General features: G+C 73.5%; 54 protein-coding genes, 1 pseudogene and 1 riboswitch (1 of these 56 running past the window's edge). Of the genes and pseudogenes, 24 read left to right on the top strand and 31 right to left on the bottom strand.

Annotation, left to right across the window (positions count from 1 at the left end):
• Positions 1-680, top strand: partial view of an SDR family oxidoreductase gene (locus ACZ4M5_RS32980; RefSeq protein WP_467742457.1) — the 3' portion only. The gene continues 76 nt to the left of window position 1, outside the view; the window shows 680 of its 756 coding nt (coding positions 77-756); its start codon lies beyond the left edge, outside the window; it ends in the stop codon at positions 678-680.
• Between the two features lie 24 nt (positions 681-704).
• Here the strand turns inward: ACZ4M5_RS32980 and amaP are convergent, their stop codons facing one another.
• From amaP to ACZ4M5_RS32955, 5 genes are read right to left on the bottom strand one after another with little or no spacing between them, the layout of a single operon-like run.
• Positions 705-1292, bottom strand: coding sequence for an alkaline shock response membrane anchor protein AmaP (gene amaP / locus ACZ4M5_RS32975; RefSeq protein ID WP_467742455.1), 588 nt, complete (start codon positions 1290-1292; stop codon positions 705-707).
• Positions 1289-1975, bottom strand: a complete 687-nt coding sequence (locus ACZ4M5_RS32970; protein WP_467742453.1) for a DUF6286 domain-containing protein — start codon at positions 1973-1975, stop codon at positions 1289-1291. Before ACZ4M5_RS32970 ends, amaP begins: the two co-directional genes overlap by 4 nt.
• Positions 1972-2346: an Asp23/Gls24 family envelope stress response protein gene (locus ACZ4M5_RS32965; RefSeq protein ID WP_467742534.1), complete on the bottom strand. Its 375-nt coding sequence runs from the start codon at positions 2344-2346 to the stop codon at positions 1972-1974. Before ACZ4M5_RS32965 ends, ACZ4M5_RS32970 begins: the two co-directional genes overlap by 4 nt.
• Positions 2347-2351: 5 nt before the next feature.
• Positions 2352-2534 (bottom strand): hypothetical protein, encoded by a 183-nt coding sequence (locus ACZ4M5_RS32960; protein WP_369197694.1) that lies wholly within the window; start codon positions 2532-2534, stop codon positions 2352-2354.
• A gap of 49 nt (positions 2535-2583) precedes the next feature.
• Positions 2584-3060: an Asp23/Gls24 family envelope stress response protein gene (locus tag ACZ4M5_RS32955; protein WP_467742451.1), complete on the bottom strand. Its 477-nt coding sequence runs from the start codon at positions 3058-3060 to the stop codon at positions 2584-2586.
• Between the two features lie 88 nt (positions 3061-3148).
• Between ACZ4M5_RS32955 and ACZ4M5_RS32950 the strand changes: the two genes are divergently transcribed.
• Positions 3149-3868 carry a nucleopolyhedrovirus P10 family protein gene (locus ACZ4M5_RS32950; RefSeq protein WP_467742449.1) on the top strand — a complete coding sequence of 240 codons (720 nt, stop codon included), beginning with the start codon at positions 3149-3151 and terminating at the stop codon, positions 3866-3868.
• Between the two features lie 24 nt (positions 3869-3892).
• On the opposite strand, the gene ACZ4M5_RS32945 is transcribed toward ACZ4M5_RS32950, so the two are convergent.
• From ACZ4M5_RS32945 to ACZ4M5_RS32935, 3 genes are all read right to left on the bottom strand, one after another.
• Positions 3893-4696, bottom strand: coding sequence for an enoyl-CoA hydratase/isomerase family protein (locus ACZ4M5_RS32945; RefSeq protein ID WP_467742447.1), 804 nt, complete (start codon positions 4694-4696; stop codon positions 3893-3895).
• A 149-nt stretch (positions 4697-4845) separates the two neighbouring features.
• On the bottom strand, positions 4846-5064 hold the full coding sequence (locus tag ACZ4M5_RS32940; RefSeq protein ID WP_010037790.1) for a helix-turn-helix domain-containing protein: 219 nt from the start codon (positions 5062-5064) through the stop codon (positions 4846-4848).
• A gap of 388 nt (positions 5065-5452) precedes the next feature.
• The gene (locus ACZ4M5_RS32935; protein ID WP_369197698.1) at positions 5453-7051 is read right to left on the bottom strand and encodes an ABC-F family ATP-binding cassette domain-containing protein; all 1599 of its coding nucleotides are present in this window, start codon (positions 7049-7051) and stop codon (positions 5453-5455) included.
• Positions 7052-7297: 246 nt separating this feature from the next.
• Here ACZ4M5_RS32935 and ACZ4M5_RS32930 point away from each other — a divergent pair, with 246 nt between their 5' ends.
• On the top strand, positions 7298-7711 hold the full coding sequence (locus tag ACZ4M5_RS32930) for a VOC family protein (RefSeq protein WP_467742444.1): 414 nt from the start codon (positions 7298-7300) through the stop codon (positions 7709-7711).
• Here the strand turns inward: ACZ4M5_RS32930 and ACZ4M5_RS32925 are convergent.
• The 3 genes from ACZ4M5_RS32925 to ACZ4M5_RS32915 form a co-directional block, all read right to left on the bottom strand.
• Positions 7708-9108 (bottom strand): hypothetical protein, encoded by a 1401-nt coding sequence (locus ACZ4M5_RS32925; protein WP_467742442.1) that lies wholly within the window; start codon positions 9106-9108, stop codon positions 7708-7710. The two genes, ACZ4M5_RS32930 and ACZ4M5_RS32925, sit on opposite strands and share 4 nt — an antisense overlap.
• A 227-nt stretch (positions 9109-9335) precedes the next feature.
• Positions 9336-10463 (bottom strand): alpha/beta hydrolase family protein, encoded by a 1128-nt coding sequence (locus ACZ4M5_RS32920; RefSeq protein ID WP_467742440.1) that lies wholly within the window; start codon positions 10461-10463, stop codon positions 9336-9338.
• A gap of 72 nt (positions 10464-10535) precedes the next feature.
• The gene (locus ACZ4M5_RS32915; RefSeq protein WP_467742438.1) at positions 10536-11276 is read right to left on the bottom strand and encodes a class II aldolase/adducin family protein; all 741 of its coding nucleotides are present in this window, start codon (positions 11274-11276) and stop codon (positions 10536-10538) included.
• A gap of 384 nt (positions 11277-11660) precedes the next feature.
• On the opposite strand from ACZ4M5_RS32915, the gene ACZ4M5_RS32910 reads away from it, so the two are divergent.
• The 9 genes and pseudogenes from ACZ4M5_RS32910 (at position 11661) to cobC (ending at position 21700) form a co-directional block, all read left to right on the top strand.
• Positions 11661-12908: an inorganic phosphate transporter gene (locus ACZ4M5_RS32910; RefSeq protein WP_467742436.1), complete on the top strand. Its 1248-nt coding sequence runs from the start codon at positions 11661-11663 to the stop codon at positions 12906-12908.
• A 33-nt stretch (positions 12909-12941) separates the two neighbouring features.
• Positions 12942-13163 carry a hypothetical protein gene (locus tag ACZ4M5_RS32905; RefSeq protein ID WP_369197704.1) on the top strand — a complete coding sequence of 74 codons (222 nt, stop codon included), beginning with the start codon at positions 12942-12944 and terminating at the stop codon, positions 13161-13163.
• A 131-nt stretch (positions 13164-13294) separates the two neighbouring features.
• A riboswitch (cobalamin riboswitch) is annotated at positions 13295-13432 on the top strand.
• Between the two features lie 101 nt (positions 13433-13533).
• Positions 13534-14487: a cobalamin biosynthesis protein gene (locus tag ACZ4M5_RS32900; RefSeq protein ID WP_467742433.1), complete on the top strand. Its 954-nt coding sequence runs from the start codon at positions 13534-13536 to the stop codon at positions 14485-14487.
• Positions 14488-14489: 2 nt separating this feature from the next.
• The gene (locus ACZ4M5_RS32895) at positions 14490-15998 is read left to right on the top strand and encodes a cobyric acid synthase (RefSeq protein WP_467742431.1); all 1509 of its coding nucleotides are present in this window, start codon (positions 14490-14492) and stop codon (positions 15996-15998) included.
• A 67-nt stretch (positions 15999-16065) separates the two neighbouring features.
• Complete coding sequence (locus ACZ4M5_RS32890) at positions 16066-18144, top strand: putative cobaltochelatase (RefSeq protein WP_467742429.1); 2079 nt, start codon at positions 16066-16068, stop codon at positions 18142-18144.
• Positions 18144-18752: a cob(I)yrinic acid a,c-diamide adenosyltransferase gene (cobO, locus tag ACZ4M5_RS32885; RefSeq protein WP_467742427.1), complete on the top strand. Its 609-nt coding sequence runs from the start codon at positions 18144-18146 to the stop codon at positions 18750-18752. The genes ACZ4M5_RS32890 and cobO overlap by 1 nt, the downstream gene beginning before the upstream one ends.
• A complete protein-coding gene (locus ACZ4M5_RS32880; RefSeq protein WP_467742425.1) occupies positions 18749-20197 on the top strand; it encodes a cobyrinate a,c-diamide synthase in 1449 nt (482 codons plus the stop codon). The genes cobO and ACZ4M5_RS32880 overlap by 4 nt, the downstream gene beginning before the upstream one ends.
• 32 nt (positions 20198-20229) lie before the next feature.
• Positions 20230-20589 (top strand): annotated as a pseudogene (locus ACZ4M5_RS32875) (cobalamin biosynthesis protein); the annotation flags it as partial.
• A 55-nt stretch (positions 20590-20644) separates the two neighbouring features.
• Complete coding sequence (gene cobC, locus ACZ4M5_RS32870; protein WP_467742423.1) at positions 20645-21700, top strand: Rv2231c family pyridoxal phosphate-dependent protein CobC; 1056 nt, start codon at positions 20645-20647, stop codon at positions 21698-21700.
• Between the two features lie 147 nt (positions 21701-21847).
• On the opposite strand, the gene ACZ4M5_RS32865 is transcribed toward cobC, so the two are convergent.
• Both ACZ4M5_RS32865 and ACZ4M5_RS32860 read right to left on the bottom strand, forming a co-directional pair.
• Positions 21848-22759: an SCO1860 family LAETG-anchored protein gene (locus tag ACZ4M5_RS32865; protein WP_467742421.1), complete on the bottom strand. Its 912-nt coding sequence runs from the start codon at positions 22757-22759 to the stop codon at positions 21848-21850.
• Between the two features lie 166 nt (positions 22760-22925).
• Positions 22926-24017: an amidohydrolase family protein gene (locus ACZ4M5_RS32860; protein WP_467742418.1), complete on the bottom strand. Its 1092-nt coding sequence runs from the start codon at positions 24015-24017 to the stop codon at positions 22926-22928.
• A 128-nt stretch (positions 24018-24145) separates the two neighbouring features.
• Between ACZ4M5_RS32860 and ACZ4M5_RS32855 the strand changes: the two genes are divergently transcribed.
• The 6 genes from ACZ4M5_RS32855 (at position 24146) to thpD (ending at position 29464) form a co-directional block, all read left to right on the top strand.
• Entirely contained in the window at positions 24146-25246 is a 1101-nt protein-coding gene (locus ACZ4M5_RS32855) for a pyridoxal-phosphate-dependent aminotransferase family protein (RefSeq protein WP_467742416.1), read from the top strand.
• Positions 25247-25385: 139 nt separating this feature from the next.
• Complete coding sequence (locus ACZ4M5_RS32850; protein ID WP_467742414.1) at positions 25386-25913, top strand: DinB family protein; 528 nt, start codon at positions 25386-25388, stop codon at positions 25911-25913.
• A 342-nt stretch (positions 25914-26255) separates the two neighbouring features.
• On the top strand, positions 26256-26762 hold the full coding sequence (gene ectA / locus ACZ4M5_RS32845; protein WP_467742411.1) for a diaminobutyrate acetyltransferase: 507 nt from the start codon (positions 26256-26258) through the stop codon (positions 26760-26762).
• Positions 26763-26817: 55 nt separating this feature from the next.
• Positions 26818-28089 (top strand): diaminobutyrate--2-oxoglutarate transaminase, encoded by a 1272-nt coding sequence (gene ectB / locus ACZ4M5_RS32840; RefSeq protein WP_467742406.1) that lies wholly within the window; start codon positions 26818-26820, stop codon positions 28087-28089.
• A gap of 55 nt (positions 28090-28144) precedes the next feature.
• Entirely contained in the window at positions 28145-28543 is a 399-nt protein-coding gene (locus ACZ4M5_RS32835; protein ID WP_383504109.1) for an ectoine synthase, read from the top strand.
• A 6-nt stretch (positions 28544-28549) separates the two neighbouring features.
• The gene (gene thpD / locus ACZ4M5_RS32830; protein ID WP_467742404.1) at positions 28550-29464 is read left to right on the top strand and encodes an ectoine hydroxylase; all 915 of its coding nucleotides are present in this window, start codon (positions 28550-28552) and stop codon (positions 29462-29464) included.
• A 92-nt stretch (positions 29465-29556) separates the two neighbouring features.
• Here the strand turns inward: thpD and ACZ4M5_RS32825 are convergent, their stop codons facing one another.
• The 5 genes from ACZ4M5_RS32825 to ACZ4M5_RS32805 all read right to left on the bottom strand — a co-directional run bounded on the left by ACZ4M5_RS32825 (position 29557) and on the right by ACZ4M5_RS32805 (position 34308).
• Entirely contained in the window at positions 29557-30609 is a 1053-nt protein-coding gene (locus ACZ4M5_RS32825; protein WP_467742402.1) for an aminotransferase class V-fold PLP-dependent enzyme, read from the bottom strand.
• A 95-nt stretch (positions 30610-30704) separates the two neighbouring features.
• Entirely contained in the window at positions 30705-31442 is a 738-nt protein-coding gene (locus ACZ4M5_RS32820; protein WP_467742400.1) for a DsbA family oxidoreductase, read from the bottom strand.
• Between the two features lie 89 nt (positions 31443-31531).
• The gene (locus ACZ4M5_RS32815; RefSeq protein ID WP_467742398.1) at positions 31532-32026 is read right to left on the bottom strand and encodes a GNAT family N-acetyltransferase; all 495 of its coding nucleotides are present in this window, start codon (positions 32024-32026) and stop codon (positions 31532-31534) included.
• 40 nt (positions 32027-32066) lie between these two features.
• Positions 32067-32675 carry a DUF1349 domain-containing protein gene (locus ACZ4M5_RS32810; protein WP_467742396.1) on the bottom strand — a complete coding sequence of 203 codons (609 nt, stop codon included), beginning with the start codon at positions 32673-32675 and terminating at the stop codon, positions 32067-32069.
• A gap of 100 nt (positions 32676-32775) precedes the next feature.
• A complete protein-coding gene (locus ACZ4M5_RS32805) occupies positions 32776-34308 on the bottom strand; it encodes an aldehyde dehydrogenase (NADP(+)) (RefSeq protein WP_467742394.1) in 1533 nt (510 codons plus the stop codon).
• 132 nt (positions 34309-34440) lie between these two features.
• On the opposite strand from ACZ4M5_RS32805, the gene ACZ4M5_RS32800 reads away from it, so the two are divergent.
• The 6 genes from ACZ4M5_RS32800 to ACZ4M5_RS32775 all read left to right on the top strand — a co-directional run bounded on the left by ACZ4M5_RS32800 (position 34441) and on the right by ACZ4M5_RS32775 (position 40241).
• Complete coding sequence (locus tag ACZ4M5_RS32800; RefSeq protein WP_467742392.1) at positions 34441-35214, top strand: IclR family transcriptional regulator; 774 nt, start codon at positions 34441-34443, stop codon at positions 35212-35214.
• Positions 35215-35216: 2 nt separating this feature from the next.
• On the top strand, positions 35217-35687 hold the full coding sequence (locus ACZ4M5_RS32795; protein WP_467742390.1) for a GNAT family N-acetyltransferase: 471 nt from the start codon (positions 35217-35219) through the stop codon (positions 35685-35687).
• An 80-nt stretch (positions 35688-35767) separates the two neighbouring features.
• Positions 35768-36775, top strand: coding sequence for a hypothetical protein (locus ACZ4M5_RS32790; protein ID WP_467742388.1), 1008 nt, complete (start codon positions 35768-35770; stop codon positions 36773-36775).
• Positions 36775-38037, top strand: coding sequence for a sensor histidine kinase (locus ACZ4M5_RS32785; protein WP_467742532.1), 1263 nt, complete (start codon positions 36775-36777; stop codon positions 38035-38037). Before ACZ4M5_RS32790 ends, ACZ4M5_RS32785 begins: the two co-directional genes overlap by 1 nt.
• Before the next feature lie 10 nt (positions 38038-38047).
• Positions 38048-38710, top strand: coding sequence for a response regulator transcription factor (locus tag ACZ4M5_RS32780; protein ID WP_467742386.1), 663 nt, complete (start codon positions 38048-38050; stop codon positions 38708-38710).
• Between the two features lie 76 nt (positions 38711-38786).
• A complete protein-coding gene (locus tag ACZ4M5_RS32775) occupies positions 38787-40241 on the top strand; it encodes a peptidoglycan D,D-transpeptidase FtsI family protein (protein WP_467742384.1) in 1455 nt (484 codons plus the stop codon).
• 338 nt (positions 40242-40579) lie between these two features.
• Here ACZ4M5_RS32775 and ACZ4M5_RS32770 read toward each other — a convergent pair whose 3' ends face one another.
• From ACZ4M5_RS32770 to ACZ4M5_RS32710, 13 genes are all read right to left on the bottom strand, one after another.
• Positions 40580-41686, bottom strand: coding sequence for a pectinesterase family protein (locus tag ACZ4M5_RS32770; protein WP_467742382.1), 1107 nt, complete (start codon positions 41684-41686; stop codon positions 40580-40582).
• A 78-nt stretch (positions 41687-41764) separates the two neighbouring features.
• Positions 41765-43075: a pectate lyase family protein gene (locus tag ACZ4M5_RS32765; protein WP_467742380.1), complete on the bottom strand. Its 1311-nt coding sequence runs from the start codon at positions 43073-43075 to the stop codon at positions 41765-41767.
• Complete coding sequence (locus tag ACZ4M5_RS32760) at positions 43053-43898, bottom strand: rhamnogalacturonan acetylesterase (RefSeq protein ID WP_467742378.1); 846 nt, start codon at positions 43896-43898, stop codon at positions 43053-43055. Before ACZ4M5_RS32760 ends, ACZ4M5_RS32765 begins: the two co-directional genes overlap by 23 nt.
• Before the next feature lie 118 nt (positions 43899-44016).
• Positions 44017-45363: an ABC transporter substrate-binding protein gene (locus ACZ4M5_RS32755; RefSeq protein WP_467742376.1), complete on the bottom strand. Its 1347-nt coding sequence runs from the start codon at positions 45361-45363 to the stop codon at positions 44017-44019.
• Positions 45364-45495: 132 nt separating this feature from the next.
• Complete coding sequence (locus ACZ4M5_RS32750; RefSeq protein ID WP_467742530.1) at positions 45496-47001, bottom strand: glycoside hydrolase family 43 protein; 1506 nt, start codon at positions 46999-47001, stop codon at positions 45496-45498.
• A gap of 14 nt (positions 47002-47015) precedes the next feature.
• Positions 47016-47861: a DUF6807 domain-containing protein gene (locus ACZ4M5_RS32745; RefSeq protein ID WP_467742374.1), complete on the bottom strand. Its 846-nt coding sequence runs from the start codon at positions 47859-47861 to the stop codon at positions 47016-47018.
• Positions 47858-49021 (bottom strand): Gfo/Idh/MocA family protein, encoded by a 1164-nt coding sequence (locus ACZ4M5_RS32740; protein WP_467742528.1) that lies wholly within the window; start codon positions 49019-49021, stop codon positions 47858-47860. The genes ACZ4M5_RS32745 and ACZ4M5_RS32740 overlap by 4 nt, the downstream gene beginning before the upstream one ends.
• Positions 49022-49418: 397 nt before the next feature.
• Complete coding sequence (locus ACZ4M5_RS32735; RefSeq protein WP_467742372.1) at positions 49419-50315, bottom strand: carbohydrate ABC transporter permease; 897 nt, start codon at positions 50313-50315, stop codon at positions 49419-49421.
• A complete protein-coding gene (locus ACZ4M5_RS32730; protein ID WP_467742370.1) occupies positions 50312-51247 on the bottom strand; it encodes a carbohydrate ABC transporter permease in 936 nt (311 codons plus the stop codon). Before ACZ4M5_RS32730 ends, ACZ4M5_RS32735 begins: the two co-directional genes overlap by 4 nt.
• Before the next feature lie 118 nt (positions 51248-51365).
• Positions 51366-53096, bottom strand: a complete 1731-nt coding sequence (araD, locus tag ACZ4M5_RS32725; protein WP_467742368.1) for an L-arabinonate dehydratase — start codon at positions 53094-53096, stop codon at positions 51366-51368.
• Positions 53093-54004 carry a dihydrodipicolinate synthase family protein gene (locus ACZ4M5_RS32720; RefSeq protein ID WP_467742366.1) on the bottom strand — a complete coding sequence of 304 codons (912 nt, stop codon included), beginning with the start codon at positions 54002-54004 and terminating at the stop codon, positions 53093-53095. Before ACZ4M5_RS32720 ends, araD begins: the two co-directional genes overlap by 4 nt.
• Positions 54001-54660, bottom strand: a complete 660-nt coding sequence (locus ACZ4M5_RS32715) for a GntR family transcriptional regulator (RefSeq protein ID WP_467742364.1) — start codon at positions 54658-54660, stop codon at positions 54001-54003. Before ACZ4M5_RS32715 ends, ACZ4M5_RS32720 begins: the two co-directional genes overlap by 4 nt.
• Positions 54661-54811: 151 nt before the next feature.
• The gene (locus tag ACZ4M5_RS32710) at positions 54812-55423 is read right to left on the bottom strand and encodes a TIGR03086 family metal-binding protein (RefSeq protein ID WP_467742362.1); all 612 of its coding nucleotides are present in this window, start codon (positions 55421-55423) and stop codon (positions 54812-54814) included.
• Positions 55424-55646: the final 223 nt, after the last annotated feature.

The following is a 55646-nucleotide window of genomic DNA, read 5'->3' as shown; positions in this document are numbered from 1 at the left end:
AGCTCGTCGCGGACGGCGCGAAGGTGGTCGTCTCGGGGCGGGACGAGGAGAGCGTCGCGGACGCGGCGGCCGCGCTGGGGCCGAACGCGGTCGGGGTGGCCGTCGACAACGCCGACCCGGAGGCGGCGGAGCGGCTGATCACCGCCGCGCGTGAGCACTTCGGCCGCTTCGACGGCGTCCTCGTCAGCGTGGGCGGGCCGCCGGCCGGTTTCGTCGCGGACAACACCGACGAGCAGTGGCAGACGGCGTTCGAGTCGGTGTTCCTCGGCGCGGTGCGGCTGGCCCGCGCCGCGGCGGCCGAGCTGGACGCCGGGGGTGTCGTCGGGTTCGTGCTGTCCGGGTCGGTGTACGAGCCGATCCCCGGCCTGACGATCTCCAACGGGCTGCGCCCCGGGCTGGCCGGCTTCGCCAAGTCGCTGTCCGCCGAGCTCGGACCGCGCGGGATCCGGGTGGTCGGTGTGCTGCCCGGGCGGATCGACACGGACCGGGTGCGTGAACTGGACGCGCTGTCGGCGGACCCGGAGGCCACCCGGGCGGCGTCGGAATCGCGGATCCCGCTGCGGCGCTACGGGGCACCCGAGGAGTTCGGCCGGGTGGCCGCGTTCCTGCTGTCGCCCGCGGCGTCCTACCTGACGGGGGTCATGGTGCCCGTCGACGGCGGCGCCCGGCACGGCTTCTGAACCGCCCGCCGCCCCGGACCGGACTCAACTGACCCGTTCGGCCCCGTGCTTGACGCCCTTCAGCCGCACCTCGGCGGGCAGCGACTCCAGCCCCGCCGAGGCCCGGGCGTGGGTCAGGGGGCCGGCGGTGAAGTCGTGCAGCGCCGTCCCGGGGTCCACGTGCGGCTCCAGCGCGAGGCGCACCCGGGCCTCGGGGGCGCTGTGGCGGCCCCTCAGACGGGCCTGGGCCCGGTCCACACCGTCGATGTGGGCGGCCTCCTGGGTGAGGACGTCCTCCACGGCCCGGCCGCGCAGCAGGGCGCCCTCGCCGTCGCCGGTGTCCACGAGGACCTCGGTGAGGCGGCGGCGGCGCAGCACGGCGACGAGCCACCACAGGGCGAGCAGCAGCAGGACGGCCAGCGCGGCGATGACGACGGGCCACCACCAGCTCTCGTCCTGCCAGCGGGTGCGCTCGGCGTCGCTCAGCAGCACGTCGTGCCGGCTGTGGTGGATCCACCACGACGGCACGGGCGCGCCGAGGCCCACGGCCAGGACGGAGCCGCCCAGCACCAGCAGCACCAGGCCCACCAGTGCGAGGAACACGCGGTCGACGATCCTGAGCACCGCTCTCACCCCTTCCGGCCGGGCCGCCGTACCCGCACCTTGAGCGTGGGCGGGTGGGACAGTCCCAGTCCGCCGACCGCTCCGGTGAGCACGTCGTCCAGGTCGGTTCGTACGTCGTCCAGTTCACGGAAGTGCGACTCGGCCCGCACGCCCGCCCGGCGCCTGCGCACCTTGACCCGGGCCGACTGCACACCGGGCACCTCCATGGCCCGGTCGCGCAGGGCGGTCGCGGCCGCGTCCCGGTGCAGCCCGGCCCGTACGTCGGGATGGGTGCGCCGCATGGGGAGCACGGACCGCAGACCGGGTGTGCAGGCGAGGACCAGGAGCCAGAGCCCGAGGACGGCGGCGATCCCGGCCCCGACCAGCACCCAGGTGTCGTCCAGGGGCAGTTCGGCGAGCTGGTCGGCCAGTTCGCGGCGCCAGTACATGCCCGGCCGGCCGGCGCGGACGGAGACGATGTCGTAGAGGAACAGCCCGGTCAGGCCCAGCAGGAGCAGGGCGACGATGCCCGCCGGGACGCGGCGCGCCGACCAGAAGCGGCCCGCGCGGCCGGTCGCCCCCTCGGGGGCGGATTGCTGCGGTGCGTCGCCGGGCTGCGTCTCCCCGGGGCCGGTGCCGCTCTCCTGCGCCTCCACGAACGGCAGGCGCTGCGTGGCGTCCTGCGGGGGCTCGGAGCCGTGCGGTCCGCTCATCGTGTCCTCCCCTGTGCCGCGCCCAGGGCGGGGGCCAGGTGCAGCCGCTCGACGTGGACGACGACCTCGGGTACCTCCATGCCCACCAGGGTGCCCACCCGCTCGGCGACCCGCCGGCGCACACGGCGGCAACGGTCGCCGATGTCGCACGGGTAGTCGAGCTCGACGTGCACCCGGACGTGGGCGACGTCGTGGTACACCACCACGGTCGCGGAGGGCGACCCGGCGGACGGCGGCAGTGCGCCGACGGCCTCGCGGGCCGCCTGTGAGGCGACCTTGGACACGACCCGGTCGGCGATCCGGGTCGCACCGCGCTCCCCCGGCGGCACTACGGCCAGGGGTCGCTCGAGTTCACCGGCCCGCGCGTCCACCTGCGTCACCGCCGCCGTTCACGGGTGCGGAAGAAGTCGCCGGGCTCCATGTCCCCGTCCAGAAACCGGCCGACGACGAAGCCGACGGCGCCTAGTGCCGCCACCAGCAGGAAGGCACCGAATCCACCGAAATACCCGGCGAACGCCAGCGCCATGCCGGCGATCATGCCGGCCACGGCCATGCTCATGCGCTCCTCAGCTCCTCAGCCTCTGTGTGGGTGTGCCCTGACCGGTGCCTCACTGGATCCGGCGTTCCGGTTCCTCTTCCTCCTCGTCGGGCAGCTTCACGTCGCTCACCGCGATGTTGACCTCGACGACCTCCAGGCCCGTCATCCGTTCGACCGCGGTGATGACGTTCTCCCGCACGTCGCGGGCGACATCGGCGATCGACACGCCGTACTCGACCACGATCTCCAGGTCGAGGGCCGCCTGCACCTCACCGACCTCCGCCTTGACGCCGCGGCTCACTCCCGACTTCTGGCCGCCGGGCACCCGGTCACGCATGGCCCCGAAGGTGCGGGACATGCCGCTGCCCATGGCGTGCACGCCGTCCACGTCCCGGGCGGCGAGCCCCGCGATCTTCTCCACGACGCCGTCGGCGATGGTGGTCCGTCCCCGGGAACCCGGGTCGCCCCCGCTGTGCTTGGCCAGCGGGCTCCTGCGCACCGCCGCCGACTCGCTCTCCCCGCCCCGGTTCTCCGTCATGTCAGTCATCGCCGTACGTCCTTTTCGGTCGTCGTCCTGAGACCCACGGTAAGCACGGTTGCGCGAAAGCGCGCCTCTGATGCGGCAGGCTGGAGGAATGACGGCGGATCGCTGGACGCAAGCAGTCAGAGAACAACTGGGCATCGGCAGGCTGCTCCCCCTCGGTGACGCGCGGGACGGGGCGTGGATCGCGGAGCGGGCGGCCGAGGCGGTGCTGGCAGGCGCGGTGCGGCGCGCCCCGGGCGTGCGCCTGGGCAGGTTGCGGATCGCGCTGGCCGACCCGGAGGACGCGGAGGAGTCCGCGGTGCCGGCTCCGCCGAGCGCGCTGCCGTTCGGGCCCCTCCGGGTGACGGCGGAGTTCGCGGCCACGGCGTCGCGGCCGTTGCCGGCGACCGCGGCGCTGCTGCGGGAGACGCTGGCCACGGCGGCGGCGCAGCGGCTCGGTCTGACCGTCTCGGACGTGGACCTGCGGGTGACGGGTCTCTTGGACGAGGCGGAGGCGGAGGCGGAGCAACCGGCCGCCGGGGAGCCCGAACTGCCGCCGCAGGCGCGGGCCGAGGACGGCGACGCGGGCGTCGTGGCCGCCGCCGCCCGGGCGGTTCCGGGAGTGCTGCGGCTGACCGGCACGCTGGGCCGGCCGGTGCATCTCGAAGAGGTCCCGGGCGAGGCCGCACTGACGCACCGCCACGTATGGCTGGAGGTGGCGGTGGCCGCGGACCACCGCAGCCGGGACGTGGCGCGCGCCGTCCGCGAGGCGGTCGGCGCGGCCTTGCCCGACCGGCCGACGGTGGCGGTCGTGGTGAGCGCGGTCGGCTGACCGCGCCCCGGCCGGGCCGCGCTCTCAGTCGCCGACGCCCGCGAGGTCCCGCAGCCGGCGTGCCTGGGCCTGGCGCTCGGCGCCGCGCTGCTCCTCGTAGGTGCGGTCCTGGGCGCCGCGCAGCAGGGCCTTGGTCTCGACGACGGCGTCGCGCGGCGCGGCGAGGAGGGCCGCGACGAGGTCGCGCACGGTGTCGTCGAGCTGGGATGCGGGCACGGCCACGTTGGCGAGCCCGGTGCTCACCGCCTCGTCGGCCGTGACGAAGCGTCCGGTCGCGCAGATCTCCAGCGCACGGGCGTATCCGACGAGGCCCACCAGCGGGTGCGTGCCGGTGAGGTCGGGCACGAGCCCGAGGCTGGTCTCGCGCATGGCGAACTGCACGTCGTCGGCGACGACGCGCAGGTCACAGGCCAGGGCGAGCTGGAAGCCCGCCCCGATGGCATGCCCCTGGACGGCCGCGACGGAGACGATGTCGCTGCGCCGCCACCAGGTGAACGCCTCCTGGTACTCGGCGATGGTCGCGTCCAGCTCGGCGTCGGAGCCGCGGGCGAGGTCGATGAACGACGGCTCGCCGTCGAAGCCCTCGGGCGTGAACGCCTGCCGGTCGAGCCCGGCCGAGAAGGACTTGCCCTCGGCCCGGAGCACCACGACGCGGACGGAGCCCGGCAGCTGCCGGCCGGCCTCGGTCAGCGCCCGCCACAGAGCGGGGCTCTGCGCGTTGCGCTTGTCCGGGTTGGCCAGCGTCACCGTGGCGATCGCGTCGTCCACGGTGAGCCGTACGCCGTCCTTGTCGAGTACGGGAACGAGGTCCTGGTCGGGCGAAGCCATGGGACGCCTCCGATGTGTGCGGTCGCCTTCCGTGCCGCCCGACGGCTGTCCGCCGCCGCACGCCACGCTCAAGTGACTGCACAGTAACCACCCGGCCGGTCAGTCGGACGACCGGGTGGCCACCATCGAAGCCGTGGGGCCACCCGGGGTCAGGCCGTGGCCTTCTTGCCCCGGGTCGCCCCGCCACGCCCACGCAGCGTGACGCCCGACTCACTGAGCATGCGGTGCACAAAGCCATACGAGCGGCCGGTCTCCTCGGCCAACGCCCGGATGCTCGCACCGGCGTCGTACTTCTTCTTCAGGTCTGCCGCGAGCTTGTCGCGCGCGGCGCCGGTCACCCGGCTGCCCTTCTTCAGAGTCTCGGCCACCCGTGCCTCCTCAAGGAAGTGCGCTCTGGTCTCCTCATGATCACCCCTCCGAGCCGCGATGGCCACCCATTCGGCAAGGTCCGTGAGACAAGGTTGTGACGACGGGAGCGCGTCCCCACATCCGGAATCTGCAATTCCGAAGAGCGCCGTCCGCACCACCGAACGCGTCCCGGCGGGAAAGGCCAGGTCAGAAAGGCGGCGCGGCCGAGCCCCGGAGGATCGGGGACTCGGCCGCGAAATCGATGTAGGACACACCTCGGTACGAGGAGATCTCACGCAGATGATGGATCACCGTTGGGCCGAATGATCCCTACGCCGTTGATCACGCCTGCGGCCGGACGGCACCGGCGGCATGGACGCTGCCGACGGCACCTGCGGCACCGGCAGGTCAGGCCAGGGCGACGAGATCCGCGTAGTCGGCGCCCCACAGGTCCTCGACGCCGTCCGGCAGCAGGATGATCCGTTCCGGCTGGAGCGCCTCGACGGCGCCCTCGTCGTGCGTGACCAGGACGACGGCGCCCTTGTAGGTGCGCAGCGCCCCGAGGATCTCCTCGCGGCTGGCCGGGTCGAGGTTGTTGGTCGGCTCGTCGAGCAGCAGCACGTTCGCCGAGGACACCACGAGGGTGGCGAGGGCGAGGCGGGTCTTCTCGCCGCCGGAGAGGACTCCGGCCGGCTTGTCGACGTCGTCGCCGGAGAACAGGAACGAGCCGAGCGTCTTGCGGACCTCCACCAGGTCCAGGTCGGGGGCGGCCGAGCGCATGTTCTCCAAGACCGTGCGCTCCGGGTCGAGGGTCTCGTGCTCCTGCGCGTAGTAGCCGAGCTTGAGGCCGTGGCCCTGGATGACCTTGCCGGTGTCGGGCTCCTCCGCCCCGCCGAGGAGGCGGAGCAGGGTCGTCTTTCCGGCGCCGTTCAGGCCGAGGATGACGACGCGCGAGCCCTTGTCGATGGCCAGGTCGACGTCGGTGAAGATCTCCAGCGATCCGTAGGACTTCGACAGGCCCTCGGCCATGAGCGGGGTCTTGCCGCACGGCGAGGGCTCGGGGAAGCGCAGCTTGGCGACCTTGTCGGACTTCCGCTCGGCCTCCAGGCCGGCCAGCAGCTTGTCCGCCCGGCGGGCCATGTTCTGCGCGGCGACGGTCTTGGTGGCCTTGGCCCGCATCTTGTCGGCCTGCGAATGCAGCGCGGAGGCCTTCTTCTCGGCATTCTGCCGCTCGCGCTTGCGGCGCTTCTCGTCGGCCTCGCGCTGCTGCTGGTAGAGCTTCCAGCCCATGTTGTAGACGTCGATCTGGGCGCGGTTGGCGTCCAGGTAGAACACCTTGTTGACGACCGTCTCGACCAGGTCGACGTCGTGGGAGATCACGATGAAGCCGCCGCGGTAGGTCTTGAGGTAGTCGCGCAGCCAGACGATCGAGTCGGCGTCGAGGTGGTTGGTCGGCTCGTCGAGCAGCAGTGTGTCCGCGTCGGAGAACAGGATGCGGGCCAGCTCGATGCGGCGGCGCTGACCGCCGGAGAGCGTGTGCAGGGGCTGGCCGAGCACCCGGTCGGGCAGGTTGAGCGCGGCGGCGATCGTGGCGGCCTCGGCCTCGGCGGCGTACCCGCCCTTGGTGAGGAACTCCGTCTCCTGGCGCTCGTACTGCTTCATCGCCTTCTCGCGGGTGGCGCCCTTGCCGTTGGCGATGCGCTGCTCGTTGTCGCGCATCTTGCGGATCAGGACGTCGAGGCCGCGGGCGGACAGGATGCGGTCGCGGGCGAGGATGTCGAGGTCGCCGGTGCGGGGGTCCTGGGGCAGGTAACCGACCTCGCCGGAGCGGGTGATGGTGCCGCCGGCGGGCATGCCCTCGCCGGCGAGGCACTTGGTGAGGGTGGTCTTGCCCGCGCCGTTGCGGCCGACCAGGCCGATGCGGTCGCCCTTGGCGACACGGAACGTGGCGTTCTCGATGAGGACACGGGCACCGGCGCGCAGCTCGATACCAGAGGCGGAGATCACGGACAGACTCCAGGGCGGATACAGGGGCGGGATGGGCGGCTGAGGACGTTCCCGCCGTCTAATGCGCGAGGAGAAAGGCCATGACGACAGTCTAACGGGGCGGTGCAACCACTTTTTCTGCGTGCGGGTGTTCGGTTCGTCTCGCCGGGTCGGCGCCGGTGCCCGGTGCCAGACTGGACCCACACCGACCGGAGCGGGTCCGGATCGCTCCGGATCCCGGCGACCGCTTACCAGGGAGTGATCGGCATGGCAGGCACGTCCGGCGGTCGTCCGAGCATCTGTCCGACGCTGCTGTACCGGGACGCGAAGGCGGCGATCCGCCAGCTCACGGAGGGTCTCGGCTTCACGGAGCTGTCGGTGTACGAGGGCGAGGACGGCTCGGTCATGCACGCCGAGCTGGTGCAGGGCAACGGCGCGGTGATGATCGGCACCCGGGGCACCGGCACCGTCTTCGACCGCGCGATGGAGGGCGCCGGCACCACGGGGGTGTACGTGGTGGTGGACGACGTGGACGCGCACCACCGCCGTGCCGTGGAGCACGGTGTGGAGATCCTGATGCCCCCGACGGACCAGGACTACGGCTCCCGGGACTACATGGCCCGGGACGCCGAGGGCAACGTCTGGAGCTTCGGCACCTACGCGCCCGGGACGGGCGGCTAGCTGCCGCCCGTGTGCACCTGGAACGCGGCCCGGCGTACGGCCTTGGCCAGGGCCGGGTCGGGGTGGGCCGCGGCCAGGGCGACGAGCACCTGGACGGTGCGCGGGTGCCCCACGGCCCGGACCTCGTCGAGGAGCATCGGCACGGTGGGCTGCACCGCGGACTCCAGGTGTCTGACGAGCAGCGGAGCCTCACCGTGGTCGGCGACGGCGGCGGCGGTGTCCACCCACAGCCAGGTCGCCTCCTCCCGGGTGAGGACCTCGTGGGCGTCCTCCGGGTCGGCCCCGTCGTGCTCGGCCAGCCACAGCAGCGCGTACGGCCGGAGTGTGGGCTCGTCCAGCACGGCGCGCACGTCCGGCTCGGCGGGGGCGCCGACCACCCGCAGCGCCTCGAAGGCCAGGCCGCGCAGCAGGGCGTCCTCACCGCGGGCGGCCGCCAGCAGCTCGGTGACGGCACCGCCGACGGTCCGGGCCGCGAGCCAGGCGCGGTACTCGGCGCGGGCCGCGTTGGGACGCAGCTGCGCGCACCCGCGCAGCATGTCCTCGGCGGACTGCTCGATGTTCCCGGCGGGGCTCTGCGCGGCGACGCAGATCTGCTCCAGCTTGACCCAGACGGCCCAGCTTCCGAGCGGGGTCAGCGTGGCCTGCCCGTCGCCGTAGGTGAGGGCGCCGACGGAGGCGAGGGCGCGCAGGGCCCAGTCGAGCAGGGGGGCGAGCGGGGCGTCGGCGGGCGCGGGCTCGGCGGGCGGCTCCGGCCGGGGGCCGTAGGGCACCTCGCAGCGGGCGGTACGCAGCTCGGTGACGCGCTGCTCCAGCAGGTCGAGGAGCTGCTCCACGGGGACCGGGCCCGCGGACAGCTGGAGGAAGGTCAGCGTCTGCGGCATGGCCGAGACGACCTCGGCGACGGCGGCGGGCTCGTGGCCCTCGGGCTCCGGGCAGGCGAGCGACCAGGCGTCGAAGAGGGCGACCCACCCGCGCAGCACGGCGCTGTCGTCCCGGTCCCAGGCGCGCAGCCGCCAGCCGGGGCGGGCGCTGTCCCCGTGCACCTCGACGAGTCCGGCCAGGCGGGCGGTGTCCCAGTCGGCCCGTACCTGATCGGGGGTCAGTCCGAGGTCGTGGGCGGCCCGTTCGGCGGTCGCGTCGGAGAGGGTGGCCTTGCCGTCGGCGGTGGCGCCGTCCCGGCCGGGGCCGAGCGCGGTGTCGGCCCAGCGGGCGACGCGGGCCGCGTCGGCCAGGCCCAGGCGTGCCATTCGGGCCAGCTCCGCCGGGGCCGGGGTGCCCTCCGGGGGGCGGGGCGCGGGTCGGCGCGAGCGCCGCTGGTTCATCGCTCGGGGGGCGGCGGCCAGGGGTCGCGGGCGGACGAGTCGAAGCCTGGAGTCGCGCGGGATACGGGACGTCACGGGTGCAGTCTTCCGGTTGACGGTCCGAAAACCCAAACGGAATGTCACCGGGGGCGACGAGGATGGCCAAGGCACCGGCTCCCCGGGGTGCTCGGGGAGGGGAACCGGCCAGTGGTACGGCACTAAACGGAATCCTTACGACCGGTCGGCCGGGAGACGAACGGAAACCGGTTGCCACGCGACGGGCCGAGCTCACCGGGCCGGCCCCTCGCCACCGCGCCGGTCGGTCACATGAGCGGGGTGAGGAAGCGGCGCAAGGCCTCCTCGTAGCCCTTGGGGTCGGCGTTCCACATGGCTCCGTGCGGGGCGTGGGCGACCGTGTGCAGGGCGACGGTGCCCGGGCGGGACTCGGCGAGGCGGCGGGAGAGCCGCCAGGGCGCCACCGCGTCGTCCGGTCCGTGCAGCAGGAGGGTGGGGACGCGCAGCGCGTCGGACGGGGGCGCGTCCGCGACGCGGTCGCCGTAGAGGCCGGTGCGCCCCTGGGCGGCGCGCACCGCCAGGGGCAGCAGCGCGCTCGGGGTGTGGCGGGCCGAGGCCAGGGCGCGCAGGGTGGTCTCCCAGTCGAGGACCGGGGAGTCCAGGACGAGCCCGGAGATGTAGTCGCGCAGTCCCGAGCGCTCGGAGGCGCGCAGGGCCATGGTGGCGCCCGTGGACCAGCCGTGCAGGACGACCTGCCGGGCTCCCTGGCGCACCGCGTGCCGGATGGCCGCGTCGAGGTCGCGCCACTCGGTCTCACCCAGGTGGCTCAGCCCGTCGGGCGAGCGGGGCGCGCCGACGTCTCCGCGGTAGGCCGGGGCGAGCACCGGGAAGTGGTGGCGGTTGAGGAACTCCATGACGTTGAGGGCGAGTTCCCGGCTGGTGCCCAGTCCGTGCACGGTGATCACCCAGGTCTCCCGGACGCCGGGGACGAACCAGGCGGGCAGGGGGCCGAGTTCGCCGATGATGTCGACGTCCTCGTACGCCAGACCCAGGGCGGTGCGGGGGTTGCCGACGTACACGTTGGGGGTCAGCCAGGCCTTGTCGCCACGCTGGAAGGAGCCGTGGGTGACGGTCTCCAGGCGGCGCACGACGGTGTCGGCGGTGGGTGAGGCGCCCTGGAGGACGGGGCCGACGACGGCGTGGGAGCCGTCCCCGGCCAGGCCGTAGCGGCCGGGTCGCAGGGCGGCGAGGTCCCGGGTGAGGCTGATCTGCCCGGCGGCCGTGCCGTGGACCGTGAGCCGCGGCTCGGTGGGCAGCGGACGGCCCGGTGGCGCCTTGAGCGCGGCGTGGCTGGCGAACCGGCCGGCGGCCACCGCGGCGGCACCGGCCCCTAGGACGGCGGTGACGGCAGCGGCCGTCGCTTTGACAGTGCGCACCGCTCCAGTGTCCTGGCCGGGCCGCCGCGCGACCAGCGGGAGGGGGCCGCGGGGTGATGCGCCGCCGTGCGGTCAGCCGCGCTGGCCGTAGCCGCGCAGGCGTTCCTCCACCTCGGCCACCTGCTGCCGGGACAGCAGGCTGGGGCTCCGGCCGGGCACGGAGGCGGCGGTGAGCCAGACGCGGCACATCCACTCCAGCTGGGCCGTGCGGTCGTAGGCCTGGGCGAGGGTGGCGCCGTGGGTGAGGGTGCCGTGGTTCTGCAGGAGGCAGCCGGAGCGGCCGTCGAGGGCCCGGAGCATGTGCGCGGCGAGCTCGTCGGTGCCGTAGGTGGCGTAGGGGGCGACCCGGACCGGTCCGCCGAGGGCGGCGGCCATGTAGTGGATCAGCGGGAGCTCGGTGACGAGCGTGGAGACGGCCGTGGCGTGGACGGCGTGGGTGTGGACGACGGCCCCGGCGCCCGTGGAGCGGTACACCGCCAGGTGCATGGGCAGTTCGCTGGTCGGGACGAGGGTGCCGAGGACCTGCCGTCCGTCGAGGCCGACGCCGGTCAAGTCGCCGGGCGCGAGCCGGTCGTAGGGGACGCCGGAGGGGGTGACCAGGACGGTGTCGCCGACGCGCACCGAGACGTTGCCCGAGGTGCCCACGACGAGCCCTTCGGTCACCGTCCGGCGGGCCGTCGCGACGAGTTCCTCCCAGGCGCGCGCCTCCTCGGGCGTGGCCCCTCGGGCCTGCGCCTCCCCCACGCCCCGCGCGCCCTGCGCCTCCCCCGTGTTCCGTCCGTCGTGCCGGGTGCCGTCCCGCTGCTCAGCCATGCGGCGATCCTGCCAGGCGGGTGCGCAACGCGCCCCGGGCCGGGGCGCGTTCCGGCCGGGCGCGGGCGGCGCACTTCGCCCGTATACGGCCGGGGCTCCCGGCGGCCGGCGGCCCGGGCGCCGGCACGCCCTCCCCCGTGATCACCCCTGGTCGATCACCCGTCACTACGCGTCGGGTACTCTGCCTGTGGGCTGCCGCGGTCACTCGATCGGCTGAAGCGGTACGCGCGAGGGATCCGGTCGCCGGAGGGCGGGGACCCTGACAGCAGGGCGGAACGGCAACCCTCGTTTGTGGACACTCCCGCGCCCCTCCCAGTTCATCTTCCGTTCACTCGGGTTACCTACGTTCGTCCAGCCAACGACCTCGAACGATTGCCTGGGTAAATGGAAAGCTTCTCGCTGATCCTCGCGATTGTGGTGGTAACCGCACTCGCGTTCGATTTCACGAACGGTTTCCACGACACCGCGAACGCGATGGCCACGACCATTTCCACGGGCGCCATGAAGCCCAAGGTCGCGGTCGCCATGTCCGCCGTCCTCAACCTGGTCGGCGCCTTCCTCTCCGTGGAAGTCGCCAACACGATCTCCAAAGGCCTCGTCGACGAGGCCGGCATCCGGCCCGAGGTCATCTTCGCCGCCCTGGTCGGCGCGATCCTCTGGAACCTGCTCACGTGGCTGGTCGGCCTGCCGTCCAGTTCCTCGCACGCCCTGATGGGCGGCCTGATCGGCGCCACGATCGCCTCGGCGGGCGCCGGCGCGGTGCACGGCGACGTGCTGGTCACCAAGGTGCTGCTCCCGGCGATCGCCGCGCCGCTGGTCGCGGGCATCGCGGCGATGCTCGGCGCGCGGCTGACCTACAGGCTGGGCAAGCGGGCCGAGGACACGGAGTCCGCCAAGAAGGGCTACCGGGCCGGCCAGATCGCCTCGGCGGGACTGGTCTCCCTGGCGCACGGCACCAACGACGCGCAGAAGACGATGGGCATCATCACCCTCGCCCTGGTCGCCGGCGGCACCCTCGCCCCGGACTCCGACCCGCCCACCTGGGTCATCCTCTCCGCGGGCGTCGCGATCGCGCTCGGCACCTACCTGGGCGGCTGGCGCATCATCCGCACCATGGGCAAGGGCCTGACCGACCTCCAGCCGCAGCAGGGCTTCGCCGCCCAGACCAGCGCGGCCACGGTCATCCTGGCCTCCTCGCACCTCGGCTTCTCCCTGTCCACCACGCACTCCGTCTCCGGCGCCGTGATGGGCGCGGGCCTCGGCCGCAAGGGCGGCGTGGTCCGCTGGTCGACGGCGACGCGGATGTTCGTCGCCTGGGGCCTGACGCTGCCGGCCGCCGCCCTGGTGGGCGCGCTCGCCGAGTACGTCACGGGCCTCGGTGACTGGGGCACCGCCGTGGTGGCCGTCTTCCTGGTCGCCTCCAGCGCGGTCATCTGGAAGATCTCGCGGCGCGAGGTCGTCGACCACACCAACGTCAACGACACCGCGGAGGCGGAGCCGGCCGGCGTGGTGACCACGGCGATGGCCGCGGTGACGCCGCCGCCCGTCGGCCACGTCGCCGAGGAGCCGGTCCCGGCGTTCCCGGCGCAGGCCACCTCCGAGCGGGCCCCCTCCACGACCACCCCGGTCTGATCCTGCCACCGGTAACAAGGAAGAGTCACTGAGATGAAGATCGACTGGGCGGCCCTCGGTTCCGTCTTCGGCGTCAGCCTCGTGGTCACCGTGGCCCTGGTGGGCCTGTTCACCCTCGGCATCACCGGCCTGTCCCGCCGCGAGCGGGCGGCCGCCGAGGGCGGCTCCGCGGGCCTCGCCGTCACCGGCGCCTACGCCTGCTTCGCCGCGTGCGCGGCGGCCGTGGGCTACGGCATCTACCTGATCATGGCCTGACGGCCGCACATCACGAGCGCGTCCAGCCGGGCGGCACGGGACCTCGGGTCCCGTGCCGCCCGGCACGTGTGTGACCGGGGGGATGTGGGCTTCTGCACACTCTCCCCGCGCAGGTCAACGGCAAGTTGACGGTTGTTCGCGGCCGTGGTGGACTGCCGGGGCCAATACGGCGGCAGGAGAGGAAGCCGGTGCGAGTCCGGCGCGGTCCCGCCACTGTCACCGGGGCGCACGCCCCGGGAGCCAGGAACTCTCACCGCCGGTCTCTTCGAACCAGGGCGTGGACACCCTGAGTGAGGACACATCGCCATGCGCGGCTGCCGACCGAGGCCCCACACCCCGCCTGCGACCTCCCCCACGGCCGGCTGAGCCGATGGGTGCCGGTCGCGTCTTCGCGTACGGCGCCGCCGCCGGCCTGATCGGTGACCTGCTGCTCGGCGATCCCCGCCGGGGGCATCCGGTCGCCGCGTTCGGGCGGGCCGCGGGCGCCGTGGAACGGGTGCTGTGGCGGGACCACCGCGGGTGGGGCGCGCTGCACACCGCCGTGTGCGCCGGAGGAGCCGTCGCTCTCGGATGCGCCGCCGCACGCGCCGTGCGGGGCTCCGCCGTCGCCTCCGTCGCCCTGACCGGCGCCGCCACCTGGGCCGTGGTCGGGGGGACGTCGCTGGCGCGGGAGGCCTCGGCGATCGGCCGGGCCCTGGAGGCCGGGGACGTGGAGGCCGCCCGGGCCCGGTTGCCGCACCTGTGCGGACGGGATCCGCAGGCCCTCGACGCCGACGGCATCGCCCGGGCCGTGGTCGAGTCCGTCGCCGAGAACACCTCCGACGCGGTGGTGGGGGCCCTGGTCTGGGGAGCCGCCGGCGGAGTTCCGGGGCTGCTCGGGTTCCGGGCCGTGAACACCCTGGACGCCATGGTCGGGCACAAGTCGGCCCGCCACCGGCGCTACGGCTGGGCCTCGGCCCGGCTGGACGACGTCGCGGGGTGGCCGGGCGCCCGCCTGACCGCCGCGCTCGCGGCCCTGGCCGGCCCGGATCCGCGCGGGGCCGTACGGGCCTGGCGGGCGGACGCCGGGCTGCATCCGAGCCCCAACGCCGGTCCGGTGGAGGCCTCGTTCGCCGGGGCGCTCGGCGTGCGGCTCGGCGGGACGCTGTCGTACGGCGGGCGGGTGGAGCACCGGCCCGTGCTGAACTCCGGGGGGCGTGCCGTCGTCACGGACGACGTGGAACGGGCCGTGCGGCTGTCGCGGCGGGTGAGCTGGCTGGCGCTCGGGGTGTGCGCCGGTGCCCGGCTGCTGACCGGTGCGCGACGGAAGAACAAGGGGAGATGAGCATGCGCGGTGGGCTTCTCGTGGCCGGCACCACCTCCGACGCGGGCAAGAGCGTCGTGACGGCGGGCATCTGCCGGTGGCTGGTGCGCCAGGGCGTGAAGGTCGCGCCCTTCAAGGCGCAGAACATGTCGCTCAACTCCTTCGTGACGAGGGAGGGCGCGGAGATCGGCCGGGCCCAGGCCATGCAGGCGCAGGCCTGCCGGGTCGAGCCGGCCGCGCTGATGAACCCGGTGCTGCTCAAGCCCGGGGGTGAGCAGAGCAGCCAGGTCGTGCTGCTGGGCAAGCCGGTCGGGGAGATGAGCGCGCGCGGCTACCACGGCGGGCGGCAACAGCGGCTGCTCGGGACGGTGCTGGACTGCCTGGAGCAGTTGCGGGGCACGTATGACGCGGTGATCTGCGAGGGGGCCGGGTCGCCCGCCGAGATCAACCTGCGGCGGACCGACATCGTCAACATGGGCATCGCGCGGAACGCCGGGCTGCCCGTGCTCGTCGTCGGCGACATCGACCGGGGCGGTGTCTTCGCCTCGTTCTTCGGGACGGTGGCGCTGCTGTCCCCCCAGGACCAGGAGTGCGTCGCCGGGTACCTCGTCAACAAGTTCCGCGGGGACCTCTCCCTGCTGGAACCCGGGCTGGAGATGCTGGAGGGCCTCACCGGGCGGCGGACGTACGGTGTGCTGCCGTTCCGGCACGGGCTGGGCATCGACGAGGAGGACGGGCTGCGGGTCTCGCTGCGCGGGACCGTGCGCGAGTCGGCCGTCGCGCCGCCCGTCGGCGAGGACGTGCTGCGCGTCGCGGTGTGCGCCGTGCCGCTGATGTCCAACTTCACCGACGTCGACGCGCTGGCCGCCGAACCGGGCGTCGTGGTGCGGTTCGTGGACCGGCCGGAGGAGCTGGCCGACGCCGACCTGGTCGTCGTGCCCGGCACCCGCGGGACCGTCCGCGCGCTGGAGTGGCTGCGCGAGCGGGGACTGGCCGAGGCGCTGGCCCGCCGGGCCGCCGAGCAGCGGCCCGTCCTCGGCGTCTGCGGCGGCTTCCAGATCCTCGGCGAGCACATCGAGGACGACGTCGAGAGCCGGCGCGGGAAGGTCGACGGGCTCGGACTGCTGCCCGTGCGGGTGCGGTTCGCGCGCGAGAAGACCCTCACCCGGCCGGCCGGCGAGGCCCTCGGGGAGCACGTCGAGGGCTACGAGATCCACCACGGGGTCGCCGACGTCCAGGGCGGCACGCCGTTCCTGGACGGCTGCCGGGTCGGCCAGACCTGGGGCACGCACTGGCACGGCTCGCTGGAGTCGGACGGTTTCCGCCGGGCGTTCCTGCGCGAGGTCGCCGCCGCCGCGGGCCGGCGTTTCGTGCCGGCCCCGGACACCTCGTTCGCCGCGCTGCGCGAGGAGCAGCTCGACCGGCTCGGCGACCTGATCGAACAGCACGCGGACACCGACGCGTTGTGGCGGCTCATCGAGTCCGGCCCGCCGAAGGGCCTGCCCTTCGTGCCGCCGGGGGCTCCCGCGTGAGCGGCGCGCCCCGGGCCCCGCGGGCCCAACACCCCGAACGCACAGGCACCTTGGAGGGCGACGACCAGTGACCACCCCGTTTCCGTTCACCGCCGTGGTCGGCCAGGACGATCTGCGGCTCGCGCTGCTGCTGAACGCCGTGTCACCGGCGGTCGGCGGCGTGCTGGTGCGCGGCGAGAAGGGCACCGCCAAGTCGACGGCCGTGCGGGCGTTGTCGGCGCTCATGCCGCAGGTCGACGTCGTCCCCGGCTGCCGCTTCTCCTGCGACCCCGCCTCCCCCGACCCCGCGTGCCCGGACGGACCGCACGCGCCGGGGACCGCCGGTGCGCACCGCCCCGCCCGCATGGTCGAACTGCCCGTCGGCGCCTCCGAGGACCGGCTGGTGGGCGCGCTGGACATCGAGCGGGCGCTGTCGGAGGGCGTGAAGGCGTTCGAGCCCGGCCTGCTCGCCGACGCGCACCGCGGGATCCTCTACGTCGACGAGGTCAACCTGCTGCACGACCACCTGGTCGACCTGCTGCTCGACGCGGCGGCGATGGGTGCCTCGTACGTGGAGCGCGAGGGCGTCTCCGTGCGGCACGCGGCCCGGTTCCTGCTGGTGGGCACCATGAACCCCGAAGAGGGCGAGCTGCGGCCGCAGTTGCTCGACCGGTTCGGTCTGACCGTGGAGGTCGCCGCCTCCCGCGACCCCGACCAGCGGGTGGAGGTCGTACGGCGCCGGCTGGCCCACGACGACGACCCGGCCGCCTTCGCCGCGCGCTGGGCCGACGAGGAGGCCGAGGTGCGGGCCCGCATCACCGCCGCCCGGGAGCTGCTGCCGTCGGTGCGGCTGGGCGACGGGGCGCTGCGGCAGATCGCGGCGACCTGTGCGGCCTTCGAGGTGGACGGCATGCGCGCCGACATCGTGATGGCCCGGACGGCGACCGCGCTGGCCGCCTGGGCGGGCCGTACGGACGTGCTGGCCGAGGACGTCCGGCAGGCGGCGCTGCTCGCGCTCCCGCACCGGCGCCGTCGCAACCCCTTCGACGCGCCGGGTCTGGACGAGGACAAACTGGACGAGACCCTGGAGGAGTTCTCCGACGACGACCCGGACCCCGACCCGGACCCCGACCCCGACCCGGGTTCGAACGGACCCGACGGTCCGGACGGCGGCGGCCCGGACGGCGGCGGCCCCGACGGCGGCGGCCCGGACGGCGGGGGCGGTGGCCGGCCCGAGCCCGCGGAGGACGCCCCGCGGCAGGGCGACGGCGCGGCGGACTCCGCCGCGCCCGAAGAGGACGGGCGGCCGCAGCGGCCCGGGGCCGGCGAGCAGTCGGCCGTGGGCGCCGGCGAGCCGTTCCGCACCAAGGTGCTGAGCGTGCCCGGTCTGGGCGAGGGGGCCGCGGGGCGGCGTTCACGGGCGCGCACCGAGCACGGGCGGACGACCGGGGCCCGCAGGCCGCGCGGCACGCTGACCAAACTGCACCTGGCGGCGACCGTGCAGGCCGCGGCGCCGCACCAGCGCTCCCGCGGCAGGTCCGGGCCGGGTCTGGTGGTGCGCCGGGACGATCTGCGGCAGGCCACCCGCGAGGGCCGCGAGGGCAACCTCGTGCTGTTCGTCGTGGACGCCTCCGGGTCGATGGCGGCCCGCAAGCGCATGGGCGCGGTGAAGGGAGCCGTGCTGTCGCTGCTGCTGGACGCCTACCAGCGGCGGGACAAGGTGGGCCTGGTGACCTTCCGGGGCTCGGGCGCGGACGTCGCGCTGCCGCCGACCTCGTCGGTGGACGCGGCGGCGGCCCGTCTGGAGACGCTGCCGAGCGGCGGCCGCACCCCGCTGGCCGCCGGGCTGCTGCGCGCACACGACGTGCTGCGGGTGGAGCGGCTGCGGGATCCGGCACGGCGGCCGCTGGTCGTGGTGGTGACGGACGGCCGGGCGACCGGCGGCCCGGAGCCCGTGGCGCTGGCCGGCCGGGCGGCCCGGCTGTTCGCGGCCGAGGGCGTCGCGTCCGTGGTGGTGGACTGCGAGTCGGGGCCGGTGCGGCTGGGGCTCGCCGGGCGGCTCGCCGGTGAACTGGGCGGGACCGCCGTGACGTTGGACGAGCTGCGGGCCGACTCGATCGCCGGGCTGGTCAGGGATGTGCAGGGAACTTCGAGGAGGGCCGCGTAATGCCGCAGGGACAGCCGAGTGTCGTTCCGGACGACGGTCTGACGACCCGTCAGCGTCGGAACCGGCCGCTGGTCATGGTGCACACGGGCGTCGGCAAGGGCAAGTCCACCGCCGCCTTCGGGCTCGCGCTGCGGGCGTGGAACCAGGGGTGGCCCGTCGGGGTGTTCCAGTTCGTCAAGTCGGCGAAGTGGAAGGTCGGCGAGGAGAACGCGCTGAAGGTGCTCGGCGCCTCCGGCGAGGGCGGCTCCGTGGCGTGGCACAAGATGGGCGAGGGCTGGTCCTGGGTGCAGCGCGGCCTGCAGGGTGACAACTCGAGCAACGAGGAGAAGGCCCGGGAGGGCTGGGAGCAGGTCAAGCGCGACCTGGCGGCGGAGACCTACCGGCTGTACGTGCTGGACGAGTTCGCCTACCCGCTGCACTGGGGGTGGATCGACCCGGCCGAGGTCGTCGACGTGCTGCGCCACCGGCCCGGGACCCAGCACGTCGTGATCACGGGCCGGAACGCGCCCGCCGAGCTCGTCGACTTCGCGGATCTGGTGACCGACATGTCGAAGGTCAAGCACCCGATGGACGCCGGGCAGAAGGGGCAGAGGGGCATCGAGTGGTGACGTCGTCCTCGTCCGTCCCCCGGCTGGTCGTCGCCGCGCCCTCCTCCAGGAGCGGCAAGACCACGGTGGCCACGGGACTCATGGCCGCGTTCGCCGCGCGGGGGCTCGCCGTGTCCCCGCACAAGGTCGGTCCCGACTACATCGACCCGGGGTACCACGCGCTCGCGACCGGGCGGGTGGGACGCAACCTCGACGCGTACCTGTGCGGTCCGGACCTGGTCGGTCCGCTGTTCCGGCACGGGGCCCGCGGGTGCGACATCGCCGTCGTCGAGGGCGTGATGGGGCTGTACGACGGGGCGGCGGGGCAGGGCGAGCTGGCCTCGACGGCGCACGTGGCGAAGCTGCTGCGGGCGCCGGTGGTGCTGGTCGTGGACGCGTCGTCGCAGTCCCGGTCGGTGGCGGCGCTGGTGCACGGGTTCGTGTCCTGGGACCCGGAGGTGCGGGTCGGGGGCGTGATCCTGAACAAGGTCGCCACGGACCGGCACGAGGACCTGCTGCGGGAGGCGCTGGAGCACGTGGGGGTGCCCGTGCTGGGGGTGCTGCGGCGGGCACCGCAGGTGGACACCCCGTCCCGGCACCTGGGTCTGGTCCCGGTCGCCGAGCGGCGTGCGGAGGCCCTGGCGGCCGTCGGGGCGATGGCCGCGCAGGTGGCGGCCGGATGCGACCTCGACGCGCTGGCCGCGCTGGCGCGCACGGCGGGAGACCTGCCCTGTGCGCCGTGGGACGCGGCCGGGGCGATCGCCGGCACCCTGCCCGACGGGACGACCGGGGCCCGGTCCGGTGGCGGTGCCGGGAGTGCGTCCGGTGCCGGGGCGGCCCTCGGTTCGCCGAGGAAGGGCGCCGCGCCGCGGATCGCCGTCGCCGGCGGACCCGCGTTCACCTTCTCCTACGCCGAGCACGCCGAGCTGCTGACGGCCGCCGGCGCCGAGGTCGTACCGTTCGACCCCCTGCGGGAGGGCGAACTGCCCGATGGAACAGGGGGGCTGGTGATCGGAGGCGGGTTCCCGGAGATGTACGCCTCGGAGCTGTCGGCCAACGAACCGCTGCGCAAGGCCGTCGCCGTCCTGGCGGAGAGCGGGGCGCCGGTGGCCGCCGAGTGCGCGGGGCTGCTGTACCTGTGCCGGGAGCTGGACGGCCTGCCGATGTGCGGGGTGCTGGACGCCGGGGCGCGGATGACGGAGCGGCTCACACTCGGGTACCGGGACGCGGTGGCCGTGGGCGACAGCGTCCTCGCGGCGGCGGGAACCCGGATGCGGGGGCACGAGTTCCACCGGACGGCCGTCGAGCCCGGCTCGGGCGCCGAGCCCGCGTGGGGTCTGCTCGGTGCCGAGCGCCGGGTCGAGGGGTTCGTGCGGGGCTCGGTGCACGCCAGCTATCTGCACACCCACTGGGCGGCCGAGCCGGGGGTCGCCCGCCGGTTCGTGGAGAGGTGCCGCCGCTCATGAGCGGCGTCGGGCCGACGGGCGCGGGGGCTCGCGTGGTCGTCGGGGTCGGCGCGTCGAAGGGGGTACCGGCCGCGGAGGTGCTCGCGCTGATCGAGGCGGCCCTGCACGAGGCCGGGCTTCCCCTCACGTCCGTCGCGGAGCTCGCCACGGTCGAGGCGAAGGCCGGGGAGCCGGGGATCAAGGGGGCGGCGCGGCGGCTCGGGGTACCGCTGGTGACGTACCGCGCCGGGGAGCTGGCCCGGGTCCGCGTGCCCCACCCGTCGGACGCGGCACGCACCGCCGTGGGCACGCCCTCCGTCGCGGAGGCCGCCGCCCTGCTGCGCGGCGGCGCGCTCCTCGTCCCCAAACGCAAGGCAGCGCGGGCGACCTGTGCCGTGGCACGGCTCGACGGCGCGGACACCGGCCGGACCACCGATGGCCACCACGAGCGAGGGCACGGGCACACGGATGCGTACTGAGAGCGGGCACGACCTGCGCCACCACGGGGACGCCGAGGTGCGGGGCGACGGCGGTGCGCTGGTCGACCTCGCGGTCAACGTCCGCGCGGACACACCACCCGCGTGGCTGCTGGAGCACCTCACCGCCTCGCTGACCGGCCTGGCCGCCTACCCGGACGGACGGGCGGCCCGGGCGGCGGTGGCGCGCCGGCACGGCGTGCCGGCGGAGCGGGTGCTGCTGACGGCCGGCGCCGCGGAGGCGTTCGTACTGCTGGCCCGGGCGCTGAAGGTGCGGCGGCCGGTGGTGGTGCACCCCCAGTTCACGGAGCCGGAGGCGGCCCTGCGGGACGCCGGGCACACCGTCGGCCGGGTGCTGCTGCGCGAGGAGGACGGCTTCCGGCTCGACCCGGCCGCCGTCCCCGAGGACGCGGACCTGGTCGTGATCGGCAACCCGACGAACCCGACCTCGGTGCTGCACCCCGCGGGCACGATCGCCGCCCTCGCCCGGCCCGGCCGGGTGCTGGTGGTGGACGAGGCGTTCATGGACGCGGTCCCGGGCGAACGCGAGGCGCTGGCCGGGCGCGTCGACGTGCCCGGCCTGGTGGTGCTGCGCAGCCTGACCAAGACGTGGGGCCTGGCCGGGCTGCGGGTGGGTTACGTGCTGGCGGCGCCGGAGATCGTCGAGGAGCTGGAGCGGGCGCAGCCGCTGTGGCCGGTGTCCACACCCGCGCTGGCGGCCGCCGAGGCGTGCGTGGGGCCCCGGGCGCTGGCGGAGGCGGCCCACGCCGCGCACCGCATCGCCGCGGACCGCGCCCACCTCGTGGCGGGCCTCGCCGGGCTCGCCCCTGCGGGACTGCGCGTCGCCGGACCGGCCGAGGCGCCCTTCGTGCTGATCCGCCTCCCCGGGGCGGCCGCCGTACGCAGCCGCCTGCGCGACGTCGGGTACGCCGTCCGCCGCGGCGACACGTTCCCCGGCCTGGACGACCGGTGGCTCCGGCTGGCGGTCCGCGACCGCGGAACGACGAACGGCTTCCTGGCGGCCCTGCGAGGCGTGCTGGAGGACTGACACGGGCAGGCAAGCGGCACGTGGTCCCCGAGGGGGACACCGTCCGGCTGCCGAGGAGCTGGACGCGACGAGTCTGCTCGGCGTGCGCACGGATCCGCCTCCGGCCGGTCGGCCGTGACCGGCTCCCGCCCACGGGATCCGGCCCGATCACCCCCGGCGGCGGGACAGGGCTACCGCGGCTCCGCCCGCTGCCAGGAGGGCGAGGGCGCCCGCCGCCACGTACGGCGTCGTCGAACTGCCGCCCGTCTCGGCCAGGTTCTCCTCCTTCGTGGCCCCCTGCGGCTCCACGGCGGCCGGTGGGGCGGCGGACGCGGACGGGGGCTGCTCCGCCGCAGCGGGCCGGGGGGTCTCACAGGTCGCCTCGGCCAGGGTGAGGGTGCCGTCGACCTCGGCGACGTTCAGCTTCAACGGGTTGACGGAGATCTTGAGTTCGAGGGCCGTGGCGGCCGCCGAGCGAGCCGTCGTGCGGTTGTGGGACAGATCGAGCCGGACCTCGCCGACACCGGGCACCTTGACGTCGGTGGGGCCGCCGGCGGTGAGGTTCACGCGCTTGCCGAGCACGGTCACCGAGCCGGGCAGGTCGGTCGTGGCCACCGGCTTCCTCCCGACCTCGCAGGTGGCCCTGGACGTGACCTGCTCGACCTCGATGACCGACAGCAGCGGCAGCCCGGGGACGTGCAGACGGGCGTGGGCGAGGGTGGCGGACGCCTCGGCCTTCGTGGCGCTCGTGGTGGCCGTCGCCCGGGCCGCCTCGGCCCGCAGCACACTGAACGGCCGGCCGCCGTCCACCGCGTCGAGGTCGGCCGTCAGCACGCTCTTCTCGGCGCTCTGCGGGGCATGCACCTCGTTGAGGGACACGGCGAGCGGGACGTTCACCGACTTGTTCAGCAGGGAGACGTCCAGGCCCGTGCGCAGGACGGCGGCGCTCGCGCGGCCGTGGTCGCCGGTGGCGTGCGCCGGGCTCACGCCGGTCAGCACCACGGCCCCGGCGGCGAGGGCCGTGGCCGTGGTGACGGTCGCCAGTCGGCGTGCGGGCATGCGGAAGCAAGGGCTGTTCACGTGGGGACTCCTGGAAAGACAGGCTCGGGACCCGCAAAGAATCGCCCCGGCGCGCGGGCGGCGTCAGCGATCCGCCCCGGCTTCACTCCAACGTGGTGAGACCGTGGATGTTTTCGAATCTCCCGGCACAGGCGTTCCCCGCCGTCACCCGGGTGGCCGGGGAACCTCAGCCCACCACACGCCCGTTCAGCACCACCCGGCGCGGTGCGGCCAGGACGCGCACGTCGGCCCGCGGGTCCTCGTCGTAGACCACGAGGTCGGCCGGGGCCCCCTCCTCCAGGCCGGGGCGCCCGAGCCAGGAACGGGCCGTCCAGGTGCCCGCCGCCAGGGCGTCCACGGGCGGGATGCCCGCGGTGACCAGTTCGGCGACCTCGGCCGCCGCGAGACCGTGGGCCAGCGCTCCCCCGGCGTCGGTGCCGACGAAGACCGGGATGCCGGCGTCGTAGGCGCCCCGCACGGTGTCGTAACGGCGTTCGTGCAGCCGTCGCATATGGGCCGACCAGCGCGGGAACTTGCCCTCGCCGCCGTCGGCGAGCTGCGGGAACGTCGCGATGTTCACCAGGGTCGGCACGATGGCCACACCCCGCTCGGCGAACAGCGGGACGAGGTCGTCGGTCAGGCCCGTGGCGTGTTCGATGCAGTCGATGCCGGCCTCGACGAGGTCCCGCAGGGAGTCCTCCGCGAAGCAGTGGGCGGTGACGCGGGCGCCCAGCCGGTGGGCCTCGGCGATGGCCGCCTCGACGGCCCCGCGGGGCCAGCAGGCGGACAGGTCGCCCAGGTCGCGGTCGATCCAGTCGCCGACCAGCTTCACCCAGCCGTCGCCGCGCCGGGCCTCCTGGGCCACGTACGCGACCAGGTCCTCGGGCTCGATCTCCCAGGCGTAGTTGCGGATGTAGCGGCGGGTGCGGGCGATGTGCCGCCCGGCGCGGATGATCTTCGGCAGGTCCTCGCGGTCGTCGATCCAGCGGGTGTCGGAGGGCGAGCCGGCGTCGCGGATCAGCAGCGTGCCCGCGTCCCGGTCGGTGAGGGCCTGCTTCTCGGCGACGTCCGCGGGCACCGGGCCGTGCCGGTCCAGCCCGACGTGGCAGTGCGCGTCCACGAGCCCGGGCAGCGCCCAGCCCCTGACGGTGCGCACGTCCGCGGCCCCGGCCGGACGGTCGTAGGTGACACGGCCGTCGACCACCCACAGCTCGTCCCGGACGTCCTCGGGCCCGACGAGCACCCGTCCCCTCACGTGCAGCACCGCGCGTTCGCTCATGCACCGCACCTTAGTGAGCTGATCCGACCGCCCCGAAGGGGGCCGGGGCCGGACCTCGCCGCGTGAGGGGACCACGGCCGCCGGTTACCCTCGTTGCCGTCGAACCTGTGAGTGAAGAGAGCATTGCCGTGACGCATCCGTTTCTGGACCTGGCCCCGCTCGGCGCGGACCGTTTCGCCGCGATCGAGGACCGGGTGGCCCGGCTGCTGAGCACCGAACAGGACGTCGTGATCATGCAGGGCGAGGCGCTGCTGCCGCTGGAGGGCGCGATCCGCGCCACGGCCGGTCCGGGCACCACCGCGCTGAACGTGATCACGGGGCCGTACGGGCAGACCTTCGGCGACTGGCTGCGCGACTGCGGTGCGACGGTGATCGACCTGGCGGTTCCCTTCCACACGGCGGTCACGGCCGAGCAGATCCGGCAGGCCCTCGCCGAGCACCCGGAGATCGACTTCGTCTCCCTGGTGCACGCGGAGGCCGCCACCGGCAACACCAACCCGGTCGCGGAGATCGGCGAGGTGGTCCGCGCGCACGGGGCGCTGTTCTACCTGGACGCGGTGGCCTCCATCGGCGCCGAGCCGGTGCTGCCGGACGCCTGGGGCGTGGACCTGTGCGTGATCGGCGCGCAGAAGGCGATGGGCGGCCCGGCCGGTGTGTCCGCCGTGTCGGTGAGCGAGCGCGCCTGGGCCCGGATGGCGGCCAACCCGCGGGCTCCGCGCCGGTCGTACCTGTCGCTCCTCGACTGGAAGGAGCGGTGGATCGACGGTGGGCGCAGGGCCCTGCTGCACGCCCCCGCGCAGCTGGAGATGCTGGCGCTGGAGGCGTGTGTGGAGCGGATCGAGGCGGCGGGCCTGGACGCGGTGATGGCGCGGCACGCCTCGGCCGCGGCGGCCACGCGCGCCGGGGCGGTGGCGCTCGGGGGCGGCCTGGCGCCGTACGTGCACGAGGCCCGGGACGCGGCGCCGGTCGCGACGACGCTGCGCGCCCCGGCGGACACGGTGGCCTCGGAGCTGGTGGCGCGGGCCCTGGCGGCCGACCCGGCGGTGCCGCTGGCCGCGGGCGGGGGCGCGCTGACCAAGGAGATGATCCGGGTCAACCACTACGGCGCGGACGCGACGCCCGGAGCCGTGCGGTCGAGCCTGGCGGCGCTGGGCGGGGCGCTGGCGGAGTCCGGCCTGACGGTCGACGTGGAGGGCGCGCTCCGCGCGGCGGAGCGGGCGTGGCGATAACCACCCGTTGACCCCACCCGGGGTGGTGGCTGACGGCGATCCTCGGGGACCAGGGCGGGTGGCGTACGTACTGGCCCGGAGCCTGCGGGCCGCGAGCACGGGCGGACGCGTTGTCAGTGGGGCGTGGCATGCTCCCGGGATGAGTACCGACTCCCCCCTCACCCTCCCCGACGGCCGGCCCGTCCCGCGTACCACCGGTGACGAGCGGGCCATGCTCGAGAGCTGGCTGGACTTCCACCGGGCCACCCTGGAGCTGAAGTGCGCCGGGCTGGACGACGCGCAGGTGCGCACGGCCGCGGCGGAGCCCTCCTCCCTGACCCTGCTCGGGCTGGTGCAGCACCTCGCCGAGATCGAGCGGAACTGGTTCCAGCGCGTGGCCGGCGGTCTGGACGTACCGCCCGTCTTCGAGGACGGCACGGGCTACGCGCTGGATCCGGCCCGGGGGCTGGACGAGGCGCTCGGGATCTGGCGGCAGGAGATCGCCCGGGGGCGGGAGCTGTCGGCCGGACTGCCGCTGGACCACGTCGGCCGGGTGGCCGAGGGCCCGGTGCCCGGGATGGAGGTCAGCCTGCGCTGGGTCCTCATCCATCTGATCGAGGAGTACGCGCGGCACAACGGACACGCGGATCTCCTGCGCGAACGCATCGACGGAGTGACGGGCGCCTGAATTCCGGATGCCTGCGTGATATCGGATCCGTGTAAGGTGGCGCACACAATTCAAAATTCTTTCGGGAAGAGCCGACCACATTCTTCTGCCCGCTTTTCCCGGTCCTAAACGCGTAGATTTCGAGGACCTTTCGCGAGGCAATTCCGACGCCTCGCGTGAAGGCCACATGGTTGTGACGCGTTACACAACCTGCCCGTTTTGCCTGGAATTTTCCCCGCGAACTCGGACATCTTGCCGTGGCCTGAGGTCGATCTACGCGCCCGCGTGATAACACGAGTCGCGCCCATATGTAACCCCCTCCCCCGATGCATTTTTGAATTCGGCTGGGTAAGTTCGATTCGCATGACCGCCGTACAAGCAGACCTGCAGATCAACCGACCGACGGTGGCCGACGGAGCCGCACTGTGGCGAATGGCCAAGGACTCGAAGGTTCTCGATGTGAACTCGTCCTACAGCTATCTGCTGTGGTGCCGCGACTTCGCAGCCACGTCGGCCGTGGCCCGTGACGAACACGGCGAGCCGATCGGTTTCGTCACCGGGTACGTGCGGCCGGACAGCCCGCGCACCCTGCTGGTCTGGCAGGTGGCGGTGGACGAGACCCACCGCGGACGCGGACTGGCCGCCGCGCTGCTCGACGGACTGGTCGCGCGGACCGCCGCCGAGCAGGGGGTGACGACGGTGGAGACCACCATCACCCCGGGCAACACCGCCTCCGAGCGCCTGTTCACGTCCTTCGCCGAGCGCCACGGCGCCGGGCTGGAGCGCGAGGTGCTGTTCGAAGCGGGCCTGTTCCCCGACGGGCCGCACGACGCCGAGGTCCTGTACCGCATCGGCCCGCTGCCCCACTGACTTCCCCGCCCCACTCCCGCCAAGACTTCCCCCACGCACCGAGGAGCGATTCGTCGTGACCATCACCCAGCCCGACCTGAGCGTCTTCGAGACCCTGGAGTCCGAGGTACGCAGCTACTGCCGCGGCTGGCCCACCGTCTTCGACCGTGCGGTGGGCAGCCGCATGTACGACGAGGACGGCCACGAGTACCTCGACTTCTTCGCCGGAGCGGGGTCACTGAACTACGGGCACAACAACCCCGTCCTCAAACGAGCGCTGATCGACTACCTGGAGCGGGACGGCGTCACGCACGGGCTCGACATGTCGACCACCGCCAAGCGCCGCTTCCTGGAGACCTTCCAGAACCTGCTGCTGCGCCCGCGTGACCTGCCGTACAAGGTCATGTTCCCGGGCCCGACCGGCACCAACGCCGTGGAGTCCGCGCTGAAGCTGGCGCGGAAGGTCAAGGGCCGCGAGGCGATCGTGTCGTTCACCAACGCCTTCCACGGCATGTCGCTCGGCTCGCTGGCCGTGACCGGCAACGCCTTCAAGCGGGCCGGCGCCGGCATCCCGCTGGTGCACGGCACCCCGATGCCGTTCGACAACTACTTCGAGGGCCAGGTCCCGGACTTCCTGTGGTTCGAGCGGCTCCTTGAGGACCAGGGTTCCGGCCTGAACAAGCCGGCCGCCGTGATCGTCGAGACTGTGCAGGGCGAGGGCGGCATCAACGTGGCCCGGCCCGAGTGGCTGCGCGCGCTGGCCGACCTGTGCGAGCGGCAGGACATGCTGCTGATCGTCGACGACATCCAGATGGGCTGCGGCCGCACCGGTGCGTTCTTCTCCTTCGAGGAGGCCGGCATCACGCCGGATATCGTCACCGTCTCCAAGTCCATCAGCGGCTACGGCCTGCCGATGTCGCTGTGCCTGTTCAAGCCGGAACTCGACGTCTGGGAGCCCGGCGAGCACAACGGCACCTTCCGCGGCAACAACCCCGCCTTCGTCACGGCCACCGCGGCCCTGGAGGCGTACTGGGCCGACGGCTCGGCGATGGAGAAGCAGACCCGCACGCGTGGCGAGCAGGTCGAGCAGGCACTGATCTCCATCACCGAGGAGAACCTGGCCGACGTGAAGGAGTACCGGGGCCGCGGCCTGGTGTGGGGCATGGAGTTCCACGACAAGGCCCGCGCCGGCAAGGTCGCCAAGCGCGCCTTCGAACTCGGACTGCTCATCGAGACGTCCGGCCCGGAGAGCGAGGTCGTCAAGCTGCTCCCGGCGCTGACGATCACCCCCGAGGAACTGGACGAGGGCTTGACCACCCTGGCCCGCGCCGTCCGCGAGACCGCCTGACCCACCGGCACCACAGCACCACAGCACCACCCCACCTAGGAGGCATCGCAGCACCGTGATTGTCCGTTCGTTCAAGGAGATCGAAGGCACCGACCGGCACGTGAAGGCGGCGTCCGGCACGTGGGAGAGCAAGCGCATCGTCCTCGCCAAGGAGAAGGTCGGCTTCTCCCTGCACGAGACGATCCTCTACGCGGGTACGGAGACGTCGATGTGGTACGCGAACCACATCGAGGCGGTCGTCTGCGTGGAGGGCGAGGCCGAGCTGACCGACCACGAGACCGGGCTGACGCACACGATCACGCCCGGCACGATGTACCTCCTGGACGGCCACGAGAGGCACACGCTGAAGGTCAAGGAGGACTTCCGCTGCCTCTGCGTGTTCAACCCGCCCGTGACCGGTCGGGAGGACCACGACGAGAACGGCGTCTACCCGCTGCTCACCGAGGAGGTGTGACGTTTCATGACCGCCACCACCGACACGACCACCACCACCGGCACCCCCGACCTCTACCCGACGCGCGGCGCCTCCGAGGTGCTCACGCCCCGGCAGGACCCGGTCGTCTGGGGCGCACCCGACGCCCCGGGCCCGGTCGCGCCGGCCGACCTGCTGTCGTTCGAGCGTGACGGCTTCCTCGCCGTCGACGAGCTCATCGGCGAGGACGAGGTCTCCGTCTACCGCAACGAGCTGAACCGGCTGGTCAACGACCCGGACATCCGTGCCGACGAGCGGTCGATCGTCGAGCCGAAGTCGCAGGAGATCCGCTCGGTCTTCGAGGTCCACAAGATCAGCGAGGTGTTCGCGCGGCTGGTCCGCGACGAGCGGGTCGTCGGCCGGGCGCGGCAGATCCTCGGCTCGGACGTCTACGTCCACCAGTCGAGGATCAACGTCAAGCCGGGGTTCGGGGCGAGTGGCTTCTACTGGCACTCGGACTTCGAGACGTGGCACGCCGAGGACGGGCTGCCGCGGATGCGCACGGTGTCGGTCTCGATCGCGCTGACCGAGAACTACGACACCAACGGCGGACTCATGATCATGCCGGGGTCGCACAAGACGTTCCTCGGCTGCGCGGGGGAGACGCCGAAGGACAACTACAAGAAGTCGCTGCAGATGCAGGACGCGGGGACGCCGTCCGACGAGGCGCTGACCCGGTTCGCCACCGAGCACGGCATCAAGCTCTTCACGGGCAAGGCCGGTTCGGCGACGTGGTTCGACTGCAACTGCATGCACGGCTCCGGCGACAACATCACGCCGTTCCCGCGCAGCAACGTCTTCATCGTGTTCAACAGCGTGGAGAACACGGCGGAGGAACCGTTCGCCGCCCCGGTCCGCCGACCGGAGTTCATCGGGGCGCGGGACTTCACGCCGGTGCGGTGATCACCGACGGCGGTGACGCAACCGCGTGACTCGGCTGCCGGGTGGGGCCTCCTCGTGTGGGACGGGAGGCCCCACCCGGTTTTCGTGTGCCCTCATGCCCGAAGGGCGTCCAGCAGCCGGTCGACGTCCGTCGCCGTGTTGTAGAGGTGGAACGCGGCCCGCAGATTGCCCGCCCGGTCGGAGACCTCGATGCCCGCCCGGCTCAGTTCGCCCTGCCGGTGGCCGAGCCCGGGCACGGACACGATCGCGGAGCCCGGCGCGTCGACGGGCGGGTGACCCAGCTCGGCGAGTCCGGCGCGGAATCGGTCCGCGAGGGCGGTGTCGTGGGCGTGCACGGCGTCGACGCCGATCTCCTCGATCAGTTCCAGTGACGCGCGCAGCCCGGCGTAGCTGAACAGGGACGGGCTGATGTCGAAGCGCCGGGCGGAGCGGGCCGGTTCCTCGACCGGGCCGTAGCAGCTCTCCCAGGGGACCTCGCCGGCGACCCAGCCCGCCAGCAGCGGGGTGAGCCCGCCGAAGCCGGCGGGGACGACGAAGAACGCGGCGCCGTGCGGCCCGAGGAGCCACTTGAAGCCGACGGCGGCCACGAAGTCGTCGGCGTCGCCGTCCAGGGGCAGCCAGCCGGCGGACTGGGAGGCGTCGACGTAGGTGCGGGCCCCGTGCGCCCGGGCCGCCTCGCGCACGGCGGGCAGGTCCGCGAGCCGCCCGTCGGCGGACTGGGCGGCGCTGACGGCGACCAGCGCGGTGCCGGGCCGGACGGCTTCGGCGAGCCGCTCCAGGGGCACGGCCCGCACCTTGAGGTCGCCGCGGACGTGGAAGGGGTTCACCAGGGACGAGAAGTCGCCCTCGGCGGTGAGGACTTCGGCTCCGGAGGGCAGCGACGCGGCGATCAGCCCGCCGTACTCGGCGACCGAGGCGCCGGTCGCGACGCGGGTCGCCGGCACGCCGGCCAGCCGGGCGAAGGACGCGCGGGCGGCCTCCACGTGCTCGTACAGGGGACCCAGGGGCGTGCCCTCGGCGCGCATCCGCACGGCCTGCTGCATCGCGCTGACGGTACGGGCGGGCAGCAGGCCGTTGCTCGCGGTGTTGAGGAAGGTGTGCTTCGGGGTGAACTCGGCACGGACGAGGTTCTCGAAGGTCTCCATGGGACCACTGTGCGTCCCCCGGGTCTCCCCGTCCATTGCCGAATTCTGCGTGACTTTCCCAAGCAACGCTTATGTATGGGCTCCGAGCTGGGCTTTCACCGCTGCGGCACCGCGCACCCGTCGGGTCCGCAGGCGTCCGCGCCCCCGGCATCCAGGCTCCCGGCGTCCTCACCGGTGACCACGGTCAGCGGGGCGGGTTCGCCGTAGGCCTGGGTGAGGGCCCGAGTGAAGACCTCGGCGGGCTGGGCGCCGGAGACTCCGTACCGGCGGTCGAGCACGAAGAACGGGACGCCGTTCGCCCCGAGCTGGGCGGCCTCGCGCTCGTCGGCGCGCACCTCGTCGGCGTAGGCGCCCGGGTCGGCGAGCACCGCGCGCACCGCGTCCGCCTCCAGGCCGGCGGCGACGGCCAGCTCCACCAGGCGCTCGTCGTCGTCGAAGACGGACCGCTCCTCGGCGAAGTTGGCCCGGTACAGCAGGTCCAGCAGCTGCTCCTGGCGGCCGTGGTCCTTGGCGAAGTGGAGCAGGCGGTGCATGTCGAAGGTGCTGCCGTGGTCGCGGCCGCGGGTGCGGTAGTCGAGTCCCTCGGCGGCGGCCTGCGCGCCCAGGTTGTCCTCGCCGGCCTCGGCCTGTGCCGGGCTCATGCCGTACTTCGCGGTGAGCATCGTGATCACGAGCTGGACGTCGCCCTTGGCTCGGCCCGGGTCCAGCTCGAAGGAGCGGTGCACCACCTCGACGTCGTCGCGGTGCGGGAAGTCCCGCAGCGCCTTGTCGAAGCGGGCCTTGCCCACGTAGCACCAGGGGCAGGCGATGTCGCTCCAGATCTCGACGCGCATGTGTCGGCTCTCTCCAGGTCGTGCGGGTACGGAGACTCCCTCCGCCGGTGCCTGAACGTTCAAGCAGTGGTGCGTATTCCCCGGCCCGCTCACGCGCCGGACAGGGCGAGCCGCATCCGCAGGTGGTGCTCCCCCGGCCCGGCCGGCTCGGGCACCCAGCCCTGGCGCCGGTAGAACGCCTGCGCCCGCAGGTTGTCCACGTGCACGTCGAGGACCGCCGTCCGCCTGGCGTCGGCGCGCCACTCCTCCAGGCAGGCGGCGTGCAGGGCGGTGCCGACACCGCGGCGCCAGTGGCCGGGGTCGACGTGGAACTGGAACAGCGTGACCTCGTCCGCCGGGGCGCCCTCGGCCGTCCGGAAGGACGCGAGGCCGGTCATGCGCCCCGCCTCGACGACGCAGAGCACCCGTCCCTCCGGCCGGGTGAGCGCCGACCGCCAGGCCGCGTGCCAGTCGGTGCCGTCCTGCGGGACCCCGTCGGGGTAGTACGTCGCCCGGGCCCGCGCGTGCAGCGCGACGACGTCGGCCAGCTCGGCGGGCAGGACGCTGCGGACGACCCGGCCGGGGCTCATTCGATCACCGATCATGGAACCGAGGACGTGGGCGGAGCGGGCCGCGGTTCCCGGCTCAGCTGCCGTCGCGCAGGTCGTCCGGCCAGTGGGGGCGGAAGGCGAGGTGATCGTAGGTCACCACGCAGCCCTCCCCCATCGGCGACTGGGTCATGAACCCGACGAGGGCCGCGCCGGTCTCCTTCTCGTCGCCGAGGGTGAACAGGCGGACGAAGGTCCAGTGTTCGCCGTCCCGCGAGGCGTGGAAGGCGAAGGCCCGGCCGGTGCGGCTGATCCGCAGCCAGACGGAACTGCCGTCCACGGTGAAGGAGTTGGCGTCGTCGGAGTGGCCGCGCGTGACGACCGTGCAGACGGTGGGGACGTCCGGGGAGTACTCCAGGCAGAGTTTGGCCCAGGCCCGCTCGGCGACGTGCACGTACAGCACGCCGGCGTCGAAGGCGGCCCCGAACCCGACCGTGACCCGGGCGATCAGCTGGAAGTCCCCCTCGGGCGCACCCAGCAGCCGCGGCGCGTCCGAGGCGGGGTCCAGGCCTTCCCCGGTGGGCGGCACGAACCGGTCCTGCCGCGCCCCGGCCCACCCGGTGAGCACCCCGTCCTCGTAGGACCAGTGGGCCTCGGGGCCGTACGTGCGCAGGAGGAAAGGAAGTTCGGGAAGTTCCAGATCCATTCGGCTCACTCTTCCAGACGCGCCCTTCGGGGGCGCGGGGAACTGCGGGAACGACCACGACGCACCGGCAGCCCGCGGTCCGCCCGCGCCCCGGCGGCGCCTACCGCTCCAGACGCCCGTTGAACCGCCGCGGCAGCCCCAGCGGGTTGTCGTCCCGCAGCTCGGGCGGCAGCAGCGCCTCGGGAGCGTTCTGGTAGGCGACCGGCCGCAGCCACCGCTCGATCGCCGTCCCGCCCACCGACGTGGACGTCGACGTCGTCGCCGGGTACGGCCCCCCGTGGTGCTGGGCGGGCGCGACGGCGACGCCCGTCGGCCAGCCGTTGACCAGCACGCGCCCGGCCAGCGGCGTCAGGTCCGCGAGGAGCTGCGCGCCGCGGCCCTGCCCGGCGGCCTCCTCCTGCGACAGCTGCACGGTGGCCGTGAGGTTGCCCGGCAGCCGGGACAGCACCGCCTCGACCTCGGCCTCGTCCTCGTAACGGGCCACCACCGTGACCGGTCCGAAGCACTCCTCCAGCAGCAGGTCGTGCTCGCCGCCCTGCTGGGCCAGCCTGCTCGCCGGGACGGTGAGGAAGCCGGCACTGACGGTGTGCTCCCCGCCCGCGCCGGGCGTGACCGGAGAGTCCACGTCGGGCAGTTGGGCCCGCTCGGCGACGCCGGCGACGAAGTTGTCGCGCATGCGGTGGTCGAGCAGCACACCGGCGTCGGTGTCGCTGACCGCGTCGGTCAGGGACTTCAGCAGGGCGTCGCCGGCGGCGCCGGACGGCGCGAGCACGAGGCCGGGCTTCACGCAGAACTGGCCGACGCCCAGGGTCATCGAGCCGGCCAGGCCCGCGCCGATCTCCTCGGCGCGCTCGGCGGCGGCGGCCTCGGTGACGACCACCGGGTTCAGGGAGCCCAGCTCGCCGTGGAAGGGAATCGGCACGGGACGGGCCGCCGCCGCGTCGAACAGCGCGCGTCCACCGCGCACGGACCCGGTGAACCCGGCGGCCGCGACCAAGGGGTGCTTGATCAGCTCGATGCCCGCGTCGAAGCCGTGCACCAGGCCGATGACGCCCTCGGGGACGTCGTGCCGGGCGGCGGCGCGGCGCAGCACCTTGGCGACGTACTCCGACAGGCCCGGGTGGTCGGGGTGGGCCTTGACGACGACGGGGCAGCCGGCCGCCAGGGCGCTGGCGGTGTCGCCGCCGGGCACGGAGAAGGCGAAGGGGAAGTTCGACGCCGAGTAGACGGCGACGACGCCCAGGGGCACCTTGTAGCGGCGCAGGTCCGGGATCGGCGGGGTCGCGGTGTCGTCGGGGTGGTCGACGACGACGTCGAGGAAGGCGCCCTCGTCGACGATGTCGGCGAAGGCCCGCAGCTGGTAGCAGGTGCGGGCGAGTTCACCGGTCAGCCGGACCGGGCCGAGCGCGGTCTCGGCGTCGGCGGTCTCGACGAGTCCGTCTTTGGCCGACTCCAGTTCGTCCGCCGCGGCGCGCAGGAAGGCCGCGCGGACGGTGCGGTCGGCCAGCGCGCCCCGCGCCTCGTGCGCGGCACGGACGGCGGCGTCCACCTCCTGGGCTGTGGCCTCCACCGCAACCTGTTCCCGCTGCTTCCCGGTTCGGGGGTCGACACTCCAGACTGGTGCTGCTGCCACCGCGGGTCCCTCCACACATGTATTGCCGCAGATCCGGGTCATTCACCAGGGGCGTTCGATATACTGAACGCTGTCTCTGATGATGAATGCGCTGTGGAGACTATTTCCCGTGGAACGAAGGGGTCAAGGGCGATGTCGGCTGGCGAGACGGGCGGCGGGGCGCAGGTCAAGTCCGCGGTGAGAACGGTTGAACTGCTCGAATACTTCGCCGGACGGCCCGGGATGCACTCCCTCGCGGCGGTCCAGGAGGCCGTCGGGTATCCGAAGTCCAGCCTCTACATGCTGCTGCGCACCCTGGTCGAGCTGGGCTGGGTGGAGACGGACGCGACGGGCACGCGCTACGGCATCGGTGTGCGGGCGCTGCTGGTCGGCACGTCGTACATCGACGGCGACGAGGTCGTCGCCGCGGCGCGCCCGACGCTGGACCGGCTCTCGGACGACACCACCGAGACGATCCACCTCGCCCGCCTCGACGGCACCAACGTCGTCTACCTCGCCACCCGCCAGTCGCAGCACTACCTGCGTCCCTTCACCCGGGTCGGGCGGCGGCTGCCCGCGCACTCCACCTCCCTGGGCAAGGCGCTGCTGAGCACGTACGCGGACGAGCAGGTGCGCAAGATGCTGCCGGAGACGCTGCCCGCGCTGACCGAGCACACCATCACCGACCGGGAGAAGCTCATCGAGGAGCTGCACCAGGTGCGCGAACAGGGCTTCGCCGTGGACCGCGAGGAGAACACGCTGGGGTTGCGCTGCTTCGGCGTGGCCATCCCGTACCGCACCCCGGCGCGGGACGCGATCAGCTGCTCGGTGCCGGTGGCCCGGCTGACCCCGGCGCACGAACAACTGGTGAAGGACGCGCTGTTCGACGCGCGGGACCGGCTGACCCTGGCGACGCGGAGGCTGTGACCGTGCAGATCGCGCTCCGTCCCGTCCACGACAGTGATCTGCCCGTCTTCTTCCGGCAGTCGAACGACCCCGAGTCGCTGCACATGGCGGCCTTCACCCCCGCGGACCCCTCCGACCGGGCCGCCTTCGACGCCCACTGGGCGAGGATCCGCTCCTCCGCCGATGTGCTGCGCACCGTCCTGGTCGACGGGGACGTGGTCGGCAGCGCGGCCGTGTACGGGAAGCCGGGCGAGCGGGAGGTGACGTACTGGATCGACCGCGCCTACTGGGGCAAGGGCATCGCCACGGCGGCGCTGCGGGCACTGCTGGCCGAGGTGCCCGAACGCCCCCTGTACGCCAGGGCGGCCTCGGACAACGCCGGATCGCTGCGCGTGCTGGACAAGTGCGGGTTCCGCGCCGTGGCCTCGGCCAGGGGCTTCGCACGGGCCCGGGGTGCCGAGATCGACGAGACGGTGCTGGTCCTGGAGGGCTGAGGCCGTCTCCCCCGCGCGGCGGAGGCGGATCGTCGTCGCGCAGGAGGCGGCGCGGGCCGTCGCCGCGCGAGCCTGATCGCATGACGCCGTCGTCCGCTCCCCCCGCCACTGCCGGGCCCCCCTCCCCGACCGGACGGACCCGCCGCGCCCTGCGGGCCCTGGCCGTCGTCTCCTGTGCGCCGTACCTCGGGCTGAAGGCGGCCTGGATCGCCGGGAGTCACCTCGGCATCCCGGAGGGCAGCTCCCTGCTCGACGACCGCGTCGGCATGGCCGTGGTCAACGGCCTGTCGGTCCTGCTGGACAGTGCGGTGATCGTGCTGGCCCTGGCGCTGACCAGACCGTGGGGGTTGCGGGTGCCGGCCTGGCTGCTCGCCTTCCCCGTGTGGGTCGCCACCGGGCTGCTCGCCCCGATCATGACCGGCTTCCCGGCGCAACTAACCGTGCGGGGAGCCGGGGGTGGGGGCGGACGCCCGGCGCAGCGTGAGGAGTTCCTGCACGCGTGGGTGTTCACCGTCGTGTACACCGGTTTCATCCTCCAAGGGCTCGCGCTGGGCGGGTTGTTCCTCCTGTACGCGCGGGACCGCTGGGGGTGGCTGTGGCGCGGGCGGGTGCGTGAGCTGCCCGCCGGTGCCGCCGGGCCCGGGCACCGCTTCCTCGCCGTCACCGCGTCCGTACTGGCCCTGTTCCCGCTGACCCTGCACGTGCTGTGGGCCGGCGGAGCCACGGCCGGGCTCGGCGCGCGCCGGGCGGCGGACCGCACCGGTGATGTCCAGGTCCTGGAGGCCGTCTTCGCGCTGTTCCTGACGGCGGCGGTGGCCGGTGCCCTCCTGCTGGCCTTCCGGCGCGGGCGGGAGCTGCCGGTGGGCGTGCCGCTCGGTCTCGCCTGGGCCGGTTCGGCCGCCGCGGCCTGCTGGGGCGGCTGGCTCTCGCTGGTCTCCCTCGCGGGCGCACAGGGCATCGCCGACCGTCCCACGCCGCTGATGAACCTCGCCTACGCTGGGCAGATGCTCGTCGGCTTCCTCGTCGCCGCCATCGTCGCCCGTCACCTCGCGGAGCGTTCGGCCGGGGCCGCACGGCGGGCGGCGTGATCCGGGCCGCCCGTGCGCTGTTCGGCCGGCGGACGCGCCTGCGCTGGATCCACCTGATCCTGGGCGGCGCGCTCGCCATGCCCTACGTCCTGGTCGGCACGACGGTCATCGGTCCGCTCTCCGGGTCCGCGGACGTCTTCGGTTCCTTCCCCCTCCAGCTCGCCTCCTTCGCCGTGGGTCTGCCGCTGGCCGCCGTCACCTCGCTGTTCCCGCTGACCCGGCCGCTGGAGTCCGCTGCGGTGCGCTGGCTGTGCGGGGTCGACCCGGACCGGCTGGCCGGCACTCCCGCCCGGACGCGGGGTGAGAAGGGCCGTACGGCGGCGTGGTTCACGCTGCATCTCGGCCTCGGCGGGATCATCGCCGGCATGACGCTGGCCCTGCCGCCGTTCGCCGCCGTGCTGATCCTGCTCCCGGTCCTCTCGGCGCTGCGCGGCGACCGGCTCGGGCTGCCCGAAGTCTTCGACCACTCCTGGGCGTTGTTCCTGTCCCCGGTCGCCGGGGCGCTGTCGCTCGCCGCCCTGGCGGGCTGCGCGGCGGGGTGCGGCGCCCTGCTGGCCCGCTCGGCGCCGCGGCTGCTCGGACCCACGGCGCAGGACCGGCTCGCCGCCGCCGAGGCGCGCGCCGCCGACCTGGCCGTGCGCAACCGGCTGGCACGCGAGCTGCACGACTCCGTCGGCCACGCGCTCAGCGCCGTCACGCTGCAGGCGGGCGCCGCCCGCCGGGTCCTGGACTCCGACCCCGAGTTCGTGCGCGAGGCCCTCGCCGCGATCGAGGACACCACCCGGCGCACGGTCGGCGAACTCGACGCCGTCCTGGGCGTGCTGCGTGCGGGCGACGCCCCCGGCACGGCACCGGCGCCCACCCTCGCCGAAGACCTGGACGGCCTGCTGCGGCGCACCCGGGCGGACGGGCGGCGTGTGCGGGCCACCGTCGCCGCCGACCCGCGGAAGCTGCCCGTGCTGGTGTCCCGCGAGGCCTACCGGATCGTGCAGGAAGGGCTGGGCAACGCCCTCAGGCACGGCGGTGAGCGGGCCGCGGTGGACGTGCGCGTCGCGGTCGCGGGCGGCCACCTGGAGATCACGGTGGAGAATCCGCTGACCGGCCCTCGGCGCCCCCGCCCCGGAGGCGGCCATGGGCTGCGCGGCGTCGCGGACCGCGCCAGGCTGCTGGGCGGGACGGCGACGGCCGGGCCCGCCGGCGGGACGTGGCGGCTGCACGTCCTGCTGCCGATCGAGGGACCCGCACCGGGCGGGCCCGCGTGAAAGGACCCGTATGAACCCGCCCGCCGTGATCCGCGTCGTCCTCGCCGACGACGAGCGCATGGTCCGCACCGCGCTGCGCGCGATCCTGTCCGCCGAGCCGGACCTGGAAGTGGTGGGCGAGGCGGCCACCGGAGCCGAGGCGGTGTCGGTGGTCCGGGAGCTGCGTCCGGACGTCGTCCTGATGGACGTCCGCATGCCGGGGACCGACGGCATCCGGGCCACGGAACAGATCCTGGCCACCCTGGACGAGCCACCCCGGATCGTGGTGGTGACGACCTTCGAGAACGACTCCTACGTGTACGACGCCCTGCGCGCGGGTGCGTCCGGGTTCCTGCTGAAACGGGCGGACGCCGACGCCCTCGTGCAGGCGGTCCGGCTGGTGGCGCGCAGCGACAGCCTGCTCTTCCCGGCGGCCGTGCGCATGCTCGCGACCGAGCACGCCCGCACGCACCGCGCGCCGCCCGCCTGGGTGGCGCGGCTCACGGCCCGCGAGCAGGAGGTGCTGCGGCACCTGGCCGGAGGACTGACCAACGCGGAGATCGCCCGGCGGATGGAGGTGGGACCGGCCACCGTGAAGTCGCACGTGGCGGCCGTCCTGGCCAAGACGGGCGCCCGGGACCGCACCCAGGCGGTGATCGCCGCCTACGAGGCGGGCTTCCTGAACGCCGGATGAGAAAACCGGGCCGCCGGATGAGAAAACGGGACGGACGGGAACGATCCTCCCGGCGCCGTTCGTCTTTCCGGTCGCCATGAACAAGACGATCAGGCGCGCCTCGGCCTTCACCCTGCTGCTCGTACTGGCCCTGCTGGTCAGGGCGACGTGGGTGCAGTTCTACGAGGGCCGGGCGCTGGCAGACGACAAGGAAAACCGGCGGAACGCGATCGAGACGTACTCGGCGCCGCTCGGCAACATCATCGTGGGCGGCCGGTCGGTCACCGGCTCGGCACCGACGACGACGGGCGACCTCGCGTACAAGCGGACGTACCCGGACGGCAGGCTGTACGCGGCGGTGACGGGGTACGCGTCGCAGGCGTACGCGCCGACCCAGTTGGAAGGCATCTACGGCGACCTGCTCAACGGCACGGACAACCGGCTGAAGTCGGTGATGGACACCCTCACCGGCCGGCGGGCCGACCCGGGCAACGTGATCACGACCATCGACCCGGACGTGCAGAAGGCGGCGTTCGAGGCGCTCGGCGACAAGAAGGGCGGGGCCGTCGCCATCGACCCGCAGACCGGGAGGATCCTGGCGGTGGTGTCGTCCCCCTCGTACGACCCCTCGTCGCTGACGGACGCCAACACCGCGGGGACGGCCTGGAAGAAGCTCACGGCGGACCCGGACAAGCCGCTGGTGAACCGGGCCCTGCGGCAGCCGCTGCCGCCCGGCTCGACGTTCAAGCTGGTGGTGGCCGCCGCGGCACTGGAGGACGGACTGTACGCCTCGGTCGACCAGCGCACCGACAGCCCCGACCCGTACACCCTGCCGGGCACGACCCGCGAGCTGACCAACGAGAACCCCGACGCGCCCTGCACGAACGCCACCATCCGCACCGCGCTGCAGTACTCGTGCAACAACGTCTTCGCGAAGATGGCCGTCACGCTGGGCCAGGACAAGGTGAAGGCGATGGCCGAGAAGTTCGGCTTCAACGACGACGAGCTGGACGTGCCGGTGCGGGCCTACACGAGCGTGTACCCCTCGGACATGTATCCGTCGCAGACGGCCCTGACGGGGATCGGCCAGTTCGACGTCACCGCCACCCCGCTGCAGATGGCCATGGTGTCGGCGGCCATTGCCAACGGCGGCAAGCTGGTCTCGCCGCACATGGTCGCGCAGATCACCGACGGCGGCGGTGACGTCCTGGAGGACTACGACGACGCGGGCGCGAAGGAGATCATGTCCTCCTCGACCGCCGGGCAACTGCGGTCGGCGATGCGGACGGTGGTGGAGAAGGGCACCGGCACCAACGCCCGGGTGCCGGGCGCGACCGTCGGCGGCAAGACGGGCACGGCCCAGCACGGCGAGAACAACAGCCAGGTGCCCTACGCCTGGTTCACCTCGTACGGCACGTCCGACTCGTCGGGCAAGGAGGTCGCCGTGGCGGTCGTCGTCGAGCAGTCCGACGCGGCCCGCTCGGAGGTGAGCGGCAACGGCCTGGCGGCACCGGTCGCCAGGGCGATGATGGAAGCGGCGCTGAAGGACTGAACCCGCGCCGCCCGGAAAGCGTCTCCACGGACAGGACGGGCCGCCCCCTTCCCCCCGGGGGCGGCCCGTCCTCTGGTGCTACGCTCCAGGACGCGCCCGGCCGATGTCAGATACATGACACACATGTGCCCAGTCCCCGGCCGACCCCGGTCCCCCCTGGGGTCCGCCGGTCGCCGGGGCGTCCGGCCCCCCAGCCGACGCCCCGGCGCCACGACCCTCCGGAGCCCCCCTCCGGACGGTCGGCGCAGCACCGTCCGAGCCCCCCTCGGCCGGTCTGCCGGACGCCCCCGCCGGTTCGCACCCGGCGGGGGCGTCGTCGCCGGTCCAGGAGCACCCGTTCAGACCGGCCGCCAGCCGCCGAGCCAGGTCCGCCGGGTGTGGGCCCGCGCCTGCTCCGGGGTCAACCGGGGGCGGTTCCCGGGCACGGTGACGGCGGCTCCGGGACCGGTGTTGCGGTACTCGGCGAACCGCATCGACTGCCAGGGGTGGGCGCTCGACATGTCGGCGTAGGGCGCGGCCGCGTCGATGCCCGGGCCGAGCCGGGTGTCGCGGACGGTGAGCATGGGGTGGGCGGTGGGGTCGGAGCTGGGCACCCAGGGGCGGGCCAGCTTGTAGAAACCGTCCGGGGCCTCGCCGCTGACCCGGCTGCGGGTGACGAGGTAGCCGAGTGGGGTGGTGCGAGCCGTGGAGGGCGCGAACACGAAGCCGAAGGGGGCGCCGGGCAGGTCGGCGCGCGTCAGGGTGCGGAAGTGACAGTGCTCGAAGACGGCGGTGGCCCGTCCGAAGACGAAGTCGACGTCGCCCTCGACGTGGCAGTGCGCGAAGTACTGCCGGGCGACGGTGCCGAGGGCCATGGTGTCGGCGTACAGGGTGTCCTGGTGGCCGAGGAAACGGCAGTGGTGGAAGGCCGACCGGTCGCCCTGCACCTTGAGGGCGACGGCCTGGGTGCCGGTGACGCCGGGGTGGTCGGCGCGCAGCCAGTCGTTGGCGAAGGTGATCCAGCGCGCGGTGAAGTCGTCGGCCTGCACGGTGGCGGTCGCGGAGCCGGTGGTGCCGTAGGTGCCGCCGCCGGGCTTCGGAGTGCCTGCCGCGTTGTCGTACACGATCACGACGTCACGGGCGTCCTCGCTCGCTCCGATCCAGGTCATGCCGGTGCGGGCGGGGTCGGCGGCGACGGTCTGCCGGTAGGTACCCGGGGCGATCACCAGGGTGTGCCCGGGTCCGTCCGCCGCGGCCACCGCGTCCCGGACGGTGGTGACGTCGCCGGCACCGCCGGGGTGCACGTACAGGGTGGCCGGGGTCAGGCGGGCGGCCGGTGAGCCGTAGCGGCCGAACGGGCGCCTCGCACGCGTGGCACGGGCCGGGACCGCCGCCGGGCCGGCCACCACGGCGGCTGCGGCGCTCCCGGCGCTCGCGGTCAGGAATCCTCTGCGGGACACGGGCATACGGGTGCTCCTTCGGGGTCGTCGCGGCGGGGGCCGGGGCGGGCGTCAGGTCCGCCCCGGCCGGCCGGGGGGAGGGCGTCAGCGGACGCGGCCGGCGCCCGCGCGCTGCCCGACGATGCCGGGCACGGCCCTGGGCGGGTCCACCCGGGTGCGCAGGGTGGGCGTCCAGCCCGCGCCGGTCTGCAGGGTCTCGCCAGGGATCTCGGCGTTGTGCACGGCGACGAGGTCCGTGCGCCTGCCGTTGACGTAGTTGTCCGCGGCGGTGAGGGGTGCCTCGTTCCACTTCTTGAGGATCTTCGCCGGGCTGAACCCGGGGGCCAGCGTGAAGGCGTTGTGCTCGGCGACGAGCCGGGACTCCTTGCCGATGCCGTAGACGTAACCCCACTTCTGTCCCTTGGCGACGACGAAGTGGTTGTTGTACGAGTCGACCTGCCCGAAGCGCACCCGCGGGGCGCGCTCGACGATGCCCTCGAAGCGGTTGTGGTGGAGGGTGACCTTGAGCTTGCCGGTGTCGTCGGCGGTGGCGCTGTCGCTGTTGCCGATGAGCATCGTCTTGTCGTGGTCCCGGAACGAATTCCAGGACACGGTCACGTGGTTCGAGCCGCGCACCACGTCCAGCAGCCCGTCGTGCTGCTGGTACACCTTGCCGAAGTACTGCGGGAGGGAACTGTCGGGGTGGCGCCCGTCGGTGAGCGTGTTGTGGTCGATCCACACATGGGTGGAGCCGTACACCACCACTCCGTCGTACTCGGAGTTCCAGGCGCCGGTGTTGCCGTCGTCGGTCGGGTCCCACTGGGGGAAGCAGTCGATCGGCGCCTCGAAGTGGAGGTTGCGGACGATGACGTTGTCGACGCCCTTGATCTGCAGACTGCCGCCGCGGATGCCGGAGCCCTTGCCCACGCCGATGACCGTGGTGTTGGCGGGCACGTCCGCCTTGATGGCCGCGTCCTGGCGGGCGGCCGACGCGGCCCGCAGGTCCTCCTGCTCCCCGCTGACCGGCTTGTCGTGGCCCCAGACGGCCGGGTCGTAGGCGGCGAGGTACGTCGCGAGGTCGTAGCCCTCGGCCGCGAACGCGTCGCAGCCCTGCGAGACGGCGTCGATCACCCCCTTGATCTTGATGATCTTCGGTGCGGATCCGCCCTCCCGCAGGGCGGCCCGGAACTGCTCCCAGGTGGTGACGGTGTGCACGTGTGCGGCGTCGGCGGCGGCGCCGCCCGTGGTGCCGGTGCCGTACGAACCCCAGCCGTCGCCGGCCGGCAGGGTCGCGCGGGCGGGATCGAAGGGCCGGGCCTGGGCGCCCGTGCCGCTCACGGAGAGCACGAGGGCGGCACATCCGGCCACGGCGACCGCTCTCCCAATGGCATGATCATGACACTTGCGGACGTTCATGGTACGGCTCTCTTCCTTCTCCGTCGTGGAATCGGACAGTGGGTTCCGGCCAGGTGATCCAGGACCCGGGGACCGGCTGGTCCAGCCGTCGCACGTCACGCGGTGCGAGCACCCCGGTCCTGAGCAGTTCCCTCGCCACGAGCCGGGCCACGGCGACCGCACCCGGCGGGTTGAAGTGCGTGTTGTCCTGCTCGGTCGCCGTCCAGTTGAAGTACTTCTTCGTCTCCTCGGCGCCGAGCCGCTGCCACAGGGCGAGGGACCGCGCCTGGACGTCGAGCAGCGCGACCCTCTCCCGCGCGGCGAGCGCCCGCACGGCCGCCGGGTACTCGCCGTGCGTCGGCAGGGCCTGCCCGGCGGCATCGAACCTGCGGCGCTCCACCGAGGTGGCGAGCACCGGCCGCGCCCCACGAGCCCGGGCACCGTCGACGTACCGCCGCAGGTACTCCTGGTACGTCGACCAGGGTTCGGTGAAGCGGGCGGGGTCCTCCTGCTTCTCGTCGTTGTGACCGAACTGGACGAGGAGGATGTCCCCCGGCCGTGCCACGGCGAGGATCGCGTCGAGGCGTCCCTCGTCGACGAAACTCTTCGAACTGCGGCCGTTCACCGCGTGGTTGGCGACCGCCAGGTGCTCGTGGAGGAAGAACGGCAACGCCGTGCCCCACCCGGTCTCGGGTGCGGCGTCGGCGTACTTCTGCGCGGCGGTGGAGTCACCGGCGATGTGGAGGGTGCGGCGGCGCCCGGCGGCACGGGCGGTGCCGGCCGGGGAGAACGCGAGCGGCACCGCGGCCGCGGCGACGGCGACCCGTCGACGGCTGAGGGACACGTGGATCACCTTTCGAGCGGAGGGACTTCCTCGACCCCGGGAGTGCGGGGAACCGCGCGACCAGCCGGGGCGGCCCGCACCCGGCACACGACGGGCCGCCCCACGGTCGTCACCGCACCTACGCCTTCTGCTCGTTCCACTCCTTCTGCGCGGCGTTCAGCTGCTCGGCCATGGTGTCCAGGAACGCCTGCGCGCTCATCTTCCCGAGCAGGACCTTCTGGAAGTTCGGCTCGTTGTCCGCCTTGGAGATCGTGTTCCAGTCGGGCAGGTAGTACGGCAGCTGCACGATCGACGTCGAACCGTCCGACAGCGCCTGCGCCGCCAGCTTCGTCGGCTCGGCCTTCGAGACCCACGCGTCCTTCGCCGCGTCGGTGTTCGACGGCACCTGGCCCGCGGCCTCGTTGAACTTCGAGTTCTCCGCCCGGGACGTGGCGAACTCGATGAACTTCCAGGCGGCTTCCTTGTTCTTGCCGCTCTTGAACAGCCCCAGCCCGTCCACGGGGTTGGAGACCTGCACGCGCTTGCCGCCCGGCCCCGTCGGCTGCGGAACGCCGCGGAACTTGCCGGCGCCGAGGGCCTTCACATGGTCCTGGTACGACCCCAGGTTGTGGTTCAGCATGCCGATCGTGCCGGAGTCCCACTGCGCGACCATCTTCGTGAAGTCGTTGTTGAGGTCGGCGGCCGGGGTGACCTTCTTGTACAGGCCCGCGTACTTCTCCAGCGCCGCCACGTTCTTCGGGTCGTCGAGCGTGGTCCTCTCGCCGCCGGCGTCCCAGAACGAGGTGATCCCGGACTGCCCGTACATGGCGTCCAGCGCCTGCGCGATGGACCCGGCGCCGCCGCGGATGGTGTAGCCGAACTCGTTGCTGCCCTTGTCCGTCAGCTTCTCGGCGGCCGTGAAGAACCGCTCCCACGTCGTGGGCTCCTCCAGCCCGGCCTTCTCGAACAGGTCGGTGCGGTAGTACAGCACGCCGTTGTTGGCGGAGGTCGGGACCGAGTAGAGCTTGTCGTCGCCGCCGGCCGCCTTCAGCGACTCGACCATGTCCTTGTTGAGCCGGCCGTCGAGCGAGGAGTCGGCGAGCCGCCCGTCCAGCGGTTCCAGCGCCCCCTGCGCGGCGAAACCGGCGATCATCGCCGATCCGACACCGCCCACGTCGGGCAGGCCGCCGCCCTGGAGTGCGGTGTCGACCTTCGACTGGTACTCGGTGGCGGCGATCCCGACGTACTCGACGTCGATGTCCGGGTTGGCCTTCTCGAAGTCGGCGATGATCTCCTTCCAGATCTCGGTGCGGACACCGCCGTTGTTGTCCCAGAAGACGATCTTGCCCTTGCCGCTGCCCTCGGCGCCCTTGTCGCCGCCCGCCCCGCTGCCGTCGTCACCACAGGCGGTGGCGGTCAGCGCCAGCACGGCCCCCAGGGCGACGACCGTGGCGGCGCGCCTGCTTCTGCGATTGCTGATCTTCATTGGTCGGCTCTCTTCTTCCTGATCCGGCGGAACTGAAGGGTGTGGGGGGACGGCGAAAGGCGTCGGAGCCCTCTGCAAGCGCTTGCTACGGAGGTGCGTCATTGCGGCTCCTAACAGGCGTACGGGCGTGGGTCATACGGGGGTGACGGTGAACCGGGTGAAGGTCGCGGCCCCGGCGTGGCCCTGACCGTCGGGCGCGAGTGCGAACAGGCCGAGCAGGGCGCCGACCCAGCGCCACGCGGTGGCCGCGAAGACGGGACCGGAGGGCCGGAACCCGTCGCCGGTGTCGGCCGAGAAGCGGCAGCGCGCGCCCGGGCCGATCTCGACGCGCAGCCGGGCCCGGCCGCCGGGCGCGGGCCGGGCGTGCCCGGCGTCCCGCTCCCCGCCGGCGACGGCCTCGGCGAAGCGGTGCACGAGGTGCACGGACCCGTCGGCGCCCCGCTGCAGGCCGATCCAGGAGTACGCGTCCCCGAGCACGGCGAGTCCCGCCCGCGCCCCCGTCTCGCCGCTGTCCAGGCGCAGTTCCACCTCGGCCGCGCAGGGCGCGCCGGGCAGCCGCTGGGTCAGCACGTGGGGCAGTGTGCGCAGGTCGTGGGTGCCGCCCGAGCGGACGCAGGCCAGCCGCAGTCCGTCCCCGGAGTGCTGGGTGGCCCAGCCGTCGGCCGGATTGGCGGTCCACTGCCACTGCCGGCCGTACCGCCCGCCGGGGAAGTCGTCGTCGGTGGCGGGCGCGGCGGGCGGCTGCGGCGGCAGGCCGGGGCGGCGGTGCGCGGCGACGGGGGCGCCCTCGTCCCCGAGGACCGGCCAGCCGTGTTCCCAGCGCATGGGCTGCAGGTGCACGACGCGCCCGTACGGGCCACGCTGCTGGAAGTGCAGGAACCAGTCCTCACCGGACGGGGTGCGCACCCAGCCGCCCTGGTGGGGGCCGTTGACACCGGTGTCCTTCTGCTCCAGCACGATCCGCTCCTCGTACGGCCCGAAGAAGCCGCGTGAGCGGAAGGCGCCCTGCCAGCCGGTCTCGACGCCGCCCGCGGGGGCGAGGATCCAGAACCAGCCGTCGTGCCGGTAGAGCTTGGGGCCCTCCAGGGTGAACCAGCCGGGGATGCGGTCGCCGTCGACGATCACCTCGCCCTCGTCGAGGAGTTCCGTGCCGTCGGGACGCATGCGGTGGCCGGTGAGGCGGTTCTTGACGCCGGAGCGGGACCTGGCCCAGGCGTGCACCAGGTACGCCTCTCCGGTCTCCTCGTCCCACAGCGGGCAGGCGTCGATCAGTCCCCTGCCCGCCTTCAGCAGGAGCGGGCGGCTCCAGGGGCCCCTGACGTCCGGTGCGTTGACCTGGAACACGCCCCGGTCGGGGTCGCCCCAGAAGATCCAGAACCGTTCGTCGTGATACCGCAGGGACGGTGCCCACACGCCGCAGTCGTGCCGGGGTGCGGCGAACTCCTCCTCGGGTTCGAGGCGTTCGAGGGCGTGGCCGATCAACGTCCAGTTGACCAGGTCGCGCGAGTGCAGCAGCGGCAGGCCGGGGGCGCGGCCGAAGCTGGAGGCCGTCAGATAGAAGTCGTCGCCGACGCACACGACGTCCGGGTCGGACCAGTCGGCGTCGAGGACCGGGTTGGTGTAGGTGTCCGCGTCCACGGGCGTTCCGCGCGTCACGTGCTCACCGCCTTGCGGACGAGGAAGGCCGCGCCGTCCCGGTCGAGGCGGCCGTCGGCGACCACGGTGACGATCCGCCGGAGCGCGGTCCCGCCCGGCGGGATCGCCAGCCGGTCGTCGCAGGCCAGTGAGGAGCCGACCCCGGGGTACTCCGCGGTCCGCACGAACCACGGGTCCCTGCGGGTCCGTCCGGTGGCCCCGGCGAAGACGAGCGTCCAGCCCGATCCGGCCAGGGCCAGCCAGTCGGCGCTCCTGCCGTGCGCCTCGGCCACGCCCTCGCGGTCCGCGGTGAACACCCCCGGCGGGGCCGCCTCCTTGCGGGCCCGCCAGAAGAAGCCCCCGTAGGCGGCGCCGGGGCGGCCGTTCGTCGCCGGGCTGCCGAGGGACAGCGGGCCCTTGGTGACGTTGGTGAGGGAGAAGGTGAGGTCCAGCGCCCAGGCACGGTCGGTGAGTTCGGTGGCGGCGACCGTACGGCGCTCGCGCAGCAGCTCGCCGCCCGCGGCGACCCAGCGCAGTTCCTGGACGAAGCCGTCCGGCTCGCGCAGCTGGAAGGCGACGTGCCGCTGGGAGCCGTGGTTGTCCAGCTCGGTCGGGCCCCGGTCGCGCACATAGGTGCGCCCGCCCCAGAAGTTGAACCCCTCGACGTCGGGAACGGCGACACCGACGCCGAGGTGGTGTGCGTGGTCGGCCGGGCCGGACTCGGTCACGGTGGTGCCGGCCAGGGTGGTGACGGGGTGCAGGTAGGGGCGCGGTGACAGCCGGGCGGGCAGTTCGGGGCGGGTGACGTACCGGGCGACCGGCCGGCCGGCCACCCGCAGGACGGGTGTGTCGTCGCCGGTCATCGGATGCTCACCTCGTTCGGCAGGGGTGCGGCGGCCGGGGCCCAGGGGGCGCCGAGCTCGGAGTAGAGGGAGAGGGTGTCGGCGGCGGCCGCGACGAGTCCGTCGACGCCGGGCACCACCCGGCGGTTCTCGCCGGGGATCCGATGCCAGGCGGTGTCCGGCAGGGGCGCGGGATCGGGAGCGGTGCGGACGGCCTCCACCACCTTCATGAACGCGCCGGTCGCCTCCGGCGGGGCCAGCAGGGCGGCGCCGGTGGTGAGGTGCGCGACGAGGTTCTCCAGCAGATCGGTGCGCCCGTACCCGGTCTCCTGCGGGCCGCGCCCGGCGCGCTGGAGCAGCACGCGGTCCTGCTTGTACCAGAAGGTGATCCGGCCGCTGCTGCCGTGCACCAGCACGTACGGCTCGTCCGCCCGCTCGGCGCACAGGGTCGCGGCCACGGTGACCGGGTGGCCCTGAGCGGTGGTGACGCGGACGCAGGAGGTGTCGTCGGACTCGATGGCGTTGGCGCGCAGCAGTTCCGTCTCGACACCGAGGACGTCCTCGGCGCGGCTGCTGCCGCCGAGGGCGAGCGCGGTCGCGACGGCGTGGGCGAGGGGGTTGGTCAGCGCCCCGTCGATCACGTCGACGCCGTTCATCCGCCTTCTGCCCGCCCAGGGCGCCCGGCGGAAGTAGTCCTCGTCGCGGACCCAGGCCCCGGCGCCGCCGACGCCGGCCAGGGTGCCGATGGCGCCCTCGGCGATCAGGGCGCGGACGGCGGGCAGGGCGTGCGAGCCGAGCGACTGGAAGCCGATCTGGCAGGCGACCCCGGCCGCGGCGACCCCGTCGGCCATCCGGCGGAACTCCGCGTAGGAGGGCGCGGGCGGCTTCTCCAGCAGGAGGTGCACCCCGCGTCCGGCCGCCGTGAGGGCCAGGTCGGTGTGGGTGGGGATGGGCGTGCAGATCACGGCGATCCAGGCGCCCGTGGAGTCCAGCAGCGCCCCGAGGTCGGCGGACTGCTCGGGGGTGCCCAGGCCGTCGAGTTCCCTCTCGGTCAGCGGCGTCAGCTCACAGACGCCGACCAGCCGGACCAGGCCCCGCTGCTGGAGTCGGCGGATGTTCTCGACGTGCCAGCGGCCGTGACCGCGGGCACCGGCGAGGACGACGGGCACGGGTGCGGTCATGTGGTCGATCACGCGGCCGGTCACGGGGTCCTCCCCCCTCGGACGGCAGGAGCCGCCCCGCCCGCGGCAACCCGGACCGGCCCCCACCCGGCGCCCGCCCCCGGACGCACTCCGCCCTCCGGGACGGCCGCCCACCCGCCTGCGGCCACATGGACGGAGACCCACCCGGCTGTCGCCATGCGGGCCGGGAGTCGCCCGGCTGCCGCGGTGCGGGCCGGGAGTCGCCCGGCTGCTGCGGTGCGGGCCGGGGCTCGTCCGGTCGCCGCTGCCCGGGCCAGGGCCCGTCCGGCTGCGGCGGTGCGGTGCACGCCGCCCCGCGAGGCGGCCGCCCGCCCGACTGCCGCCAGGGGGTGCCCTCCCCTCCCCGGGGCGGTCGCCCGCCCCGTGTTGCGCGGTGTCATCCCTTCACCGCCCCGGCGCTGAACCCCGTGATCAGCCACTTCTGGATGAAGGCGAAGACGATCACGACCGGCACGGCCGCGATGATGCCGCCCGCGGCGAGTGCGCCCAGGTCGACGCTGTCGGCGCTCATCAGGGAGTTGAGGCCGACCGGGATCGTCTGCTTGTCCTGGTTGTTGAGGAACATCAGGGCGAACAGGAAGTGGTTCCAGGAGTGGACGAAGGCGAAGGAGCCGACGGCGATCAGGCCGGGCCGCAGCAGCGGCAGCACCACGATGCGGAACGCCGTCATGCGGCTGCAGCCGTCCACCCAGGCCGCCTCTTCCAGGGACGGCGGCACGTTCTTGATGAAGTTGCTGATCAGGATGATCGACAGGGGCAGCTGGAACACCGTCTCGGCGAGGATGACGCTGCCCAGCGAGTTGATCATCTGCAGCTCGGCGAAGATCTCGAACAGCGGGACCAGCAGCAGCGCGCCGGGCACGAACTGCGAGCACAGCAGGGCCAGCATGAAGCCGCGCTTGATCCTGAAGTCGAACCGCGCCAGGGCGTAGCCGCCGGCCAGGGCGACCAGCGTCGTCATGACGAGGGTGGCGACGCCGACGAGGACGCTGTTGGCGAAGTAGGTGCCGAAGCTGCGGTCCGTCCAGACCTTCTCGAAGTGGTCGAAGGTGACCGGCCAGGGCACGAGCGAGGTCGAGCCGGCCGGGCGCAGCGAGAACAGCAGGATCCAGTAGAAGGGGACGAGGGTGAACAGCAGGTAGATGCCCAGGGGCAGGTAGATCTGCCAGCGGGGCGCCTGGTCCCAGGCGCGGTTGTTCCGTACGGGCCGCGGCTGCCCGGGGCCGGCGCGCACGGGGACGGGCGCCGTTCTGGTGGCTTCCTTCACGCTCACTTGTCTCCGCCTCCGAACTTGCTCAGCCGCAGGTAGACCATCGAGCAGAAGAGCAGGATCACGAACGCCACGGTGGTCAGGGCCGACGCGTAGCCGAAGTTGTGCGCGTCGACGGACGTGTTGGCGATGTACAGCGGCAGCGTGGTGGTCTCGCCCGCGGGTCCGCCGCCGGTCAGGGTGTAGAGCAGGTCGACGTTGTTGAACTCCCACACCGCGCGCAGCAGCGTGGACAGGATGATGGCGTCCTTCAGGTGCGGCAGCGTGATGTGCCAGAACTGCTTGAGGCGGCTCGCGCCGTCGACCTCGGCGGCCTCGTAGAGGTCCTTCGAGACGGACTGGAGGTCGGCGAGGATGAGGATCGCGAAGAACGGCACGCCGCGCCACAGGTCGGCCACGACCGTCGCCGGGAACACGGTGGAGGTGTCCGACAGCCAGCTGGTCCCGTAGGAGCCGATGCCCAGGTCGGCGAGGTAACGGGTGATGCCCGTCTGGGAGTTGTAGAGCAGCACCCAGATCGCCGAGGTCAGCACGCCGGAGACGGCCCACGGCGAGAACACCAGGGCGCGCCCCAGGCCCCGGCCGACGAAGGTCTGGTTGACGATGAGGGCGAGCGCGAGACCGAACAGCAGCTGGAGCCCGACCTCGACGAAGACCCACTTGGCGCTGAAGACGAGGGTGTCCCAGAAGACGGGGTCCTCGGTGAAGGCGTGGACGAAGTTGTCGAAGCCCGCGAAGCCGTTCCGCCAGGGCTTGGTGGGGTTGTAGTGCTGCAGGCTGTAGTAGAAGACGCTGATGACCGGGTAGGCGATGAAGCCCAGCATGAGCAGGGCGGCCGGCGCGATCAGCAGGTACGGGAGCCTGCGCGGGGTGGCGGAGGCACGGCGCCGCCTCGGTGGCGCGGGCGGTTTCGCCACGGCTGCGGCTTGGGCCATGACTGTTCTCCGTTCTCGGTACGTCTGTGCGTGGTGCGTCGGACGTGTGCAGCAAGCGCTTTCTGCCTGGGCTGGACCGGGCCGGGTCGTACGGAAAGTGCCTGGGGGTTGCGGCCGTTCAGCCCGCGTACGGGTCGGCGACCCGGCCCGGCCGGGCGAGGAACTCGAAGTCGCAGCCGGTGTCGGCCTGGGTGATCTGCTCGTCGTAGAGGGCGCCGTAGCCGCGCTCGTAGCGGGCGGGCGGCGGTGTCCAGGCCGCTGCGCGCCGCTCGAGCTCCTCGTCGTCCACGTGGAGGTGGAGGCTGCGCGCCTCGACGTCCAGCGTGATCGGGTCGCCGGTGCGTACGAGGGCGAGCGGCCCGCCGACGTGGGACTCGGGTGCCACGTGCAGCACACAGGTGCCGTAACTGGTGCCGCTCATCCGGGCGTCGGAGATGCGGACCATGTCCCGCACGCCCTGCTTGAGCAGGTGGTCGGGCAGCGGCAGCATCCCGTACTCGGGCATGCCGGGGCCGCCCTTGGGGCCGGCGCCCCGCAGCACGAGCACGTGGTCGGCGGTGATGCCCAGTGCCGGGTCGTCGATGGTGCGCTGCATGGTCCGGTAGTCGTCGAAGACGACCGCGGGCCCGGTGTGCTTGAGCAGGTGGGGCTCGGCGGCGATGTGCTTGATGACGGCACCGTCCGGGCAGAGGTTGCCGCGCAGCACGGCGACCCCGCCCTCGGCGGCGACGGGGTTCCCGCGGGGCCTGATGACGTCGTCGTCGTGGACGACGGCGCCCGCGATCTGCTCCCGCAGGGTGCCGTTGACGGTGGGCCGGTCCAGGTGCAGCAGGTCGGTGATCCGGGTCAGGAATGCGGGCAGCCCCCCGGCGAAGTGGAAGTCCTCCATGAGGTACGTCCGCCCGCCGGGCCGGACGTTGGCGAGCACCGGTACGGTGCGGGCGACGCGGTCGAAGTCGTCGAGGGTGAGCCGGACGCCGGCGCGGCCCGCCATGGCGATCAGATGGATGACGGCGTTGGTGGACCCGCCGAGCCCGAGCACCGTGGTGACGGCGTCCTCGAAGGCCTCGCGGTTGAGGATCCGGGAGGGCTTGAGCGCGGTCCAGGCGAGTTCCACGGCACGGCGCCCGGAAGCGGCGGCCATCCGCTCGTGCCCGGAGTCGACGGCCGGGATCGAGGAGGCGCCCGGCAGCGTCATGCCGAGGGCCTCGGCCGCCGCGGTCATCGTGGAGGCGGTCCCCATGGTCATGCAGTGACCGGGCGACCTCGCCAGCCCGCCCTGGAGCTCCCGCAGCTCGCAGTCGGTCAGGTTGCCGGCGCGGTGCTCGTCCCAGTACTTCCACATGTCGGTGCCGGACCCGAGGGTCTCCCCGCGCCAGTGGCCCGGCAGCATCGGCCCGGCGGGCACGAAGAGGGCCGGTACGTCGGCCGAGGCCGCGCCCATCAGCAGTGCGGGCGTCGACTTGTCGCAGCCGCCGAGCAGGACCGCCGCGTCGACCGGGTACGACCGCAGCAGTTCCTCGGTCTCCATGGCGAGCAGGTTGCGGTAGAGCATCGGGGTGGGCTTCTGGTACGTCTCGGAGAGCGTGGCGACCGGGAACTCCAGCGGGAAGCCGCCCGCCTGCCACACTCCCCGCTTGACCGCCTCGGCCCGCTCGCGCAGGTGGACGTGGCAGGGGTTGATGTCGGACCAGGTGTTGAGCACGGCGACGACCGGGCGGCCGAGGTACTCCTCCGCCTCGTAACCGAGCTGCCCCATGCGGGCGTTGTGCGACCAGGTGCGCAACTGGCCCTCGGAGCCGTACCACTGGTGGCTCCTGAGCTCCTCGGGGGACAGGCGGCCGGTCATATGGACCACCCCGCGGCGATGGCGGCGACCTCGGCGCGTGCGTCCTGTGCCAGCGGCTTGCTCGGCGGGCGGACCTCGCGGCGGCACAGCCCCAGGGAGGCGAGGGCCTCCTTGACGACCGTCACGTTGTCGGCGGAGCCGTTGGCGGCGCGCAGCTCCTCGAAGCGGCGGATCTGCTCCCAGACCTTCATGGCGGCCGGGTAGTCGCCGGAGCGCAGCGCCTCGATCATGTTCAGGGAGACGGCCGGGGCGACGTTCACCAGCCCCGAGGTGAAGCCGGTGGCGCCCGCGGAGAAGTAGGAGGGGGCGTACGGCTCGGCGAGCCCGGCGACCCACACGAACCGCTCCAGCCCGGCGTCCCGGGCGAACGCGGCGAAGCGGGACGCGTCGGGGACGGCGTACTTCACGCCGATGACGTTCGGGCAGGAGTCGGCGAGTTCGGCGAGGCGGGCGCCGGTGAGCTGGGCGTTGCGGATGTAGGGGACGACGCCCAGCTCGGGGACGGCCTCGGCGACGGCCCGGTGGTAGTCGACCCAGCCGGCTTGGGAGACGTAGGGGTGGACGGGCTGGTGGACCATCACCATCTGCGCGCCGAGCTCGCGGGCGTGCCGGGCGGAGGCGACGGCGGTGGGGACGTCGTGGCCGACGCCGACCAGGACGACGGCCCGCTCCCCGGCCTCCTCGACGGTCAGCTCCGTGACCAGGCGGCGTTCCTCGGGAGTCAGGGCGTAGAACTCGCCGGTGTTGCCGTTGGGGGTGAGGGTGGTGACGCCGCCGTCGAGCAGGCGGCGCAGCAGGGCCCGGTGGGTGTCCCGGTCCACGGAGCCGTCCTCGGCGAACGGGGTCACCGGGATGGCCACCACGTCGGCCAGGGCGGCCCGCTGGGTCTCGAACGCCACGCTGCTCATTCCTGACCTTCCTGTTCCAGGGCCGCCTCGGGGAAGGCGCGGTGCACGAAGGACGCGATGTGGGCGTGCAGGGCGCGTGCCGCGCCGTCGGCGTCGCCGTCCAGGGCGAGCCGGAGGATCTCCCGGTGCTCGCCGGCCTCCCGCTCCCAGGAGGGCGAGGCGGCCCAGGCGACGGCGGAGACCAGGGCGGCCTGGTCGCGGACCTCGTCGAGCATCCGGCCGAGCAGCGGGTTGCCGCACGGCAGGTACAGGGCGCGGTGGAACTCCCGGTTGGCCAGGGAGCGTTCGGCGGTGTCGGTGGCGACGTCGGCGCGGGCCAGCGCGTCCCGGGCGGCGTCCAGGCCGGCCCCGCGCTGCACGGCCCGCTTCAGTGCCTCCGGCTCCAGCAGCAGGCGGACGTCGTAGACCTCGCGCGCCATGTCCGCGTCCACCATGCGCACCGTGACGCCCTTGTACTGGCTCATGACGACCAGTCCGGTGCCGGCGAGTGTCTTCAGCGCCTCGCGCACGGGCGTCTTGGACACCCCGAACTGCGCGGCGAGCTCGGTCTCGACGAGCGCCTGTCCCGGCGTCAGCTGCCCGGTGAGGATGCGGTGTTTGATCCCCTCCAGCACGTACTGCGTGCGGGAGGGGATCGGCGTGGGCACAGAGGTCATGCGCGCCTCTCGGATCTCGCGGTCTCGATGGATCGCGTAACGGATCTCGCGTATCGCGTCTCATATATGACGTACGAAGTACGACGCGATGACCGTAGGAGGGCGCGTTTGTTTCGTCAATGCTTCCGGCGCAAGAAGTAGCAATCGCTTTCTACGGCTGGCGCCTCCACCCCGGGTCCCGCCCGCTCAGCCCCACGGCCCGGTCCAGCAAGGACGCCTCCGGCTCGACCGGCACGACGGGACCGAAGATCCGGTCACGGGTGGGGTCGTCCACGCCGGCGGCGAGGAAGTCGTGGCAGACCCGCAGCGCCGCGGGGTCCGGGGTGTACTCCTGGCCGGTCGCGCGGGCCAGGTCCCAGCCGTGGACGACCAGTTCGTCGGTGGCCACCAGGCCCGCGACGTCCCCGGGCAGGTCGACGCCGCCGGCCCGGGTCGTGCCGGTCCAGGCGGCCGGGTCGCGCCAGGCGCCGGCCAGTTCGGTCAGGGCCTTCGGCAGTTCCCCGCGCCAGCCGGGCGCGAGGTCCGGGAGCGCGGAGTCGGGGCTGGTGTCCGTGGTGACGCCCAGGTCCTTGCGGCCGGCGTCGCGGAAGGCGACGGTCAGCCCCAGCAGGTGACCGAGCAGGTGGCGCACGGCGTAGTCGGGGCAGGGCGTGGGGCCGGCGAGCTGTGCGTCGGTGACGCCGGCCGCGAGCCGCGCCAGGACCTCCGTCTGCGGTCCGAGGTCGAGGACCGGGCCGGTCGTGCCCGTGGTGCCGTCGGTCATGGGGTGCTCCTTCGCGAGTCGTCGCAAAGGCAGACCGTCCCCGGCCGTGGAACTCATCGGCCGCCCGGCCCGCCCCCCTCCCCCGGCCCGGCTTCTAGGGAACCTGCCCGATCCCTCCCCGGGGCCTTAGAGGTCCTAACAGAAGTTGTTGATCAAGTGACCGTCGGCTTGTCTGCTCGTTGGTCGCGTCGTGGGGAAACGTCAGTCGCGGCCGTGGATCGTG

This window comes from Streptomyces sp. NPDC026246, assembly GCF_055567995.1.
The sequence above is the reverse complement of the archived record's forward strand: the minus strand, read 5'-3'. Positions and strand labels throughout refer to the sequence as shown.

What these genes read in the sequence shown, in the direction of transcription:
- ACZ4M5_RS32970 (WP_467742453.1), bottom strand. Translation starts at nt 1,975, where the DNA reads ATGAGCGGACCGCACGGCTCCGAGCCCCCGCAGGACGCCACGCAGCGC.
- ACZ4M5_RS32960 (WP_369197694.1), bottom strand. Translation starts at nt 2,534, where the DNA reads ATGAGCATGGCCGTGGCCGGCATGATCGCCGGCATGGCGCTGGCGTTC.
- ACZ4M5_RS32955 (WP_467742451.1), bottom strand. Translation starts at nt 3,060, where the DNA reads ATGACTGACATGACGGAGAACCGGGGCGGGGAGAGCGAGTCGGCGGCG.
- ACZ4M5_RS32950 (WP_467742449.1), top strand. Translation starts at nt 3,149, where the DNA reads ATGACGGCGGATCGCTGGACGCAAGCAGTCAGAGAACAACTGGGCATC.
- ACZ4M5_RS32945 (WP_467742447.1), bottom strand. Translation starts at nt 4,696, where the DNA reads ATGGCTTCGCCCGACCAGGACCTCGTTCCCGTACTCGACAAGGACGGC.
- ACZ4M5_RS32930 (WP_467742444.1), top strand. Translation starts at nt 7,298, where the DNA reads ATGGCAGGCACGTCCGGCGGTCGTCCGAGCATCTGTCCGACGCTGCTG.
- ACZ4M5_RS32915 (WP_467742438.1), bottom strand. Translation starts at nt 11,276, where the DNA reads ATGGCTGAGCAGCGGGACGGCACCCGGCACGACGGACGGAACACGGGG.
- ACZ4M5_RS32910 (WP_467742436.1), top strand. Translation starts at nt 11,661, where the DNA reads ATGGAAAGCTTCTCGCTGATCCTCGCGATTGTGGTGGTAACCGCACTC.
- ACZ4M5_RS32905 (WP_369197704.1), top strand. Translation starts at nt 12,942, where the DNA reads ATGAAGATCGACTGGGCGGCCCTCGGTTCCGTCTTCGGCGTCAGCCTC.
- ACZ4M5_RS32900 (WP_467742433.1), top strand. Translation starts at nt 13,534, where the DNA reads ATGGGTGCCGGTCGCGTCTTCGCGTACGGCGCCGCCGCCGGCCTGATC.
- ACZ4M5_RS32895 (WP_467742431.1), top strand. Translation starts at nt 14,490, where the DNA reads ATGCGCGGTGGGCTTCTCGTGGCCGGCACCACCTCCGACGCGGGCAAG.
- cobO (WP_467742427.1), top strand. Translation starts at nt 18,144, where the DNA reads ATGCCGCAGGGACAGCCGAGTGTCGTTCCGGACGACGGTCTGACGACC.
- cobC (WP_467742423.1), top strand. Translation starts at nt 20,645, where the DNA reads ATGCGTACTGAGAGCGGGCACGACCTGCGCCACCACGGGGACGCCGAG.
- ACZ4M5_RS32860 (WP_467742418.1), bottom strand. Translation starts at nt 24,017, where the DNA reads ATGAGCGAACGCGCGGTGCTGCACGTGAGGGGACGGGTGCTCGTCGGG.
- ACZ4M5_RS32850 (WP_467742414.1), top strand. Translation starts at nt 25,386, where the DNA reads ATGAGTACCGACTCCCCCCTCACCCTCCCCGACGGCCGGCCCGTCCCG.
- ectA (WP_467742411.1), top strand. Translation starts at nt 26,256, where the DNA reads ATGACCGCCGTACAAGCAGACCTGCAGATCAACCGACCGACGGTGGCC.
- thpD (WP_467742404.1), top strand. Translation starts at nt 28,550, where the DNA reads ATGACCGCCACCACCGACACGACCACCACCACCGGCACCCCCGACCTC.
- ACZ4M5_RS32825 (WP_467742402.1), bottom strand. Translation starts at nt 30,609, where the DNA reads ATGGAGACCTTCGAGAACCTCGTCCGTGCCGAGTTCACCCCGAAGCAC.
- ACZ4M5_RS32820 (WP_467742400.1), bottom strand. Translation starts at nt 31,442, where the DNA reads ATGCGCGTCGAGATCTGGAGCGACATCGCCTGCCCCTGGTGCTACGTG.
- ACZ4M5_RS32815 (WP_467742398.1), bottom strand. Translation starts at nt 32,026, where the DNA reads ATGATCGGTGATCGAATGAGCCCCGGCCGGGTCGTCCGCAGCGTCCTG.
- ACZ4M5_RS32810 (WP_467742396.1), bottom strand. Translation starts at nt 32,675, where the DNA reads ATGGATCTGGAACTTCCCGAACTTCCTTTCCTCCTGCGCACGTACGGC.
- ACZ4M5_RS32800 (WP_467742392.1), top strand. Translation starts at nt 34,441, where the DNA reads ATGTCGGCTGGCGAGACGGGCGGCGGGGCGCAGGTCAAGTCCGCGGTG.
- ACZ4M5_RS32790 (WP_467742388.1), top strand. Translation starts at nt 35,768, where the DNA reads ATGACGCCGTCGTCCGCTCCCCCCGCCACTGCCGGGCCCCCCTCCCCG.
- ACZ4M5_RS32780 (WP_467742386.1), top strand. Translation starts at nt 38,048, where the DNA reads ATGAACCCGCCCGCCGTGATCCGCGTCGTCCTCGCCGACGACGAGCGC.
- ACZ4M5_RS32775 (WP_467742384.1), top strand. Translation starts at nt 38,787, where the DNA reads ATGAACAAGACGATCAGGCGCGCCTCGGCCTTCACCCTGCTGCTCGTA.
- ACZ4M5_RS32770 (WP_467742382.1), bottom strand. Translation starts at nt 41,686, where the DNA reads ATGCCCGTGTCCCGCAGAGGATTCCTGACCGCGAGCGCCGGGAGCGCC.
- ACZ4M5_RS32765 (WP_467742380.1), bottom strand. Translation starts at nt 43,075, where the DNA reads ATGAACGTCCGCAAGTGTCATGATCATGCCATTGGGAGAGCGGTCGCC.
- ACZ4M5_RS32755 (WP_467742376.1), bottom strand. Translation starts at nt 45,363, where the DNA reads ATGAAGATCAGCAATCGCAGAAGCAGGCGCGCCGCCACGGTCGTCGCC.
- ACZ4M5_RS32745 (WP_467742374.1), bottom strand. Translation starts at nt 47,861, where the DNA reads ATGACCGGCGACGACACACCCGTCCTGCGGGTGGCCGGCCGGCCGGTC.
- ACZ4M5_RS32740 (WP_467742528.1), bottom strand. Translation starts at nt 49,021, where the DNA reads ATGACCGCACCCGTGCCCGTCGTCCTCGCCGGTGCCCGCGGTCACGGC.
- ACZ4M5_RS32730 (WP_467742370.1), bottom strand. Translation starts at nt 51,247, where the DNA reads ATGGCCCAAGCCGCAGCCGTGGCGAAACCGCCCGCGCCACCGAGGCGG.
- araD (WP_467742368.1), bottom strand. Translation starts at nt 53,096, where the DNA reads ATGACCGGCCGCCTGTCCCCCGAGGAGCTCAGGAGCCACCAGTGGTAC.
- ACZ4M5_RS32720 (WP_467742366.1), bottom strand. Translation starts at nt 54,004, where the DNA reads ATGAGCAGCGTGGCGTTCGAGACCCAGCGGGCCGCCCTGGCCGACGTG.
- ACZ4M5_RS32715 (WP_467742364.1), bottom strand. Translation starts at nt 54,660, where the DNA reads ATGACCTCTGTGCCCACGCCGATCCCCTCCCGCACGCAGTACGTGCTG.
- ACZ4M5_RS32710 (WP_467742362.1), bottom strand. Translation starts at nt 55,423, where the DNA reads ATGACCGACGGCACCACGGGCACGACCGGCCCGGTCCTCGACCTCGGA.